Genomic DNA, 54,765 nt, shown 5'->3' with positions numbered 1-54,765 from the left:
CGGTACTGCCTCGCCCACGCCACCTGCCCGGTCCTTGCGGTGCCGCCCTCACCACTGGAGGCCGGGCTCAGGGCCGTGCACCGCCATAACGTGCTGGGGCTGCGGCTGGACACGCAGCGGATGTGGAAGGAGTTCGCCACGGCTCCGCCCGTCGTCTGAGGCCCTCGGAGGCTCGGCTGCTCACCTCCTGACGGCGGATGTGCGGTCGGGCTCCACCGGGCGGCGCCCGGGTGCCGTCGGCAGGGTGAGGACCATGGTGAGGCCGCCGCCGGGGGTGTCCTCGGCGTTGAGGGTGCCGCCGATGGCCTCGGCGAAGCCGCGCGCGACCGCAAGGCCAAGGCCGACGCCGGCGCCGCGCGGTGAGTCGCCGTAGCGCTGGAAGGGTTCGAAGATGCGGGACTTGGCCTCGTCCGGGACGCCAGGACCGCGGTCCACGACCCGGACCTCCACCCGGTCGGCGATCGCGCTGGCCGAGACCAGGACCGGCTCCCCCGGCGGGCTGTACTTCACCGCGTTCTCGACCACGTTGGCGACCGAGCGCTCCAGCAGGCCGCGGTCGACGTCGACCATCGGCAGGGTCTCCGGGATATCCAGCTCCACGCTGTCCTCGGGGACGCCGCCCAGCGCCATCGGGATCACCTCGTCCAGGTCGGTCTCGCGGATGATCGGCGTGACCGTGCCAGTCTGGAGGCGGGACATGTCGAGGAGGTTGCCGACGAGGTGGTCGAGGCGGTCGGCGCCCTCCTCGATGGCTTCCAGGAGGTCGGCCTGGTCCTGGGGCGACCAGTCGACGTCGTCGGAACGGAGGGAGGTGACGGCGGCCTTGATGCCGGCGAGCGGGGTGCGCAGGTCGTGACTGACGGCGGCGAGCAGGGCGGTGCGGATGCGGTTGCCCTCGGCCAGTTCCTTGGCCTCGTCGGCCTTCTGCTGCAGGCGCTGGCGGTCCAGGACGACGGCGGCCTGAGCGGCGAAGGCCGCGAGCACCCGGCGGTCCTCGGCGGGCAGGACACGGCCGGAGAGGGCGAGTGACATGTGGTCGCCGACGGGCACGTCGACGTCCGCGTCGTCGGGGGTGGTGCAGGGGCGGGGGCCGACGCTGCCGGCGCAGGTCCAGGGCGCGATGTCGCTCTCGCGTTCCAGGAGGGCGGCCGACTCCATGCCGAAGGTCTCGCGGACCCGGTCAAGGAGGGCTTCCAGGGTGGTCTCGCCGCGCAGCACATTGCCCGCGAGGAAGGAGAGGATCTCGGACTCGGCCCTCAGCCGGGCGGCCTGGTGGGTGCGGCGGGCGGCCAGGTCCACCACGGACGCGACGGAGACGGCTACGCCGAAGAACACGGCGATGGCGACGATGTTCTTCGGGTCGGCGATCGTCCAGGTGTGGACTGGTGGGGTGAAGTACCAGTTCAGCAGGGCGGATCCGACCACCGCCGAGGCCAGGGCGGGGAGGAGGCCGCCGAGCAGGGCCGCCGCCACCGTCAGGGTCAGGAACAGGAGCATGTCGTTGGCGAGCCCGATGTCGGGGATGACATTGCTCAGGAGCCAGGTCAGCAGCAGCGGTCCGGCGATTCCGGTCAGCCAGCCCCAGATCAGCCTGGTCCGGCCGAGCCGCGCGCCCCTGCCGGGGACGGGAAGTCCTCGGCCCTTGCCCACCTCGTCGTGGGTGATGAGGTGGACGTCGAGGTCGGGGCCGGATTCCCGGGCCACCGTCGCGCCGACGCCGGGACCGAAGACGTACTGCCAGCCCTTACGGCGGGAGACGCCGAGGACGATCTGGGTGGCGTTGACGCCTCGGGCGAAGTCGAGCAGGGCGGCGGGGATGTCGTCGCCGACGACGTGGTGGAAGGTGCCGCCCAGGTCCTCCACGAGGGTGCGCTGGACGGCCAGTTCCTTCGGGGAGGCCGACGTCAGGCCGTCGCTGCGGGAGATGTAGACGGCCAGGACCTCGCCCCCGGCTCCCTTCTCGGCGAGCCGGGCAGCGCGGCGGATGAGGGTGCGTCCCTCGGGGCCGCCGGTGAGTCCGACGACGATCCGTTCGCGCGAGCCCCAGATCGTGGAGACGCGGTGCTCGGCACGGTACTCGGTCAGGTACGCGTCGACCCGGTCGGCCACCCACAGCAGCGCCAGCTCACGCAGCGCCGTGAGGTTGCCGGGGCGGAAGTAGTTCGACAGGGCCGCGTCGACCTTGTCCGGCTTGTAGATGTTGCCGTGCGCCATCCGGCGGCGCAGCGCCTCCGGGGACATGTCGACCAGCTCGATCTGGTCGGCCCGCCGTACCACCTCGTCCGGCACCGTTTCGCGCTGCCGCACCCCCGTGATCGACTCCACGACGTCCCCCAGCGATTCGAGGTGCTGGATGTTGACCGTGGAGATCACGTCGATCCCGGCGGCGAGCAGTTCCTCCACGTCCTGCCAGCGCTTGGCGTTGCGCGAGCCGGGGACGTTGGTGTGGGCGAGTTCGTCGACCAGGGCGACCTGGGGGTGTCGGGCGAGGACGGCGTCGACGTCCATCTCGGTGAAGGTGCTGTCCCGGTACGCGATCTCCTTGCGCGGCACCTGTTCCAGGCCGTGCAGCATCACCTCGGTGCGCGGCCGCCTGTGGTGCTCGACGAAGGCGACGACGCAGTCGGTGCCCCGCTCCACCCGGCGGTGCGCCTCGGAGAGCATGGCGTAGGTCTTGCCGACGCCGGGTGCCGCGCCGAGGTAGATCCGGAGCCTGCCGCGTGCCATGTTCACCCTTCGTAGCGGTAGCCCATGCCGGGCTCGGTGATGAGATAGCGGGGGTGGGAGGGGTCCGATTCCAGTTTGCGGCGCAGCTGGGCCATGTAGACGCGCAGGTAGTTGGTCTTGTTGCTCTGGGAGACCCCCCACACCTCCTGGAGCAGCTGCTTCTGGGTGATCAGGCGGCCGGGGTTGGTCACCAGGATCTCCAGCAGGTGCCATTCGGTGGGGGTCAGGCGCACGTCGCGCCCGTGCCGTACGGCCTTCTTGGCGAGCAGATCGAGGGTGAAGTCCTCCGTCTCCACCAGCGTCGTCTCGGGGACCAGCGGGGTGTCCTCGGTGCGTCGGACGGCGGCCCGCAGCCGGGCCAGCAGCTCGTCCATACTGAACGGCTTGGTGACGTAGTCGTCGGCGCCGGCGTCGAGGGCCGCGACCTTCTCGTCGGACGCCTGACGGGCGGAGAGGACCAGGATCGGGACACGGGTCCAGCCGCGCAGGGCCGTGATGACATCGACGCCGTCCATGTCGGGCAGACCGAGATCGAGCATCACCACGTCCGGCTGGCGGGCGGCGGCCAGGCGGAGCGCGGTGGCTCCGTCGGGGGCGGCGTCCACGCCGTAGTGACGTGCCTGCAGGTTGATCACGAGGGCCCGTACGAGCTGCGGGTCGTCCTCCACCACGAGCACCCTGGTCATGGGTGTGTGCCTCTCCTGTCATGCCTGCGGGAGTCGGCACCCCTGGGGTGCCGACTCCCTCGCGGATCGCGTAAGGCGGTCACTTCTTCGCCACAAGGTCCTTGAGCGCGATGTTCAGCTCCAGGACGTTCACCCGGGACTCGCCCATGAAGCCCAGGGTCCTGCCCTCGGTGTGGTCCTTGACCAGCTTCTCCACCGCGGAGACGGGCAGGCCGTTCTTCGCGGCGACGCGGTGCACCTGGAGTTCGGCGTAGGCCGGGGAGATGGCCGGGTCCAGTCCGGAGCCGGAGGAGGTCACCGCGTCCGCGGGTACGTCCGACGGCTTGACCGTGTAGCCGGGCACCGAGTTGTCCTTGACGACCGCGGCCTTGGCGTCCTGCACCTGCTTGATCAGCACCTTGCTGTCGGCGGACAGGTTGGTGGCGCCGGACAGGATCAGCTTGTACTGCGTGTTGACGCTGTTCGCGCCGAGGCCGTTGGCCGGGCGGCCCTGGAACCACTCCAGGTCCGCGTCCGGCGTCTGCTGCCCCTTCTTCAGCGGAAGGTTGTACGACTGTCCGATCAGGGACGAGCCGACGACCTTGCCGTTCGCCTTGATCTCGGAGCCGTTCGCCTTGTCGTGGAACAGCCCCTGGGCGATGCCGGTGATCACCAGCGGGTAGACGACGCCGGTCACCAGGGTCAGCACGAGGAGGGCGCGCAGGCCCGCCCCGAGCAACCGGGCGGTGTTCGTTACGGAGTTGTTCATGGCGATCAGCCGATTCCGGGGATGAGGGAGATGAGCAGGTCGATGAGCTTGATGCCGATGAAGGGGGCGATCAGGCCGCCGATGCCGTAGATCCCGAGGTTGCGGCGCAGCATCTTGTCGGCGCTCATGGGCCGGTACTGCACGCCTTTCAGGGACAGCGGCACCAGCGCGATGATGATCAGCGCGTTGAAGATCACCGCGGAGAGGATCGCGGAGTCGGGCGAGGACAGGTGCATGATGTTCAGCTTGTCCAGGCCCGGGTAGACCGCGGCGAACAGCGCCGGGATGATCGCGAAGTACTTCGCGACGTCGTTGGCGATGGAGAACGTCGTCAACGCGCCCCGGGTGATGAGGAGTTGCTTGCCGATCTCGACGATCTCGATGAGCTTGGTCGGGTTGGAGTCGAGGTCGACCATGTTGCCGGCCTCCTTGGCGGCCGACGTACCGGTGTTCATCGCCACACCGACGTCCGCCTGTGCGAGAGCGGGCGCGTCGTTCGTGCCGTCACCGGTCATCGCGACGAGCTTGCCGCCGGCCTGCTCCCGCTTGATCAGGGCCATCTTGTCCTCGGGAGTGGCCTCCGCGAGGAAGTCGTCGACGCCCGCCTCCTCGGCGATGGCCTTCGCGGTCAGCGGGTTGTCACCCGTGATCATGACCGTCTTGATGCCCATGCGGCGCAGCTCCACGAACCGCTCGCGCATGCCCTCCTTGACGACGTCCTTCAGGTAGATAACACCGAGGACCCGGGCGCCCTTGTCGTCGCGCACGGCGACCAGCAGCGGGGTGCCGCCGGCCTCGGAGATGCGGCTGGCTGTCGCGTCCGCGTCCTCGGAGACCGTGCCGCCCTGCTCCTCCACCCAGGCGATGACCGAAGCCGTTGCACCCTTGCGGATCTTCCGGCCGTCGACGTCCACACCCGACATACGCGTCTGAGCGGTGAACTCGATCCACTCGGCGCCGACCAGTTCGCCCTGGTGCCGCTCGCGCAGCCCGTACTTCTCCTTGGCGAGGACGACGATCGAGCGGCCCTCCGGAGTCTCGTCCGCGAGGGACGACAGCTGAGCAGCGTCCGCGACCTCCGCCTCGGTGGTGCCCCTGACAGGTACGAACTCGGCGGCCTGACGGTTGCCGAGGGTGATGGTGCCGGTCTTGTCCAGCAGCAGGGTGGACACGTCGCCGGCGGCCTCGACCGCTCGGCCGGACATGGCCAGGACGTTGCGCTGGACGAGTCGGTCCATGCCGGCGATGCCGATCGCGGAGAGCAGGGCTCCGATCGTGGTCGGGATCAGGCAGACCAGCAGGGCGACGAGGACGACCATGGTCAGGTGCGTGCCCGCGTAGTTCGCGAACGGCGGCAAGGTCGCCACCGCCAGCAGGAAGACGATGGTCAGCGAGGCCAGCAGGATGTTCAGCGCGATCTCGTTCGGTGTCTTCTGCCGGGCCGCGCCCTCGACCAGGTTGATCATCCGGTCGATGAAGGTCTCACCGGGCTTCGTCGTGATCTTGATGACGATCCGGTCGGACAGGACCTTCGTACCGCCGGTCACCGCGCATCGGTCACCGCCGGACTCGCGGATGACCGGCGCGGACTCACCGGTGATCGCCGACTCGTCCACCGACGCGACGCCCTCGACGACGTCGCCGTCACCGGGGATGACATCACCTGCCTCGCAGACGACCAGGTCACCGATGGTCAGCTCGGTGCCCGCAACCTGCTCCTCGGACGCGCCGTCCGCGAGCAGCCGGCGGGCGACCGTGTCGGTCTTGGCCTTGCGCAGCGTGTCGGCCTGGGCCTTGCCCCGGCCCTCGGCGACCGCCTCCGCCAGGTTCGCGAAGATCACCGTCAGCCACAGCCAGGCGCTGATCGTCCAGCCGAACCAGTCGCTCGCATGCTGGAAGGAGAAGACGGTGGTCAGGACGGAGCCGATCCACACCACGAACATCACGGGCGACTTGACCATCACCCGCGGGTCGAGCTTGCGGAAGGCGTCCGGCAACGACTTGACCAGCGCCTTGGGATCGAAGAGGCCCGCTCCGACACGGCCCTCGGCGGGCTTGTGCCCGGTGGGGACGTCGCTGTGCGGCGCCCGGGTGGGAGTGGCTGTGGACATCGAGTCCTCTTGCTTTTCTGTGCGCGTGGTCATGACGCCAGCCCCTCGGCCAGCGGACCCAGCGCGAGGGCCGGGAAGTAGGTCAGACCGGTGATGATCAGGATCGCGCCCACCAGCAGGCCGGTGAACAGCGGCTTCTCGGTGCGCAGGGTGCCCGCGGTCACCGGCACCGGCTTCTGCTCTGCGAGGGAGCCGGCCAGCGCCAGCACGAACACCATCGGCAGGAAGCGGCCCAGCAGCATCGCGAGCCCGGTCATGGTGTTGAACCAGTCGGTGTTCGCGTTCAGACCGGCGAAGGCCGAACCGTTGTTGTTCGACGCGGACGTGAACGCGTACAGGACCTCGGAGAACCCGTGCGCGCCGGAGTTGAGCATGGAGTGCGGCGGGGTCGGCAGGGCCATGGAGGCGGCGGTGAAGACCAGCACCAGGGCGGGGGTGATCAGGATGTAGCAGGCGGCGAGCTTCATCTCGCGGCCGCCTATCTTCTTGCCCAGGTACTCGGGCGTACGGCCCACCATCAGACCGGCGATGAACACCGCGATGACCGCCATGATCAGCATGCCGTAGAGACCGGAGCCGGTGCCGCCGGGCGCGATCTCGCCCAGCATCATGCCCAGCATGGTGATGCCGCCGCCGAGGCCGGTGAAGGAGGAGTGGAAGGAGTCCACCGCACCGGTCGAGGTCAAAGTCGTGGACACCGCGAAGATCGAGGAGCCGCCGACGCCGAAGCGGACCTCCTTGCCCTCCAGCGCACCGCCCGCGGCCTGGAGCGCCGGGCCGTGGTGGGCGAACTCCGTCCACATCATCAGGGCGACGAAGCCGAACCAGATGACGCCCATGGTCGCGAGGATCGCGTAGCCCTGCTTCACCGAGCCGACCATCACGCCGAAGGTGCGGGTCAGCGAGAACGGGATCACCAGGAGCAGGAAGATCTCGAACAGATTGGTGAACGGGGTCGGGTTCTCGAAGGGATGGGCCGAGTTGGCGTTGAAGTAGCCGCCGCCGTTCGTGCCCAGCTCCTTGATGGCCTCCTGCGAGGCGACCGCGCCGCCGTTCCACTGTTGCGAGCCGCCCATGAACTGGCCGACCTCGTGGATGCCGGAGAAGTTCTGGATCGCACCGCACGCGACCAGCACGATCGCGGCGATCGCAGCACCCGGAACCAGGATGCGCAGTGTGCCGCGCACCAGGTCGGCCCAGAAGTTGCCCAGCTCACCGGTGCGCGAGCGGGCGAAGCCGCGCACCAGCGCCACGGCGACGGCGATGCCGACGGCCGCGGAGACGAAGTTCTGCACGGCCAGACCGGCGGTCTGCACGACGTGGCCCATGGTCTGCTCGCCGTAGTACGACTGCCAGTTGGTGTTCGTCACGAACGAGACGGCCGTGTTGAACGACTGCGCCGGGTTCACCGACGAGAACTTCATCGAGCCGGGCAGCACGCCCTGCAGCCGCTGCAACAGGTAGAGGAACAGGACGCTGACCGCCGAGAAGGCCAGCACACCGCGCAGGTACGCGGGCCAGGTCATCTCGGTGTCCGGGTTGGCACCGATGGCCTTGTAGATCCACTTCTCGACGCGCAGGTGCTTGCGCGAGTCGTAGACCTTGGCCATGTAGGTGCCGACGGGGACGTAGGCGAGCGCCAGTGCGCCGATGAGGGCGAGCAGCTGGAGCACGCCCGCAAGTACCGGACTCATGTCTGTTCTCAGAACCTCTCCGGGAAGATCAGGGCGAGGACGAGATAGCCCAGCAGGGCGACGGCCACGACCAGGCCGACGACGTTTTCGACGGTCACAGCTTCGTCACCCCCTTGGCGACAAGGGCCACCAGCGCGAAACCCGCGAGCACGGTGACGACGAAGGCCAGATCGGCCATCGCGAACTCCTGGAGTGAGGTTCGGTTGAAACGGACGCTTAGAGGAAAGCGCCTCTCTGGCTGGATCCGGTCACCCGTTGACGACCCTCATACGGCCGTCGCAGCACATTTGACGGGACTCTTACGCCGTCTGACCCGTACCGGTCGGTAAGCGGGCGTGACAGCCGGTGACCTGGCTCACAGCCGGAAGCGAAGCCGGCAGATCACCGCGTCCGTCTCACGGCGTACGGCATGTGCGACCACCGCGCCCCGCTGGTTCTGCAGCAGCCTCTGCCACAGCCGCTCCGGCTCCGCCTCGGGGATCAGCACAGTGACCCGGGTGCCGGGCTCGGCAGCGGCCATCTCGCGGACGTACGCGGCGATGGGGCGGCCCAGGCTGCGCCGCGTGCAGGGCAGCCGCACCAGTCGCACACCGGGGTCCCACTCGGCCCAGGACCGCTCCAGGGCATGCAGCTGAGCCCGGTCCTCGGGGTCCGGGTAGCAGACGGTCACCGCGCGGACCTCGTCACCAAGGGAGACGGCCGCGGTGAGCGCCGCCGAGGTCAGCCGGGAGAGCGTGGACACTGGCACGATGACGAGGGAGCGCTCCCGGTGCGGTACCTCTGGTGTGCGGCCGAGCCCGAGCCGCTCACCGATCCGGCCGTAGGCGCGGTGCACGGTCCCGAAGGCCGCCACCAGCAGCGGCAGGGCGATCACGCGCGATGACGACGACGTGCGCGAGTGCACCCAGGGTCTGACCGTTTACAGCGGCATCTGGGCCTTCCTTGCGGCATCTTCGCGCCCAGTCGGCGGACCTTGACGCGATCTTGGCGGTCGTCTCCGTCAGAGCCGTGTCAAGGTCCGTCACTCGAGCTCTCCCGGTGACTACCGTCTCCGCCATGGCACGCCCTGATGGGTCCGGCGAGGTGGCGAACGACCTCGACTGGACAAGGCAGTTGTGGAGCGCCGTCCGCTGCGCCGGCGTTCTGCTTGCATGGCTGCTCCTGGTCGACTGGGGCACCGGCCGGACGGCCCTGTGGCGCATCGCGCTGTGGTTCGCCCTTGCCGGGCTGCTCTTCGTCGTGCTGTTTCCCGCCCGCGTGTCCGCCGGCCGCAACTGGCTGGCCTCACGTCGACTGGTGCGCGAGCAGCGGGTGCGGACGGACTTGCTGGTGTCGGTCCGTTGCCTGGACGGCGTCTCTCCACTGCTCGTGCTGCGGGACGCCCGGGGCGGGCGGGTTCAGATCGATCCCGAGGTCCTGGTCCGCAACCCGCAGTTGTGGTTCCGCCTGCACGAGGGCGCGGGCAAGGCCGCGGCCGACGGTCTGTTGCTGTGCGGGCAGACTGCGCTGCGCCGCCTGTCGGACCGCATGGACCGTGAGACGGCGCGGGCCGTGTTCAAGGCTTCCGGGCTGGACTAGGGCTGCAGCCATGCTTGTTGAGCGCATGACCACCCGCACCTGAGGGTTGCTCTCCCGTACTGCCATGACGATGTCCAGGTTCTGGCCGTCGTCGCGGGTGAGGACGAGCAGCGAACTGCTGTGCCGGACCCGGGCCAGGTCGAGCACGCCGGGAGCGGTGGCATCCTGCAGGATCAGCGGTACGCCCAGTTCGCGGGCGAACGCGACGCCTCGTGCGTGCGGGTCGCGTTCGATCACCACGACCTGGTGGTCCGTGGTGCGCAGCCGGGCGAGCACCCGGACACCGATCTTGCCAAGGCCGACGAGGACGACGTGTCCGGTCGTGTCTTCGTCAGGCGGATGACTCGCCGAGGCGGCGCGGAAGGCTTCGGTGGCGTTCAGTGTGGCTGCCACGACGAGCGGCAGTACGGCCAAGCCGATGAAACCGGCGACCAGTTGGAGTATGCGGCAGGCGACGGGCTCGTCGGTGGCCGGGTCGCCCAGGGTGAAGATGTCCAGCATCGGCAGGTACAGGTTCTTCCACCACGGGTGCTCGTCCGCGAACAGCGCCGTGGCGGCGGCCAGGGCCGGCACCATGGCGCCGAGCGCGCCAAAGACGGCGGTGACCTCGCGGGAGACACACCCTCCACGGCAGGTGTGCGAACCGGGCCCGCAGCCAGGCACCGGGGCGAAAGCGCAGTCCTCTGGGTGCCGCTTCGAGCGCGTGCTGGTGGGTGACCTCCTCGAGCATCAGCCGGCCGTGCGTGAACAGGCGGTGGTAGGCGGCCCGGGTGTCCGGCAGCGGCTGGGTGCCGTCCTCGCCGGGCGTCTCCGGACTGTCCTGGCTCGCCGGGTCGTCCTGGTGGGCACCGGACAGGACGGCGAGGGTGGCCAGGTCGGTGGCCTGCGCCGGTGTTCCGGCCGGACGCACGACACCGCGGAAGACCTTGCCCTCGACCTGCAAGGTGTGGCCGTGGCCGACGGCGGCCGCCGCCACGAGTTCGGGTACGGCGGTGTCGGCGTCGGACAGCACCGTGGTGGAGGTGTCCTGCACCGCCTCCGGACAGGCCGGCCGCGCGGTCCAGCAGCCGCTCCAGGTGCCGGCCACGCTCGCGGTGGAACATCCGCACCACCAGCCGGATCGACGGGTTGAGGGTGCGGGCCAGCACGGCGGCGGTCATGGTGACGTGGTCGTCGCGGTAGGTGAGAGGGAGCGCCCGCTCCACCCCGGCCGCCCGCAGGGTCCGCTCGTCGGGGAGCGCGGAGACGAGCAGCTCCAGCGGGGACCGCGGGTCCTCGTGCAGCGCGGCGATCCCCGCCCCGTACTCGTCCTCCCGGGACGGCACCACCACCGTGACGACCTCGCCGCACACCGCGTCCAGTTCGAGCGCGAGCCGGTGCGCGAGTCCGTCGTCACCGCAGATCACCATGTACTGCGAGCGCTGCCCAAGTCCGTTTCCCAGGTGGAGAGTTGACGTCACACCGGAAAGTAACGGCGGGAGGCGCGACACCGTTCCACCGGGCGGCCCCGTCCGGCGTCAGTATCCCGTCAGGGAATCCGCCGCGCCTGGCTCATCACCCGCGTACCGGCCCCGCCGTGTCCAGCGCGGCGCCCGTCTGGTCGGCCAGGGTCACGGCAACCAGCCGCGCCTGGAGCGCGGGTACGGCGCCCGGGCCGGGGGTGAGCATGAAGCGGCCGAGGTAGCGGCCGTTGCCGTACGCCCGGAGTTCGATCTCGCCCTCGGGCCAGCCGTCGGTGTCGGGGTTCCAGCTGCGCCTGCCGACCGTCACGCTGCCGTCCTTCTCCAGGCGCGGTGGTCGGCCCACCAGGCTGCCGTACTCGAAGCGGCAGGCGCGCAGGTCGAGCAGGTCGGTCAGCTCGGTGCGGACGTGGTCGACCACGGTGTCCGCCGAGTTGGCGGACTGGGCCAGCGCGGCGGTCCGGTGGATGCGCGCCAGATGGTCCGCGTCCGTCACCGTCATGACCTCCAGTCGCCGGGCGTGGGCCGCGAGCTGGGAGACGATCACGCCGACGACCAGCAGCAGCACCGCCGTCTCGATGTCGGCGGATGCGTTGATGTCGAAGGTCTGGTACGGCCGGGTGAGGAAGAAGTCGAACCAGGCCGCCGCCGACAGCGCCGCGACCACACCGGCCGTACGGCTGCCCAGCGCGGCCACCGCCACGACCACCACGACGAGGACGAGTGCCGCGTTCGTGTGCGTGAGGCCCGTACGGAACGGGACGAGCGCCAGCGCCACCAGGAACGGGGCGGCAAGGCCGGCCGCCAGGGCGAGCCGGTCCCTGAGTGGCCAGGGATGAGCCGGGGTGTGTGTGCGGTGGAGCCTCCAGGCGCCTGTCTCCGTGCTCATCGCGCACCTCCTGCGCTCTGCTCGGTGGGTTCGGCCCCTACGCTCTGATCGGAGATCGGCAGCGACACGACCATCGTGAGACCGCCGCCGGGCGTGTCCTCGGGGCTGAGGGTGCCGTTCATCGCCTCGGTCAGGCCCCGGGCGAGGGCCAGGCCAAGGCCGAGACCGGTGGTGTTGTCGTTGTCGCCGAGCCGCTGGAACGGTTCGAAGATCCGCTCCCGACCGGTCTGCGGCAGTCCCGGCCCCCGATCCACGACTCGCAGTTCCACCTGGCCGGCCAAGGCGCTGGCAGTGACCATCACCTTCCGTCCCGGTGGGGTGTGGCGGGCGGCGTTGCCGACCAGGTTGGCGATCACCCGTTCGAGCAGCGGCGGGTCGGCCAGTACGGCCGGGATGTCCTCGACGTCGGCGACCTCGACCTCCGGCACATCGAGGAGTGCCATGGGCAGGACCTCTTCCAGGGAGGTGGCGCGCAGGTTCAGGGTGAGGGCGCCGGCCTCCAGACGGCTGAGGTCGAGGAGGTTCTCCACCAGGCGGTTGAGCTTGGCCATGGACTCGTCGGCGGTGGCGAGAAGCTCGTCGCGGTCCTCGGCGGAGAAGGCGACATCGCGGCTGCGCAGCGAGGTGACGGCGGCCCAGCCGGCGGCGAGCGGGGTGCGCAGGTCGTGGCCGACAGCGCGCAGCAGGGCGGTGCGCAGCCGGTCGGCGGCCTTCACGGGCTCCACCTCGGCCGCCGCCTCGGCGAGGCGGGCCCGCTCCACGGCGGAGTTGACGTGCGCGGCGAACGCGGCCAGCACCCGCCGCTCGGACGACGACAGGGTACGGCCGCGCAGCACCAGGTAGGTTCCCGGCCCGGCCGGCACCACGGTGGCTCCGTCGGTGTCCGGCGGCTCGTCCGCCAGCTCGGCCGATTCCATACCGAAGGTCTCGCGGGTCCGCTCCAGCAGGGCCGGGATCGTCGCCTGGCCGCGCACGATGGTGCCGGCCAGCGAGGACATGGTCTCGGCTTCGGCGGTGGCCCGTGCCGAGCGCCTGGACAGCCGCAGCGAGCGGTCGACGACGGCGGCCACGGTGGCCGCGACGACCGCGAACACGGCCAGTGCCAGCAGGGCGTTGGCGTCGTGCAGGGTGAAGGACCCGATGGGTGGGACGAACCAGTAGTTGAGCAGCAGCGACGCCGTCACCGACGCGATCACGGCGGAAGCGACCCCGCCTATGCAGGCCACACCCACCACGGCCAGCAGGAACAGCAGTGCCTCGCTGGTCAGGTCCAGCGTCCCGCGCAGCTGGGCGAGCCCGGCGGTCATCAGCACCGGCAGGACCAGGCCGGCCACCGGGCCGGCGATCAGCCGGGCCGTGGACAGCGTACGGCGGCGGGACGGCAGCAGGGTGCCGCGCCCGGCCCGTTCGTGGGTGACCCGGTGGACGTCGATGTCGCCGGACAGCTCGGTCACGGTCTCCCCCGTGCCGGGCCCGGTCAGGAACCGCTGCAGCCGTCCCCGCCGGCTGGTGCCCAGTACCAGCTGGGTGGCGTTCTCGGCGCGCGCGAACTCCACCAGAGCGGTGGCCACGTCATCGCCGACCACCGAGTGGTAGCTGCCGCCGAGGTCCTCCACCAGCCTGCGCTGCCGGGCGAGGGAAGCGGCCGAGACGCCGCCGGCCAGGCCGTCGCTGCGGGCCACGTGCACGGCGAGCAGGTCGCCGCCGGCCGACCGCGCGGCGATCCGCGCCGCCCGCCGGATCAACGTGTCCCCTTCCGGCCCTCCGGTCAGGGCGACGACCACCCGCTCCCGGGTCTCCCACACCCCGCCGATGCCATGCTGCGAGCGGTACTCCTGCAGCGCCTCGTCCACCCGGTCCGCCACCCACAGCAGCGCCAGCTGCCGCAGGGCCGTGAGGTTGCCGGGCCGGAAGTAGTTGGCCAGGGCCGCGTCGATCTTCTCGGGGGCGTAGATGTTGCCGTGCGCCATCCGCCGGCGCAGTCCCTCCGGCGGCATGTCCACCAGCTCGATCTGCCAGGCCCTTCGCACGACCTCGTCGGGCACGGTCTCGTGCTGCGGGACGTTGGTGATCTTCTCGACGACGTCGTTGAGGGATTCCAGGTGCTGGATGTTCAGCGCGGTGATCACATCGATGCCGACGGCGAGAAGGGCGTCGATGTCCTGCCAGCGCTTGGCGTTGCGGCCGTCCCCGGGAATGTTGCTGTGCGCGATCTCGTCCACGATCGCGACCTGCGGGCGACGGGCCAGGACCGCGGCCAGGTCCATCTCCTCGAAGCCCCCGCCGCGGTAGGTGCAGGAGGCGCGGGGGACGACCTCCAGGCCGTCGAGCATCGCTTCCGTGCGCTGACGACCGTGGCACTCCACGAAGCCCACCACCACGTCCGCCCCGCGGGCGGCGCGGCGCCGCCCCTCGTCGAGCATCCGGTAGGTCTTGCCGACTCCCGGGGCCGCCCCGAGGTAGACCTTCAGTCGTCCGGGCCGTACGTCACTCATCGCTGCCGATGTGCTCCGCTCGCTGCGTCAACTTCCCCCGTTTGCAGGGGGCTGCTCATAAGGAAGCCCCTCCGAGGGCCGTCCGGGACGCGTCTTAGCGCTTCCTTGGCGCCGATCCCGAAGACATTGACACTGCCTTGGCGTGACCTGGGCCGATAGGGTGAAGGCGGTGTGCCGGGAAGTCTGGTCGGCAGGGGAGCCAGGGTGGCTCCCTTTTTCAGCCCCAGGGGGACGGCATGCGGAGCGTCGGCACGGTACTCGCGTTGGTCATCCTGGCCACCGTGGTGGCGACCTTCGCGCGCCGCTGGCGCATCCCCGCCCCCTCGCTGCTGGTCGTCGCCGGCCTCGCGGTGGCGCTGCTGCCGGGCACCCCCCAGATCGAGATCAGCCCGGAGATCATCGGCCTGGTCGTGCTACCGCCGTTGTTGTACGCGAGCGCGGAGGACATGCCATGGCGTGAGCTGCGGGCGGTGTGGAAGCCGGTCGGGATCCTCGCGATAGGGCTGGTCCTCGCATCGGCCGCGGCCGTCGGCGCGGTGGCCGCCCTGGTCACTCCGCTGTCCTGGCAGATGGCGTTCGTGCTGGGCGCGGTGCTGGCCAGCACCGACCCGGTGGCCGTGACCGCGCTCGGCCGCCGACTCGCCCTGCCGCCGAAGGTACAGGTCCTCGTCCAGGCGGAGAGCCTGTTCAACGACGCGACCTCGTTGGTGCTGGTCCGGGTGGCGGCCGGGATAGCGATCGCCTCGGCGGCGGCGAACTGGGGCGCGGCAGGCGGTCAGTTCCTGCTGCTGGCCGGCGGCGGCACGGTGATCGGAGCGGCGGTGGCCGCCGTGGTAACGCTGATCCGGCGCCGTACCGAGGACCCGGTGCTGGAGACGGTGATCGCCCTGGTCACACCGTACGCCTCCTATGTGCTGGCGGAGGCCGCCCACACCTCGGGGGTGACGTCCTGCGTGGTCGCCGGGGTGATCCTGGGCGGGCGCGGTGACCGGCTCACCAACGCCCGCATACGCCTGCAGCTGCACGCCGTGTACGGCACGGTGGTCTTCCTGCTGGAGAGCGTGGTCTTCTCGCTGATCGGGCTGGCCCTGCCGGCAGAGGTGCGAGCCCTGGCCGACGGGGACCGGGCCTGGCCCCTGTACGCTCTCGCCGTCGCCGCCACGCTCATCGCCGTACGCCTGCTGTGGCTCGTCCCGCTGTCGGCGGTCGTCCAGCGCAAGGGCGGCATCAGCCGGCTGAACTGGCGCATCCCGATGGTGCTGACCTGGGCGGGCACACGCGGCGTGATGCCGCTGGCCGCCGCCCTGTCCATCCCCGAGATCGCCAAGAACGGCACCCCGCTCACCGACCGACCACTGGTGCTGGTCCTGACCACCTCGGTCGTGGTCGTCACCCTCGTCGGGCAGGGCTTCACCCTCGCCCCGGTCGTCCGCGCCTCCGGCATCGCCCTGGAGCCCGCCCACACCGCACGCGAGGAAACCGAGGCCCGCTCCCACCTCGCCCACGCCGGCCTCGCCCGCCTGGAGGAACTGGCCGAACTGGAGGCCGTCCCCGACATCGTCCTCGACCGGCTGCGCCGCGGCCTGACGGCGCGCTTGGACGATGCCCGTGACCGCCTCGCCGAGCACAACGGCACCGCCGTCGCCACCGAATCGGCCGAGCTGGTCTACCGCCAGCTGCGCCGCGACCTGATCGCCGTCGAGACGTCGGAACTGCAGCGCCTCTACGACGCCCACCGCATCAGCGACACCACTCGCCGCCGCCTGCAGCGGTCCCTGGACCTGGAAGAGGCACGGCTGGCGGACGCCTGAAGCGAGATGGACGACATGGCGGAACGGTTCATCCGGGACATGTCCCACCGCCGCATCCGCTTCATCGCGAACAAACCCCGCCGACGCAGCAGGGCCGAGTACCGCGACAAGATCGAGCAGATCCGCGCCGACAACGACATCCCGGCCACGGAGGACTTCGTCTTCGTCGAGGTCACGGTCACCGCCCCCTCCGAGTTCGAGGCGGGCCCGACCGTGCGCGGCGAGGTCCTGCACGACCGCTATCGGGTGCTGACGCTGGAGCACTCCTCCATCTCCAACGCCCTGGCGGCCCTCCTCCTGCACACCCGGGACATGACGGGCTGCACCCCGCACATCTACTTCGAGTGGACCGAGGGCAACCCCTTCGCCAACTTCCTGCGCTTCTTCCTCTTCGGCCAGGGCGAGGTGGCCCCGGTCACCCGCGAGGTCCTGCGCGAGGCGGAACCGAACCGCGTCAGACGCCCGCGCGTCCGCACCGGCTGACTTTCACCTCCGACGACCGGCGTCAGGATTCCGTCAGGATTCACCCGCACACCGCCAGGACTCCGTAAGCGGCGGTCGCCGCAGACCCTACGGCCGCCTAGCGTCGGCGTCATGCGACGGAGCGGACCGCCAGGCTCGGCCGGCGACCGCCACTGGTGCGGCAGCGCCCGGCTCGCGGAGAGCTGCGCCCTGACCTTCTGCGCCCTGTGCCTCCTCGTCGACTGGGACGCGGGAAGCCTGACGCCCCTGCGCGCCCTGCTCTGGATCACCCTGTCGGCCGCGGTGTGCGCCGTCCTACTCCCCCAGCGGGTCACCGCGGGCCCCGGCTGGCTCGCAGTCCGCACACCGTACGGCAGTACGACGGCGTCTCCTCCCACCTGGTCCTGCGGGACGTCCACGGCCACCGTCTGGAACTCGACCCCCGCGTCCTTACCGCCAACCCCCTGCTCTGGCACGAACTCGACACCGGCGTCCGCCGCTCCCTGGAACGCGGCACCTTGCGTCAGGGAGCCGACGTTCTGGAACGGCTGGGCCACCGTATCGACGACGAGGCGCTGCAGGCGGTCCTCCGGGCGTCGGGACTCTCCTGATCTCACCCCAATGCCACCCACGCGGTCCCACTGACCGCCTCCTGGCGGTGGCCGCATCTCCCCCGGCCAGTGAGCCACGCGACCGGCAAGAAGTCGCGTGTGCCGAGAAGCCGGTCGAGGACGTCGACGAACGCGATATCTGGGACCAGTGCAAGGAAGTAGTGGCAAGCGATTGAGGGGGTGATCGCTGGGTGTTGAGGTTTGCCGATCTCGCAGCGCTGCGCTTGACCACTACTCGGTGGTACCGTATAGCGGTACTCGGTATTACGGAGTACCGGGAGGGCTGAACAGGAGCCGCGATGGACGACCTGACGGAGATGCTGAAGGGCACGCTCGAGGGCTGCGTGCTCGAAATCATCGGCAGGGAGGAGACCTACGGGTACGCCATCACGCGCCGGCTCAACGAACTCGGCTTCGCGGACGTCATCGAGGGGACGGTGTACACCATCTTGCTGCGGCTGGAGAGGAAAGGACTCGTCCAGGTCACGAAACGACCCTCCGAGGTGGGCCCGCCGCGCAAGTTCTACGCACTCAACGACGCCGGCCGCGAGGAACTCGCGACGTTCTGGGCGAAGTGGCAGTACGTCTCATCACGCATCGACAGGCTCAGGGAGGGCGGGAGATGAACTTCTGGGAGACCATCAAAGGCAGCGATCTCACCAGGGAATGGAAGGCGTTCGAAGCTCGGGCCGAGGTCCTGCCGGACGACTACCGGTCGGCGTGGGAACAGATCAAGGGCCACCTCTTCCCCTACGGGGACTTCACCGGCCGCAACCTGATGCCGATCCTCGACGCCGCCCTGGCGCTGCTCGAAGAAGCAGCGGCGGACGGGCAGAGCGTCCGCGAGGTGTTCGGCGACGACATCCCAGGCTTTTGCACGGCGCTGGCCGGCGGACAGGGGGCCCGGACCTATCGCGACCGGTGGCGCGAGCAGTTGAACAGGAACGTCGCAAGGAAATTGGGCCGGCTGGGAGGCTGACGTGGGCATCCAGGACATCATCGAGGGCAAGAAGCAGTGGCGGGCGCACATGGCTCGAGTCAAGGCGCTCCCGCCGGACTACCAGATCGTCTACAAGGAGATGCAGAGGTACCTGTTCAAGGTCGGACCGATCGACATGACCGACGGGCCCCTGCTCCCCGGAATCGTCGACTTCTTCGAGGAGGGCGTCGCCGAAGGCAAGGGAGTCCTGGAACTCATCAGCAACGACGTCGCCGCCTTCTGTGACGACCTGGTCAAGGACTCGCGCACCTACGCAGATGTCTATCAGGAGTCCATCAGCGGGAAACCCGGCACGGACGAGAAGCAACCTCCGTCGTCTTCAAGCCAGTAGGCACAAGCCCGCACGACGCCTGGCGAGCTGAGCAGCTTGCCAGCGCGTCGGCAGACCCGCTCTCCGCGACCTGCGCAAGCACCCCGAACACACCCCGTGACATGCACGAACAACGAGGTGACTTCCTCAACGTGCCTCGGGGTGCAACAAGATCGGACAGCGTGCGCAGCCATGGGACCGACGCGGGGGGAGGCGGCGGCAAGGGCGTTGGCAGCGAGGCTGGCACGCCGCCGGCTGGTCGCTGTGTTCAGCAGCCCGTTGAGCCGCGCCATGCGAACAGCCGAGCTGGCCGGCCTGACCAGCGCCAAGCCCGATCCCGACCTGTTGGAGTAGGACTACGGCGGCTACGAGGGCCTGACTGCCGAGCAGATCCGCGAGTCGCGGCCGGGCTGGGACCTTTGGCGGGACGGCGTCATTCCCGGCGACGCCGATCATCCCGGCGAGCAGCTCCAACAGGTGGCGGCGCGCACGGACGCGGTGCTGGACCGCATCCGTCCACTGCTGAGCGATGGCGATGTCGCCGTCGTCGCGCACGGCCATCTCGCCCGCGTGCTCACCGCGCGCCGGCTCGGCCTCGACGCGTTCGCGAGCCGACTGCTCGGACACCCGCATCCGGGCACCCGCAGCTTCCTGGCCACCGAGGACGGGCAGCCGTTCATTTCCGCCTGGAACGTCCCGTGGCGCAAGCCCGCCGCCTCACAGCTGACGCGAGAGGCGCCGGAAGCAGATGAGCGTCGCGGCGAGGTCGGCGAAGGCAAGGAAGTGCTCGGCCTTGCGCTCGTAGCGGCGGTGGAGCCTGCGGCATCCGGCGAGCCAGGGGACGGTGGGCTCGATGGATCCAGCGGTGGGTCCTGGACGGTGAGAGGATACGACGGTCTTGGGGGGGGCGATACGCGAGGTGATGTGGCGGGCGCCGAGCCATCGTCGCAGGTGGTCGTAGTCGTAGCCTCTGTCGGCATGGAGCTTGGCGGGGCTCCTTCGGCGTGGCCCACGACGGGAGTGGATCGGCGGAACCCGCGCACGAGCGGCTCCAGCGCCCGGCTGTCGCGGGTTTGGCGCAACTGCCGCCACGTGCAGCCGGACGTGGCCACGAACGCGAGCACGGCCTGGACCTCCCGATCCTCGTAGCGCCGCCGTCCCCACCCTGCGGACGTGTCGGCGCCGTGGGCACCGCTCACCGGAACGACTGCCAGAGCCCGTCAGGAACCAACTACTCCACGATCGTCACTCACGCAGGCTACTCGGCCAAATGCGATGTCCTCTTGGATGAGCTCGACCGATCCGCCGCAATGACCGCCCAGGCCGGCGGCACAGAGACGCCGTTGAGACGAAGCGGCCCCACCTACCGATATTCGCGCTGGTGATCGGTATTGTCCGCCCCGATACACCGGGCCCGTAGACAGCGGTCCGCAACGAGGAGGATCACCATGGCCGACCGTTGGCAGGAAACCGCGCCGGATGACGGATTCCCATCGCGGACGTCCGAAGCTCATCATGCCAGCGCGCACGACACGGCACGTCCGGCGCTGGTCATCGGTGCTCTCGGTGTGGTCTTCGGTGACATCGGCACCAGCCCGATCTACACCCTCCAGACCGTGTTCAACCCGAGCGACCCACACCCCGTCCCCGTCACCACACAGAACGTCTACGGAGTGGTGTCGCTGGTGTTCTGGTCGGTGGTGGTCATCGTCCTGGTCACCTATGTGCTGCTGGCGATGCGCGCCGACAACGACGGCGAGGGCGGCATCATGGCGCTGATCACCCTCGTACGGCGATACACCTCACGGCCGGCCGGACGGACCGCCGCCGTACTGGCCGCGCTCGGCATCTTCGGCGCGTCGCTGTTCTTCGGCGACAGCATGATCACCCCGGCGATCTCGGTACTGTCCGCGGTCGAGGGACTCAAGGTCGTCCAGCCCTCGCTGGAGAGCGCGGTCGTGCCCATCACCGCAGTCATCATCGTGCTGCTGTTCCTCGTCCAACGCAGGGGAACAGCAGCGGTCGGGCGGGTATTCGGCCCCGTCATGATCGCCTGGTTCACCGCCATCGGCGCCTGCGGTGTCGCCGGCATCGCGGACCACCCGGCCATCCTCAGGGCACTGTCACCGACGTACGCCCTGGGCTTCCTGTTCGGCCATTTCGGCACGGCCTTCTTCGCGCTGGCCGCGGTCGTGCTCGCGGTCACCGGCGCCGAGGCGCTCTACGCCGACATGGGGCACTTCGGCCGCCGGGCGATCACCCGCGCCTGGATGTTCCTCGTCTTCCCCGCCTGCATCCTGAGCTACCTCGGCCAGGGCGCCCTCATCCTCGCCGACCCGCACAACACCAGCAGCCCCTTCTTCCTGCTCGTGCCCACCTGGGGACAGTGGCCGATGGTCGCGCTCGCCACGGCGGCCACCGTCATCGCCTCCCAGGCAGTGATCACCGGCGCGTACTCGGTCACCTCCCAGGCCGCCCAACTCGGCTACCTTCCGAGGCTGCGGATCGCGCACACCTCCGAGTCGACCATCGGCCAGATCTACGTCCCCTGGATCAACTGGATGCTGATGGTCTCGGTCCTCACCCTCGTCTTCGCCTTCCGCAGCTCCACGGCGCTCGCCTTCGCGTTCGGCATGGCGGTCACCGGCACCATCACCATCACCACCCTGCTGTTCTTCTACGTCGCCCGCTCGAAATGGGGCACGCCCAGATGGCTGGTCGCCACCGGCGCCACCGTGTTGCTCTTCGTGGACCTGCTGTTCGTGGCGGCCAACATGACCAAGCTCGTCCACGGCGCGTGGCTGCCGCTGCTGATCGGCATCACCGCGTTCACCGTCATGACGACCTGGCGACGCGGCCGCGAGATCGTCACCGCCGAACGCGCACAACTCGAAGGCCCGCTGCCCGAGTTCGTCGAGGACCTCCGATCGGAGAAGGTGTCGACGCTCCGGATCCCGGGCACGGCCGTCTTCCTCAACCGGGGCAAGCAGACCGCGCCCCTGGCCATGCGGGCCAACGTCAAGCACAACCACGTGCGCCACGACCAGGTCGTGATCCTCTCGCTTGAGACCGAGCCCGTGCCCCGCGTCCCGGCCGACCAGCGGCTCGTCGTCGACGACCTCGGTTACGCCGACGACGGGATCATCCACGTCACCGCCCGGTTCGGCTACATGGAGACACCGGACGTACCCAGCACACTGGCCATGCTCACCCCGGCCCGAACCGAAGGACAGTTGAACCTCGACCAGGCGTCCTACTTCCTGTCGAAGATCGATCTCCGGCGCGGCAAGTCACCGACGATGGCGCCCTGGCGCAAGCGGCTGTTCATCGCCACCTCCTACATCACGGCCGACGCCGCCGAGTACTTCGGCCTTCCCCGCGACCGCACGGTGATCATGGGCTCACACATCGAGGTGTAGACGCGCTCCGGCCGCTGTTCGTCGGGCGGAGCGGGCCCGGGATGCACTACGACCAGGTTCTTCAGGTCCGGTTTCGTCGCTTCCCGCTCCTGCCGCGCGGCCGACGGCATACCCACCGAGTGACACGACGGTCCAGGCTGCCGTCGCCACCGCCAGGGCGAGCCATGCCGCCGAGTGGTGGCGCAGAAGGACTCGCCACCGACGTCACCGGACTGGTCATCCCTGGCTCCGGCCACTTCGTCACCGAAGAAGCCCCCGACGCCGTCACCAGGGCACTGCTCGACTTCTTCCGCTGACCGACGCCACCCCGCCCGGCCCTGCCGGGCGGGGACGTTGGCCTGGCTCGGAGGCGTGTGACGACACGACCGTGACGAATGAGGGCCTCCTGGAAGGGATGCCGAGCCGTCTGACGGCTTCCGACAGCCTCCAGAGGTCCTCACCTCCCACGCTGACTCGGCTTCGAGGCTGCGGCGCCGCCTGCAGCAGGCGCGTCGGGTCGCCAACGAAAGGCTGGTTGACCGCCCACTCGCCGTGGACCGGACCATCCCCTTCTCGGCTCCTCCGGCCGTTCGGGCCTTGCGACCTTGGCGGCCTTCGCGATCTCGCCCGGTTCTTCGCACTGGGATGTGCCGGATTGTGGTGGGGTCGGGTCGCGCTGCACACGCACAGCTTGGCATCGGGCCATGTGCCGCGCCCCGGACGGTGCATCCGGTGACGACGGGTGCAGAGCGAGTACTCGCTGTAGACCCGGGACCCCGAGCCGGAGGTGCTCCCCACGTGCGTGGCCCTCGGCATCGGCTTCCTGAACCTCGGCGCCAGGCAACTCCCGCTCTCCGTACAGACCCCCTCCCATGGGTGAGCCGCCGAGGAGAAGTGGGACGGTTCTCCGAACACCTCGTGAGCGTTGGCACCGTTCACCTAGGACACGACTGGTCCTTCGCGCGTGCGGCAGAGGCTTGCCGGGTGTCTGCGCCGCTGCTGACGTGCCGCTGGGTCTCCTGGGGGCCGTGCCAGTCCAGGCAGACGGCGGTGGCATCGTCTTCGAGCCGGCCGTCGGCGGCGTCCCGGACCGCGGACGTCAGCGCCAGTGCGGTCTCCCTCGGGTGCAGATTCCGGGTGCGCGCCAGCAGGGCGGGCAGGTCGACCTTCTCTCCGTGACGTTCGAGCATGCCGTCGGTGAACATGAGCAGACGGTCACCGGGCCGCAGGTCGAGGTCCTGCACACGGTACGGGTGGGGAGTCAGCTCAGACAGCCCGAAGGGATGGTCCACCTCGCAGGTGATCGTCTCCACAGCCCCGTTGCGCATGCGCAGTGGCCAGGGATGACCGGCGTTGACGAGCCGGGCCCGCCCGGTATGGAGATTGATGCGCAGGAGCTGCCCGGTGGCATGACCGTGGCCGTGTTCGATCAGTGCCTGGTCTGCCCGGTGGGCCTGTTCGGCCAGGCCGGTGCCCGCCCGGCGGGCACCGCGCAGGGCGCCCACCAGGACCGTGGCGGCCAGGGCGGAATCCATGTCGTGGCCCATGGGATCGGTCACCGACACGTGCAAGGCGTCGCGGTCCACGGTGTAGTCGAAGGTGTCGCCGCTGAGGTCCTCGGAGGGCTCCAGGTTCCCGCACAGGGTGAACTGTGCGGCCTCGCACGACAGCGACAGGGGCAGCAGCTGGTACTGGATTTCAGCTGCCAGGGTGGTCGGCTTGGAGCGTTTGCCCCAGGTGTAGAGATCGGTGAAGCGGCCGTTGGCGATCACGATGTAGGCCAGGATGTGGGCGGCTTCCCCGACTGCGTCGAGCACGTCCTCGCCAGGGCCGGTCGGCAGGAGCAGTTCCAGCAGCCCGATCGCATCCCCGCGGTTGGTGACGGGCACGATCACCCGCTGCCCCTCGCCGGTCGCGTCCTGATACAGGCGCTGGGTACGGATCACCTCCTCATAGACGCTGCCGAACAGGGGAATCCGCTCGGCCTGCCGCCCACCCCGAGTGGTGGCGGTGGACAGCCGAGCCACCGCCTTCCCCGTCAGGTCCACGATGAGGAAAGAGACCTTCGTGGCCTCGAAACGCCGCAGCAGGTCCTCCGCGATCACGTCGACGGCGTCCGCCGGCGCCGCTGCCTCCGCTGCTGTCAGCAATCGGGTGAGCCCACTTTGTCCACCACTCACGACCGCAGTCCCTTCCATAACCCCCCCACCAGCTTGGTAATCACCGCAGTGAGCGTCAATCCGTGAACAGTCACGCTCCGGCATTCGCCCGCGGACGGGGCCGCCACGGCTGCTCTGTACAAAAGCGGCTCGACGGGTGCGGTCCAGCTGCCCGACGCGACGGCCCTGGACGGCGAGCTGGTCGTACGGGAAATCCAGCAGGCTCGCCTTCGAGCGACTCCGGGGTCGCCTCCAGCGGCGCGGTGCCGGCGCTGCCCGGCTCGCGGAGCAGTGGCCCGCCCACTTCGTCGCCTTCGACTTGTTGCGCCTGGCGGGCACCGACACGACCAGGTGGCCGTACGCGGGCGCCAGGGCTGCTCTGGAACGCCTCTTTGCCGAACAGAACCTCACCGCGCCGTGGGCGCTGTGCCCGTCGTTCCCCTCGCTGACCAGGGGACTCACAAAACTGCGGACAGGGCCCTGCAGGCGGCCAGGGCTACTTGTCGCCCCAACCTGGCGGGAGCCGACCCGCAGGTCCACCGCGGCCCGGTCGGCGAGGCGGGGGACAAGGACGCGGCTCAACCGGGCGAGGGCCTCGTCCACCTCCAGGGTCTGACCGAGCACGTCGGTGATCTCCGCGACGAGTGTCAGCCGCTCGGCGAGACTCTCCAGCGCGCTCGTACGAGCGGCTCGTTCCTTCTGTTCCACCCGTTCCACCCGTTCCGACTGCTCGGCGCGTTCCGCTCGTTCCCTGCCGGCATGGCGGTCCGCGGCGGTCTCGACGATCAGCACGACCATGCCCAGGCAGACGCCCAAGACGTCGTCCGCCAGGGGGGTGGCCGACCAGGAGATCGGGACCAGCCGTCCGTCACCACGCAGGCACCTGTCGTCGTCCCCGCGGGACGAGGGCACCTCCCGGGTCGCGACGGCACGGATCGTGCGTGGAACTCCCCGTCGCCACCCGCCGCACCAACGGCGGAGCCGTGGGCGCCATCGCATCGCGGGGCGCCGTCACTGGGTCACGTCAGCGGCTCCCCCGGCTCGTTGGCTGAACCGGAGGAGCCTGAGTCGAGCCAGCCCCATGGATACGCTGCTGAACGCGGCCCACCTCCGAGTCCCCCCTCCCGAGTCCCCCCACACCCGAATGCCCTGCCGCGATGTGCGACAGGCGCTCAATCGGAGCCGCCATCGGTCGTGCCCAGAACCCCGGGAGGAGGGGATGCTCTGGGACGCCGCGATCAGGACGTCTTCTTCCGGGTGCGGTTGATGCACTCCGAACGCACGACCGTCCGCACCGGCACCGGAGAGCCTCGAACCGACTCTGAAGAACGACGGTGCGCGGGGCCTGTGCCCGCGCCGCCGCTCATGCCGCGTCGCGCCAGGTGGCGATACCGGTCACCGTGACCGCGACGGTGACCGGCTCCGCAGCACCGTGGGTGGCGAGGTGGGTGACGAGGGCGGCTGTCACCCGGTCGTGGACGATTCGGGCGATGTCCAGCGCCCGCCGACCCTCCGTCAGGACGCAGCGCACCTCGATGTGCCATCCCGACCCGTCCGGCGCCCGGTCGGCGCGTACGCCGGCCTCGGGCGGCGTGGTGTCCGCCCGGGTGGGCGCGGCGGCTGCCGCGAGGCGCCGGGCGAGGCGGGGTTGCAGGGCGGCCACGCCAGGAACCGCGAGGGCTGCCTCGGCCGCGACGCCGGGGAGCGCGGTGGTGTCGGCGGCGGTCATCCTGCGCCACCGCCCGTCGGGAGGCGGGGACCGAGGGTCGGTCCCGGTTCCAGTACGTCGGCCACGGTGATGTCGACGGCTGTCACCGTGAGCCCCAGGTCCTGTCCGGCCGAGTGCAGGACCGATCGGCGTACCTGGTGGACCCGGTCGGTCAGCGGGCGGTCGAGGGCGGCGGCCAGGGTCATGGTCACCCGCACGTCGGTGCCGTTGCCCTCGGGTACGAGCCGGCAGGTCGCGGCCCTGGCACCGGGGACCGTGTCCGCGGCCCGCCTCAGCACCTTCGCCGCGGCGCTCTCGGCGATCCGCAGGTCCCGGTCGGGGTCGGCCAGGGGCAGCAGCCGCCCGAACCGGACCTCTGCCCTGACGACGTCCATGACCCGGTCGGCGAGTGCGTGCAGGCCCGGAGGGTCCTCGTCGCGCAGCGTCCGGGCGGCCGCGTTCACCGTGGCCAGTCCCTCGACCGCCTCTCGGCAGTATGGACAGGACACCGGGTGCGGGTCCGCGGCCGGGGGTGCGTCCCGCGCCTGTTCCCAGACCCGGCTGAGCAGGCGGCCGCAGGGCAGTACCTCATCGCCTGCGATCGGGGGCACGTCGGCGGCGGTCCAGCCGTTGCGGGGCCCGTCGGCTCCGGGCGGTTCGGGAGGCCGCGTGTGCGGGTCGTCTAGCGCCATGGGCCCATCGCCTCCTGCAGGGATCGGCGTGCCCTGAACAGTCTGCCGCGTACCGTCTGCTCGCCGGTACGCGTCACGTGCGCTATCTCCTTGTAGGGCAGGCCCTGCACCTCCCGCATGATCCAGCAGACCCGCTGTCCGGCGTCCAGCTCGGCGAGTGCGCGGAACAGGGCGGCCGTGGCCGCGTCCTGCTCGGCGGTCCGGGCGGGCTGGCTCCACGCGTCGCTCGCCGCGGGTTCGGCCACGGTGTCCAGGGGAACGGGCGGCGGCCGGCGGTGGCACATGGTCTGACAGCGGTTGACGGTGATCCGGTACATCCAGGTGCGGAACTCCGCCCTGTGGCGGTATTCCGGCAGGTGGCGCCAGGCACTGACGAAGGCGTCCTGGACGGCCTCTTCGGCGTCCTGGGGGTTGCCCAGCATGCAGCGGGCCAGGGTCAGGAGGGAGCGGCTGTGCCGCTGGACGAGAACGGCGAAGGCGTCCTCGTCTCCCTCGGCCGCCCGCACCGCCAGCAGACGGTCGGGCAGGCCGCACCCCGGTCGTGGGGAAGCAGTGCGTTCGATCATGGCGCTCCCACGCAGGCTCGGAACGACCGTGTACCCCCGAAAAGAGATGTGATGCACATCACACACCAGGGCGCGTGAGGACTCCGCCGCTCGATATGTCCAACTTTCGACGGGCATCATTCCGGTGTCCGGCCGACCGATCGAGGCGACCGCCATGACGGACAACATCACAAGCGTCGGCGGGGGCAGCCGGCCCGAAACAGGCGTGAGCGCGCTCAAGGGCCGCACCGGGGCCGGGGCTCCGGCCGAGACACGAGGCAGGACCACCATCGCGGACGGCGTGGTGGCCAAGATCGCGGGCATGGCCGCCCGCGAGGTACCGGGCATCCACAGCCTGGGCGCGGGCATGGCCCGCGCTTTCGGCGCCATGCGGGAACGCGTCCCCGGCGCAGGCGGAGGCGGAGCGGTCACCCGCGGCGTCAAGGTCGAGGTCGGGGAACGGCAGGCCGCGGTGGACCTGGACGTCGTCGTCGAGTACGGCGTCTCCATCGTCGACGTCGCGGGCGGCGTACGCGTCAATGTCATCAGCGCCGTGGAGCGGATGACGGGCCTGGAGGTCGTCGAGGTGAACATCGCCGTCGACGACGTCCACCTGCCCGACGACGAGGAGGAACAGACCGGACCGGACGAGGGCCGCGTGAGGTGACCGCTGCCGGGAGCACCGCCGTGTCCTCGGGCCCGAGCGGATGATCACGGCGAGAGGGACGCTCGCGAGACGGGTGAGTGCGAGATGAACACAGCAACGACGGGACTCGCGGCCGGCATGGCCCTCGGCTTCGCCGGCTACTTCGGCGGCTTCTGGGCCTTTCTGCTGGTGCTGGTCCTGGGTGCGGCGGGGCTGATCGTCGGCCTCGTCGTACAGGGCGACCTGGACCTCCGGACACGGAGGCAGCGGTGAAGACCCGGCCCGGTTCCCCCGGCGAGGGGTCGGGCCCGCCGGCGCCGGCCGCCGGGCTGCCGCCCCCGGCCGAGCGGGGCGCCACCGTCATCCCGGACAGGGTGGTCGCCCGTATCGCCGCGCAGGCCGCGCGCGCGGCGCAGTCGCGGCGCGCCGCCGTACCGCCCGATCGGGGCGGACCTGCGGCACCCCACGCCTCCGCCGCCGTCCGTACCGGATCGGTGCGCCTGCATCTGACCATGGACCTGCCCTACCCCAGCGACATCCCCCGTGTCTGCGAGCGGATCCAGCGGGACGTCGCCGAACGGGTCGCCCAGCTGACCGGGCTGCGGGTGGGAGAGGTCCTCCTCACCGTCCGGCGGCTGGTGACCGCCACCGACTCGAGCCGGGGACGGGTCCGGTGAGCGGCCGGGCGGCCCGGGGCACCGGGCACGCCGTGCAGGAAGGGCGATCGTGATGACATCCGGTCCACGTCCCCCGGGCCGCGGCTCCGCGCCGTCCACGCACCGTGCCGCGGTGCCGCTGACGAAGGAGCCCGACCCTCCCGAACGCGACGTGTCCGTCTCGGACCTCACAGCCGGTGAGCGCGAAGGAGGACACCGAACACATCGCAAGTGGTCCGCGCGCCGCATCACGGCGGCGACGGTCGCCGCCGTGATCCTCGTGGCCGCGGTCGCGGCGCTCGTCGACGTCGTCGCCGTACGGATGGGACGTCCGGCGGCGGCCTGGCGGCGGCACCTGGCCGACGAACTGGCGACCCGCCCGGTGGACGACGTGTGGATGCTGACGGGGGCCGCCGTGGCCGCCGCCGTCGGCGTCTGGCTGATCGTCCTGGCCCTCACCCCCGGTCAGCGACGCTGGCTGCCCCTGCGTTCACCCGCCGGCTGCCCGCGATTGCGGGCCTTCGTGGACCGCAACAGCGCCGCCGTCCTGCTGCGCGACGCCGCCATGCGGGTCCCCGGAGTCGGCGCGGCGCACGTCCTGGTGGGCCGCCACCGCATCAAAGCCCGCGCGGACGTCCGCTTCCGCGACCCCCGAAAGGTGAAGGACGACCTCACCGCCGTCCTCGACGAGGAGCGCAACCGGCTCGCCCTCGCCCGTCCTCCCCGCATCGCCGTACGGGCGCGGCGACGCACCCGCTGACACAAGACCCGCAGCACCGGAGCCCGCCATGACGCCGCGATCCGCCCTCAACCGCACTCTGCTGGCCCTCGCCGGACTGGTCCTCCTCGGCGGCGGACTGCTCATCCTCTTCGCCGGGCTCGACCTCTACCGGCGGTACGATCTGGCCCCACCCGCCGGCTGGCCCCTGACCACCCCGGCCGACGTCCTGCTCGGCTCCGCCGACCGGGCCCGCTGGAGCAGCCAGGGCTGGTGGTGGTGGCCCGCGGTCATCGCCGCCCTCGTCCTCACCGCCCTGCTCGCCCTGTGGTGGCTGCTCGCCCAGCTGAGCCGACGTCGCCCCGGCTCACTGCCCGTCGGCGGCACACCCCCGCAGGAGGGCGTCGAACTGCGCGACCGCGCACTCAGCGAAGCGATCGCGAACGAAGCCGGTGCCCTGCCGGGGGTAGACCATGCGGCCGTACTCATCACCGGCCGACCGGGCCGCCATCGCACCCGCATCAAGCTCACTCTCACCCCCGAGGGCACGCCCGGCGCCACTCTCGCCGCCCTCTGCGAAGGCCCGCTCGGCACCGCGCGTCGGTCCACCGGCCTCATCGACATGCCCGCCGAGGTCCGCCTCCAGGTCAGCCGCCACGGACCACACCGCGTGGAGTAGGGAGGAGAGAGATCGGCCGTTCCCGTCGACGTCCTTGCGGCCCACAGCAGTTCGCGGGCGCGCCGGCACCACTCCCCGAAGGAGAGATCATGATCATCCTGGGCGTCATTCTGCTCGTCGTCGGCTTCCTCACCGGCCTGTCCATCCTGTGGACCATCGGGATCGTCCTGCTGGTCGTCGGAGCCGTCCTGTGGATCCTCGGCGCGATGGGACACGCCGTCGCCGGCCGACGCCACTACTGGTAGTGGATCGTCGCCCTGCAGGGCAGTGATCCAAGCTGCGGGCAGGCCGGCAGACGTCGCGAACCCCACCAAGATGTTCGCGGAGGCGGACGACGACGGCGGAGAGGTCGATCGCCTGAGGCCGCCGCCGGTGCCGGCCGGCCGCCGGGCCTCGGACGCGGGGCGCCCGGTGGCCGTTGTGCCGGTCCTCGCCGCACGAGCACACGGCACTCGTTGGGGAGTCTCCGTCGGGAGTTCGTATGCACAGCACCTTCGTGAGGATCCGCCCGAACGTCCCCCGGGGCCCCGGCGATGACGGGCGGTGAGCGGCAAGGACCCGCGGAAGGCTCCACCCGGTCGGAGTGCTTCGGGGAGGAGTTTCTGGGAGTTCTGCTGGACCAGGGGCACGAGGTGCCGCCGCACGAACTCGGTCCGCTCGTCGCGCGGCAGATCGGCATGCTCGACGGCCGCGAGACCTCGCTCTTCCTGCAGGACTACGGCCAGGTGTGGCTCGTCCCCCTGACGGGTGACGGGCTGGCGGCCGGGGAACCACAGCCGATCGACGGATCCGATGCCGGACGCGCCTTCCGGGAAGCTCGTCCCGTCGAGGTTTCGCAGGCCGACGGTGTGCGGGTCTATCTGCCCCTGCTGGACGGTGGCGACCAGGTGGGCGTCATGGCCGTCACCCTGGACCGCCTCCAGGACGACGAGCGACGGCTGCTGCGCAGGCTCGCCTCACTCGTGGCCGACATGCTGGTGACCAAGCACGGTTACACCGATCTGTTCTTCCGGCTGCGCCGCAGAGAACCGATGAGTGTGGCGGCGGAGATCCAGTGGTCGCTGCTGCCACCGCTGGCGATGTCCACGCCCCGGGTCGAGCTGGCCGGGATGCTGGAACCCGCCTACGACGTGGCCGGCGACAGCTTCGACTACGCCCTCAACGGCGATGTCCTGCATGTGGCCATCGTCGACGCGATGGGCCACGGACTGGATGCCGCCACGATGGCCACGGTGGTCATCGGAGCGTACCGGCATGCCCGGCGCATCAGCGTCGGCCTGTCGGAGATCTATGCGTTCATGGACCGGGCCGTCGCCGAGCAGTTCGGCCCCGACCACTTCGCGACCGCTCAGATGATGCGGCTCAACACGGCCACGGGGAGGCTTCAGTGGGTCAACGCCGGACATCCCGCTCCTGTATTGATCCGTGGACACCGTGTCGTACGACGGCTGGAGGGCCCGACGACGCTGCCCGTCGGTTTCGGCGGTCACGAGCCCCGGATCAGTGAAGTGGCTCTCATGCCCGGCGACCGGATCCTGTGCTTCACCGACGGACTGACAGAGGAGCACGATGTCGGCGGTGAGGAATTCGGTGAGGAGCAGCTCATCGGGTGGGTGAACCGCCTTGAGCCCACGGCCCAGCAGATCCGCACGGTGGCGCGCTCCCTCTCCCACGCGCTGCAACGGGCGCGGGGCGGGATCACGACGGACGATGCGACGCTCCTGCTGATCGAATGGCGCGGGAGCGCCACCGACGACCGCGCCCTCCTGGAGTGAGCCGGCCTCCCACCCCCAGGGAACGGCCGACGGCACGCAGCCTTTCCCCCACCGCCGATCTCTCACACTCCTACTGCCGTGGTGGGGGCCCGTGACCGGTGACCGGTCCGTCAGGAGTGCGTGAGGCGTGGTGGGGGGCGTCGTGTCCGCCTTCGGAGTCCCAGACCGCCTCCCGGAGCGAGTCCGAGCCGGCCGCTGCCTCTGCCGCGGCCCGGAATTTTTCGGCCTCACGGATCAGGCCGCTCGCCGGGAGGCTCCGTGACGGGTCGGTGGCCGTGGCCATGAGCCGGGCCGCGGTTGCCGGCCCTGTCTCCGGTGGGATCACCAGGAGGCTCCAGCAGCCGAACGTGTAGGACAGCAGCAACAGCTTGTGCGGGTCCTGCCCGGCGTGGGACCAGCCGACGCGCACCATGTGGCCGTGCGCGGGCACTTCTCCCGGAATGACCGGCCAGAACGTACGGCTCACCGCTACCCGGATGATCCGCCCCCACAGCCGGTCGAGACATTCGACGAGCACCGGGAGCTGCTCCGTCAGGTTGCGCGAACGGGGCCACCAGGCACCGTCGACCAGGGCCGCAGGGGCGCCGGTCGGCGCCAGCGTGAGTCGGAGCGGTGACGAAGAAGCGGCCCGGCCTCCGGCCGCGGGTGTGAACGGAACGGTCGCGGTCATGGCGGGGACCCAACCCCGGGCCGGTCACGGCCGGCCCGGTTGTGATGAATCGCCGAGAACGACCCGGCGTGGAAGCCGGTGTACGAGATGCTCTCGGTAATCACCAGGATACTCCCCGCCCGCGCCCTGCGGACCGATGAGGAGCGACGGGTTGAACGAAACACGGGGAACACCTCCCGCGCAATACAGCCAAGGAGTGCCGGCCAGGGCATGCGAGCCGTCGGGCGTGAGACCGGTCCGGCAGTCGGCGTACGACGTGCCCCGGCGCCCTCAGCCCACTTCCCGCCGGTATCGACAGCCGCTTCACGGAACCGGCGGCGCCTCCACAACCGCCCCGGCGTGTGCGGAGTACCGTGGACAGCACCGAGGGTATTTCGCACACCGGCTTCCACGCCGGGTCGTTCTCGGCGAGAGACGAAACCCGGGTCGCCGCCAGGGCGGCCCGGAGACGGGTCCGCATCATGTCGGCGACCTTGCACCAAGCCTTGCCACACCACGAGCCCGTCGCAGCCCCGGCCGCGCGTCTCGCGCTGAAGAACGACGGCCCGTCGCGCGGCCTCCTGGACGGTGCCTGGTGGCCCCGCTCCCGGGACCTGCTGAGCGAGCTGCCCGCGCTGACCGACGTGCTGGACCCTCTGTGGGGCCGCATCACCCGCATCGCCGTCAACCCGAGGTACTGGCCGGTCATCCCGCACGAGATCCCCGTGGGCGGTCATGTCGTCAAGGCCGGATGGTTCACCCCGGAGATCGACCCGCACAAGCTGCTGCTGCTCTCCTACGGCACCGGCCGCTGGGACCTGCTGGTCATCCCACCCGAGACCGGGGCGAAGTCGGCGGCACGCCTGATGGCGGCCGCGTCCGACTACGACGGCCCACCGCTGACCGCAAGCGCTCTCATGGCCGCGGACGAGACCCGGCACGCCGTCTCCGCCGCCGACCGGCCACTCGAACCCGACGAGGCAGGGAAGTACGGGGAGGACGGCCCCGCCTCAGCGGCCGTTCCGGCAGGGACGGATCGCGCCAGTCGCCTGGTCATCGGCATGTGAGACGGCCGCCCCGACCGGTGCCTTCCCGGGTTTCGGCCCTGCCTCCGCGAACCGGCGCAGGCACATGCAGGGGTCTCGACCGGCGGATCCCCGCCCCCGAGGTCCTCGTCCCGAGGAGCAGTACATGCAAGCCCTGATCGTTCTCATCGTCGTGATCGGCCTTCTGGCCTTCCTAGCCCTCGCCCTGTCCGTGAAGGTCGTCAAGCAGTACGAGAAGGGAGTGCTGTTCCGCTTCGGCCGACTCGTCGGAACACGCTCCCCGGGGCTGCGGTTCATCATCCCGTTCGTCGACACCCTGCACCGGGTGTCGCTGCGGGTCGTCACCATGCCGATCCAGTCCCAGGGCATCATCACCCGGGACAACGTGAGCGTGGACGTGTCGGCGGTCGCCTACTTCCGGGTCGTCGACGCCGTGAAGTCGGTCGTCGCCGTGGAGGACGTCAACGCGGCGATCAACCAGATCGCCCAGACCACCCTGCGGAAGGTCGTCGGCCGGCACACGCTCGACGAGACACTGTCGGAGACGGACCGTATCAACCTGGACATCCGCCAGATCCTCGACGTCACCACCGTCGACTGGGGTGTGCAGGTCACGCTGGTCGAGCTCAAGGACATCCAGCTGCCCGACACCATGAAGCGCGCCATGGCCCGCCAGGCCGAGGCCGAGCGGGAGAAGCGAGCGAAGATCATCAACGCGGAGGGCGAGTCCCTGGCCGCAGCCGCGCTCGGCGACGCCTCGGACACCATGATGGCCCACCCTCTGGCGCTTCAACTGCGCAATCTCCAGAGCCTGGTGGAGATCGGTGTCGACCAGAACACCACCGTCGTCTTCCCGGCCCCCCTCATGAGCACGATCGGCGAGCTCGGCTCCTTCCTCGCCCGGGAAACCGCTGCCGCCGCACCCGCCGCGGCAGCGCCACCGGCCGGCCCCGGCCGCACCCACACGTCCCTCAACCCGGCAGGCAGCGCGCCCGGCACCGCGGCGTGAAACCGACTACGGCCCGAGCGATCCGTGGCACCAGGGAGGATTCGTGACCGTCGCCTGTCGCGCGCGTCCTCCGGGCACCGGCTGATGATGGGGGGACGGCCGAACACGCGGAGCTGATCATGACGGGTTGGCGGGTCAGGGACTACACCCAGGACGATCTCGAAGCGGTGATCCGTGTCGACATGCAGAGCGGCACGACCGAGGAGCCGCCGCTCTTCCCACTCTCGGACGCCGTGACAGCCCTCCAGACCCGCCACCCGGCCGTGGTGGCCACGGCCGACGACGTGCTGATCGGCGCCGCGGTGAGCAGGGTGGAGGGCGAACGGGCATGGATCCTGCGCATCTGCATGGCGCCCGGCTGGCGGCAGCGAGGGCTGGGGAGTGCTCTGATCACCGCCCTTGAGCAACGGCTCTTCGCCGTCGGCGTCCGCGCGGTGCAGGCCGCCCTGCCCGAGGGCGAGACCGGTGCCACCGCCCTGCGCAACTGTGACTTCGGCGCCCGCCTCGGGCTGGTCTTCTTCGAGAAACGCGGACCGGTGACCCCGCAGTCGGCCGGCACGCTGTCCTCGCTCGGAGCGGAGCTGCCCCCAGGGGGGCTGTGGCAGAAGGTCGCGGGCATGCAACGGGAGAAGCAGCTCATCGAGCGGCGCCTGGTCCTGCCGCTGGCCCATCCCGAACTGGCCGCCCAGCACGGAGTGGAACTGCCACGGGCGGTGATGCTGTTCGGCCCGCCCGGGACCGGCAAGAGCACGTTCGCGCACGCGATCGCAAGCCGCCTGGGATGGCCCTTCCTCGAACTGTTCCCCGCCCGTCTGGCCGCCGAGTACGGCCTGGCGACCGGGCTGAACCGGCGCTTCGACGAGATCGCCCGGCTCGACCACGTCCTCGTCTTCATCGACGAGGTCGAGGAGGTCGCCGGCGAACGCGGCGGGGCGGACGCGACCGCTGTCGGCGTCGTCAACGAACTGCTCAAGGCGATCGTCCGGTTCCGAAGCCAGGACGGACGGCTGCTCGTCTGCGCCACGAACAACGTGACCACGCTCGACTCCGCGTTCCTGCGGCACGGCCGCTTCGACTACGTGCTGCCGATCGGCCCTCCCGACCACACCGCCAGGACCGCGCTGTGGGAGAGCTACCTGGCCCGAGCGGGCGCGCGGGCCGACAGCGCGGTACTCGCGTCCGCCAGCGAGGGGTTCACCCCCGCCGACATCGCCCACGCGGCGCGTACCGTCTCCCAGGCCCAGTTCGAGCGCACCTTCGACACCGGAACCCGGACCACCCCCACCATCGACGACTACCTGGACACGATCCGCGACACCAAGCCCACGGTCAGCGCTGCCATGGCCCGGGAATTCGCCCAGCAGACGGAGCAGTTCGCCCGTATCTAGCGTGCAGGCCGATAAAGAGTCGATCTGCGACGGACGTGTCAGGCCGGCGCAGGAGGCATGCCGCCGCCCGTATCGATGAGGATCTGTTTGGCCTCGGTGACGTTGTCGGCCCGTACGGCCCTGGCCATCGCGGCGCGTGCCGCGTCGGGCGACGTGTCCGGAGGGACCAGCATCAGGGAGAAGTGGTCCCGGTCGCCCCGGGTGATGAGGACGGTGTCGTCACCGACCGGGAAGGAGTCGACGTGCACGACCCGGTCGTCGACCATCACCCGGGTCGGCAGTTCGTCCCAGGCGCTGCCGTCCAGACCGACCCGGGTGACAGGCCCGAGATGCTCGGTCAACGCGGAGAGCAGCGAGGGCAGCTCGGCACCGATGTCCCGGGACCGCGGCCACCATGCGCCGTCCAGGATTCCCTCGCGTGCGTGTGTCGTCTCCAGCCGCAGCAGGGCCGTCCCGGGGTGCACCGACCGGTGGACGGCGTCCGGCAGGAGCCTGGGGAGGTCGGGGGTGTCTGAGTCGGCCATGGTGTCCGCCCGTCCACAGAGAGCAGTGCGACCGCAGAGCGTGCGACCGCGATACCACCCTGCTCCCTCACGGTACTCCGCACGACGCTCGCACGAGCGCTTCGCCGCAGGGCACGGTTACGGAAGCAGACAACGGCTCCGGCGTATACCCGCCGGAGCCGCCCTTCCGGGTCATTGCACGTGAGCGTGCGCCGACCCGATTTCCACGTTACGCCAAAGGGATTGATCCGGCACAAGCAATCCTTGTGAGGGTTCACTTCGGTCCGAGAAGCCGACGCGGCTGCTCAGCCACGCCCTTCCTCTTCTGTCTCCATCTGCCGGATCCCCTGGTGGGTCAGCGTGATCATCGCGGGCGTGTTGCCCCTCCCCCAGTCCACGACGACCCAGCCCTCGCCCGCCAGGTACATACAGGCAGCGGCCATGTCCTGCTCAGGGATACCCAGGTCGGAGCGGAGCTGCGCCCCATCGACGCCCAGGAGCCGATCGCCCTCGGCGGCTTGGTACAGAGCCTGCATGATCCTCTCGCGATACGTCTTCCGGTCTCGCAGTATCGCCATCACGCGCCTTCCTCTCCCGCCCACGGTCGGGCCGAAGTCGATGTCGTCCGCGGTCGCCGTCGCGGTGGGGCGCGTCGGAACGGTCGCGTCCACCGCCGGCCGACGGTGCCTCCGGGGCCGACGCCCGATCCCCGGCAGAACATCGCTGTAGTGGAAGTCGGCGATCCGTTCGGCGTGCTGGCCGTTGAGCCGGCGGATCAGAACGACTCCGACGGCGATCAGAAGGAGCAGCGCGGCCGCGGCGATGACAGTCATGGTCCTCTCACCTCCGTCGAACGGTGGGGGAAGGGCCTGCCGATCCGATGTGCCGGGGCAGGCACGACGGCCCGACCGGCTCCGCCGTCGGTCTCCCACGCTTCTTCCCTGATCCGGGCGTCGATCCTGTCTGCTGCTTCCTCCCGTGCCGGGGCATCGATGTCGTCGCCCGCCATCAGCTGCGCGGCTGCCGCCGCACGGGTTTCCGGCGGAATCACCAGCACGTCTCGGCGGCCGTCGGGCAGGGAGAGAGTCAGTCTGTGCGGATCCTGGGTCTCGATGGACCAGCCCACCTGCACGGTACGCCCGGCGACGGACACCCAGTGCGGGATGACGGGCCAGTAGGCCGGGTGCACGGTGACACCTGTGATGCGGCCCCACTGTTCGACCAGCGCGGCCGTCAGGGTGGGCAGCTCACGGGTGAGTGCACGCGAGCGCGGCCACCACATGCCGTCCAGCCCGCCCGGTGCGGGCGTGAGGGACAGCCGGGCCGGCTGGGGCGGCGCACGCCTGCTCGATGTCGTACGGTCAATGGTCACGGGCATGGCGCGGACCTGTCCCCGGGCTCGTGGGTGCGGCCCGGCGTTGTCGATCACCGGAAACGGCACCCGCAGCGGAGCCGGTACGCGAAGAACTCCCGGTGTCTTCACACTACTCCGCTCACCGGTCCGAAAAGCCGGAGTGACCAGGTATTTCCCTACCTTCGGCCTGGTCACCCGCGCCCGGCACCGGGCCGGTCAGAGCCAGTCCTTGCGCTTGAACATCAGATACAGCACTGCGGACAGGACCACGATGACGGCCGCCGATGTGATGAATCCGGACTGCCGGCCGAATCCGGGATAGGGAAGATTCTGGCCGTAGTAGCCGGTGATCGCGGTGGGTACGGCGATGATCGCGGCCCAGCTCGTCACCTTCTTCATGATCAGGTTCATGCGATTGGCCTGGACCGAGAGGTTCGTCTCCGTGACCGAGGCCACCAGGTCCCGCAGTGATTCCGTCCATTCGGTGGCACGCAGCACGTGGTCGTAGACGTCCTGGTAATACGGGACGAGAGGGTCGGCGACCACGTGCAGGCCGGGACGCATGAGTCCGTTGACCACCTCACGCATTGGGAGCACGACGCGGCGCAACCGGACCAGCGATTTGCGCAGTGCGAAAACCCGGTGCTGTACAGCTTCGATCTCACGGCGCCCGGCCGCGAAGAGCAGGCCCTCCAGGTCCTCGATGCTGTCGTCCAACTGCTGGACCGCGGCGAAGTGGCCGTCCACGAGATGGTCGAGCAGACCGTGCAGCAGGAATCCGACGCCATGGCCGGCCAGGTCCGGGCTCTCGTCCCAGCGGGCGACGACTTCCTCGATGTCGAGACCGTCGTCCTTGCGGACGGTGATCATGGCCTGACCGGTGAGGAACACGGCGATCTCGCTGTACGACAGTTCCGCACTGTCCGGGCTCACGGTCACGGAATAGGCGCTGAGGAACTCGTGGGTGCGATAGCGGTCGAGCTTCGGCCGCTGCCCACGCTGTGCGGCGTCCTCCAGAGCCAGTTCGTGGATGCCGAACTCCTGGCCGAGCATGGTCAACTCGGCAGGCCCGGGCCGGTACAGGTCCAGCCACAGTACCGACGCCGGATCGGCGAGATGCGCGGAAACGTCACTGGCGGGAAAGTCCTCCACGACGAGAGTGCCATCGTGATACAGCCGGGTACGCGTCACCATGGCCCGAGGCTAGTGTCTTACACCTGGATCATGGCGCTTCGCCCGCATTGATCCTGACCGGCATGTGCACCCCTGCGCGAGGGATCTGGCACAGGAGGGGTGGGCGGGAGCGGATCAGGCGTCCAGACGGCGTTCGGCGAGCCAGGTGACGATCTCGGGGTCGCGGTGGTCGAAGAACAGGGAACGTCCGGAGTCCAGGGTGGCGATCCGGGCCATCTGCTGGTCGGTGAGCTGGAAGTCGAAGACGTCGGCGTTCTCGGCCATGCGCTCGGGACGCACCGACTTGGGGATGGCGACGACGCCGCGCTGGATCAGCCAGCGCAGCACGACCTGCGCGAGGCGTCGGTGTGGCAGGGCGGGCTCTTCCGGGGTAATGACAGGACCCCCCTCACCCCCGTGCGGCAGGCACCCAGCGGGTGAGACCGGAGACATGGCATCCGAGAGCGCGAACAGCGAGGGAGCCGAGCTGGGCCGCTACCTGCGCGCCCGCCGCACCCAGACCAGCCCCGGACACGTCGGCCTCACCGTCGGCGCCGGCATCCGCCGCACTCCCGGCCTGCGCCGCGAGGAGCTGGCCACCCTCGCCGGCATCAGCATCGACTACTACGTACGCCTCGCGCGCGGCAAGGAGACCCGCCCCAGCCCCGCCGTCCTCGACTCCCTCGCCCGCGCCCTGCACATGGACGACCAGGAGCGCCAGCACCTGCGTGAGCTCGCCGCCCGAGCCGCCCGCTACGCCCCCGAGCCGGACCGTGCGCCCCCACCTGAAGCTGCTGCTCGAATCACTCCGCCCCAACCCGGCGTACGTCATCAGCCGCAGCATGGACCTGCTGGCCTGGAACCCCGGCGGCCTCGCCCTTTACACGGGCCTGGACGACTGGCCCGCCAAACAGCGCAACCTCGCCCGCTACCTGTTCCTCCACCCCGCGGCCCGCGGCCTCTTCCCCGACTGGGACCGGCAGATCACCGCATGCGTGGCCCGCCTGCGTGCCATCGCCGGCACCGCACCCGACGCACCCGACCTGACCAACCTCGTCGGCGAACTCCTCCTCAAGAGCCCCGATTTCGCCGGGCTCTGGGAACGCTACGAAGTCACCGGACGCAGACCCGCCCACAAGACCTTCCACCACCCCCAGGTCGGCACGGTCACCCTCACCTCGCAGTCCCTGCACGTCGAAGGCACACCCGGCCAGCGCATCGGCGTCTACATCGCCGAACCCGGCACCCCCGACCACGACGCCCTTCTCCTGCTCGACATGACCGCGCCGCGGCCGCCGCAGCGCCCCGCGCACATCCCGAGGGCCACCGGTCAACAGCCGTAAGCCGCCGTACCCGTCCCAGACCTTGCACCGCGTCGCGCGCGGGGCTGCGCCGGAAGAAGCCTCGCCCGCAGCCGGCCGGCGTCCACCCACGAACCGAGCGCATCCTCGCCGGGTGTGCCTGCCCGTGCCGCCGGACGGGCCGGACGCACGCACTCAGCTCGCGAAGTGACCCTGCTCCTGCGTCAGTCCCATTGCGGACATGAGTGATTCCGCGGCCTGCTCGGTGGCCTCCGGTGGCACGACCAGCAGATCCCGGCGCCCGTGGGCGGGGGCCATCAGGACGATGGTGCTCGGCGTGCGCGCCGTGGTCATCCTGCGCAGCCGTACGACCTGGTTGCAGACGAGCATGCGGCCCGGGGCCCCTGCCCACCCGGTGCCGTTCACCAGGACACTGACGATCTGGCCCCAGGCGCGGGGCAGGCCGGAGAGCAGTGACGGGAGTTCCGCCAGGAGGTCGAAGGTTCGCGGCCACCATGCCCCGTCGATCCGGCGTGGCACGGTGCTCTCGGGCGCTAGGTACAGGCGAAGGAGGGGCGGGGCCGGTGGCGGGCGCCGCAGCTGGTCGCTCATGAGGTGTCCTGTCGGGTGGTTCGGCGCGGCATGTGGCCCTCGGCCGGACAGCGCGCCTCGGCGGCGGGCGATGCGCTCGCGGGGAGGCGGAGTGCGGCGTCGGCCGTTCGTCCCTCCCAGGCGTCCTGTGCGTTCGCGTAGGCGGGGAAGCGGTCGAGCAGGCCGGTGTGGCGGAAGACCAGGTCGGTCGTGTGGTTGTCGTACACGATGCGTACCCAGCCGCCCCGGGCGCGGCAGTCGGACCACGCCTCGCACAGCGCAGACAGGATGCTGGAGTCGGAGAAGGTCACCTCGCTCAGGTCCACGATCACGAAGAGCCGTCCGGGCCGGGCCGCTCGGGCCTCGGCCAGGGAGCGGACCAGTGGGGCCGCGGATTGCGTGTCCAGTTCGCCGTGCGTGCGGACGATGCGGCATTCCTCGAAGAGCGCAGAAGTGTCATTCACAGTGGGCAACGGCTCACGCGAGGATGGTGGTTGAGGCCGGCCGGGTGTCCCTGCCGCGGGCTCCCAGGGGGCCCCGTGCCTCATTCCGTCTCCCCGGCCGCGCCCACCGGGCGACCCGCATCGGCGAGCGCCAGCATGCTCGCGGCGGTCAGTGGGTTCTCCGGGTCGGCAGCGGCGGCCAGCAGCCGGACGGCTGTTCCGGCGGGCTCCTCGGGCGGGACGACCAGGAGCACCCAGCGTCCCACGGTGCCGCAGTCCAGGGTGATGATGTGTGCGTCGCTTCCGGGTCCGGTCGGTTCCACGGCGATCACCCGGCCTGGGGCCATGACCGTGTGCGGGGCGCCGGGCCACCCGGCGGGGTCCACGGTGACCCGCGTAACGGCCCCCCGCTCCGGCTCCAACAAGTCGACGAGCGAGGGAAGTTCGAGCTCCAGCGCGTCGCAGCGGGGCCACCAGGCACCGTCCAGCGGACCGTGGCTGACGTCCGGGGTGAGGGTCAGGCGGGGCAGGGGCATGCGGTACGTGTGCGCGTCGGCACCGGGCGCGTCTTCGGCCGGCGTACTGCTGGGTTCCATGGTCCGGTCCCGTCCCGGGAGCCGTAGGACGACTGCCCGTTTCGTCCCTCGCCGGGAACGGCACCGCCGGAAGCGCTGCGCGAAAAGCTCTCGGTACGGTCAGGCTACACCTGAGCCGAGGAGAAGCGGCCGGGTCAGCCGTCGGGCTCCGTCTTCTCTGCCCTCCGCTATTCCTCTTGTTCTTCCTCCAGCTCCTCCATCAGGCAGATGCCCTCATGCGTCAGCGAGACGGCCGCAGGGGTCCGGTGCGAGGTCCAGTCCACGCTGATCAGTCCCTCGTCGGCCAGATAGGTGCAGGCGGCGGAGAGGTCCTCGTCGGACAGGCCCAGCTCGGCGCGGAGTACCGAACCGCTGACCTCGGGACGATTGCGTTCGACGGCCCCGTAGAGGGATCGCAGGACCGCCTCCCGGTTGTTCTTGCGTTCGCGGAGTCTTGTCATGGCTGTCGTTCTCCGGGGTTACGGCGGCGGGGGACGAACACGCCGGCGGATCCTCGTGGCCTCGCGGATCCGGCTCAGACCTCGTCGGCGTGAGGGTGCGCGTGCTGTGTCGATGTGCCGGTCGCGAGCCGGAGCGTGCGGGCTCCGTGGCGTGCGCGGTGTCGAAAGCGAGATGGAGCCGGGTTCCTCCTTCGCGACCGGCGGGGCAGCTGCTCCATACGGACCTCCTGACAGGCGACGGTTGCGAAACGTGCACCAACGGCGATTCGGGTGACTGCCCGAGGCAGCCGGCGACGGTGCGGGGGCCTGCGTCGCGTTTCCACGGCAGCCCCCTCTGCAGGGTATGCCGGGTACGGGTGGCCCTGCGTCCCATGACCGGCCGGGCGACCGGCCGCCTGCCGGTCGCCCGGTCGAGCCCGGTGACCGCGCGAGCCGACCTGGGCCGGAGAACAGCGACCGCACGCGGACGGTCGGCGCCGTTCCCGGTGCCGGCGACCGCCGGGGCGGGCCCGGCCGGGAGTACGGTGGACACACCGAGGGCACGCCGCGCACCGCCTCAGGCACCGGTGCCGTTCTCGGGGATCGACGACGCCCGGGCGGCCTTCGTCCGCGCCCGGGGGCAGGGTTGGCCATGACCGCGCAGGTGCTCCCCCCGACGCCCCTGGCCCTTCCCGCCCTCCGGCCCGCACGGGGCAGGCCGCGTACCCGCGTGCAGGGCCCGCCGCAGAGGGAGCGCACGTCCTCGCCCCAGATTGCAGATCGGATCCATCGGCTGACGCGTGGTCAGGTCGCGGACCGTCTGCAGGAGCTGGGCGACCTGTACGCGGAAACCTCCGGTGGCGACCCGTGGGCGTGGAACCAGGCACGTGGCCCCTTCCTGGGCCATCTCACGGCCGACGCACGACGGCCGGGGTTCTCGCTGCTGATCGCGGAGACCACCGCCCTGACCGGTTACGCCTATGGCTTCCCCACGGGCGGCTCGGGTCCATGGTGGGCGGGCTTCGACGGGCACGTCCGGGCAGGTCTGCTCCACCGCGCCGCCTCCGGGCGGCTCTTCGTCGTCTCCGGGATCGTCGTCGCGCCTCGCGTGCGCCGGGAGCACCGGGACCATGTCTGGAACCTCGCCCGGCGCCTGCAGCGGCGACTGCTCGCCGACCACGGCGCCGCGCTCGGCGTCGCACTGGTGGACGTCCGGGACGGCAGGACCGTCGAGACAATGCGGTCCTGGGGTTGGCGGTACGCCGGAGACGACGGCCTTCAGGCCGTGTCGCCCGGTCCGTTCCGCATTCTGGCGCTTGCTCCGGGGACGTGAGCAGCCGCAACCGTCATGGATCACGCCTCGGCCCGGTCAGGGCACGGGCAGGCGCAGGGCGAGAAGGGCGACGTCGTCCGTGCTGCTCAGGGGCGTCCGGGCCGCCAGCTGGTCGCACAAAATGTCCAGAGGTTCGTGGGCGAGGGCGAGAGCGTGGCGACGCAGTCGGCTGAGCCCTCTGGTCAAATCGCTGCCGGGGACTTCGATCAGGCCGTCGGTGTAGAGCAGGAGCGTGGACCGCGGTGGCAGCGCGGGGGAGGCGCTCGGGCGAGGATCGCGGGCGCACGGGTCGGTTCCGAGGATGAGTCCCTGCCCGGCTTCGAGGTACCGCGCGTTCCCGTCGGGGGTCAGCAGCAGGGGCGGCGGGTGCCCCGCACTGGTCCAGTGCAGCGTCCAGGGGCCGGTGTCCGGACCTTCCACCCGGGCGAGGACGAGGGTGGCCATCCGCACGATGGTGATGGCGTGCAGGGCGTCGTCGAGGCGGTCCACGACGGCACCGGTCGGCTCGGCATGGTCCCAGGCGAGGGAGCGCAGGATGCCGTGCAGCTGCGCCATGCCGGCCGCGGCGGTCAGATCGTGCCCGACGACGTCGCCGATGACGAGGGCGAGCGTGCCGTCCCTCAGCGCGAAGGCGTCGTACCAGTCACCACCGACCTGGGAGCCGGGCGGAGCGGGCTGGTACCGGGCGGCCAGCTGGAACCGGCCGTGCGCGGGCAGCGGGGGAAGGAGGTTGCGCTGCATGGCTTCGGCGACCGCGCGCTGCCGGCCGAACCGGCGCGCGTTGTCGATGACCAGACCGACCCGGCGGCCGATGTCGCCGGCCACGTCGAGATCGCCGGTGTCGAAGGGCCGTGCCGGGTCGGTGCGCACCAGCGTCAGGGCACCGGTGACCTGCCGTCCGCTGCCGAGCGGCACCGTGATGGCGGATGCCGCGCCGGTTGCTCCGAGGAAGGCGTCGTGGACGGCGGCCAGCGGTGAGTCGGGGGGTGCGTCCAGGTCCACCCGCTTCTGAAGTACGGGAGCGCCTTCGTTCAGTACCCGGACCAGGGGCGAGTGGGTCGCCTCCCCGACCGGGGGCAGATGACCGCGCCAGTCCTCCTGCCCGGCTGCACGGCCCTCCGGACCGGTCACGGCCACTCGGTGCACCTGACGGGAGCCGACCCGCAGGTCCACCGCGGCCCAGTCGGCGAGGCGGGGGACAAGGACGCGGCTCAACCGGGCGAGGGCCTCGTCCACGTCCAAGGTCTGACCGAGCACGTCGGTGATCTCCGCGACGAGTGTCAGCCGCTCGGCGAGACTCTCCAGCGCGCTCGTACGAGCGGCTCGTTCCGCCTGTTCCACCCGTTCCGACTGCTCGGCGCGTTCCGCTCGTTCCCTGCCGGCACGGCGGTCCGCGGCGGTCTCGACGATCAGCACGACCATGCCCAGGCAGACGCCCAAGACGTCGTCCGCCAGGGGGGTGGCCGACCAGGAGATCGGGACCAGCCGCCCGTCACCACGCAGGCACCTGTCGTCGTCCCCGCGCGCCGCACGCCCCTCGGCCAGTGCCCGCAGCAGCGGGCAGCGGTCCCGCGGGACGAGGGCACCTCCTGGGTCGCGATGGCACAGGTCGTGCAGATCCCGCCCGTACACCGACCCTGCCGCGCGCTGCAGAAGCCGCTCGGCGGCCGGGTTGACAGCGACGATCCGCCCGGCCGGGTCGATCACGGCAAGGGCCGTGCCCAGCTGCTCGACCACCTGCTGCCACAGAGCGGCCTCCCCCGCGGACAGCCGCCGCTCGTGCTCTCCGCCGGACTTCAGGCCCTCCGACACGTCGCCGCCGTCCTTTCCGCACAGACCACACCTGTGACCCGCGGCCCCCGGGCCCGCGGGTCACAGAGACGTCGGCACCCCGATGGGTTCCTCTTCGAGTACCCGCACACGCGAGTAGGTCGCCGCCCTCGCCCGACCGGCTTCGTCAGCCCGTGCAACGCGAAGCGCTCGACCGCAACCGTGCACGGGTGCCCGCCGAGACGAGAGGTCTGCGGCCGGCCTCCCACGCGGGGTCGCCCTCTCGAACGCCCACCCGACATCCGGACGGAACTGGCCGTCACCACCCGACACCATCGGCGACGCCATGGGCATCGTCGTCGGTCGTCACCACTGCGATCCTGTCAGCGGCTCCCCCGGCTCGTTGGCTGAACCGGAGGAGCCTGAGTCGAGCCAGCCCCATGGATACGCTGCCGAACGCGGCCCACTCCCTGGGGCCCCCTCCCGAGTCCCCCACACCCGAATGCCCTGCCGCGATGTACGACAGGCGCTCGATCGTATGGTCATGTGAGCCGTGATCCGCTCCCGCAGGATCCTTCACGGGGTCTCCCCCGAGTCGGGCGAACGGTTGCAGGATGCGGTGTGCAGCGGATCGGACGCCTCCTGCGCGGTCGGCAGCCGCCCGGCCGACAACAGCAGGGGGCCGGCGCCGCGAAGCACCCGGGACAGCGGGCCTGTCGCCGTCTCCGACACCGGCGGCAACGGTCCCGTCAGGCCGGTCGGGGCCGCGTTGGGGTCACGGTGTGAGACACAGACCCGCTCGACGGCGCCGTCCTCGTCCATCAGATCGGCCGCGGACCAGTCGGCCAGTCCCGGCACCAGCACGCGGCGCACCCGCCTGAGCCCCTCGACCGCGTCCAGCGTGCTCGACAGCGCCGCCGCGCTCCGGGTGGCGAACGCCAGCTGGTCGAGCGCCGCTCGCAGCGCCGCGTCCGTGTCATCCTCGTCCATGGCGACCACCTACCCGCCTGGGGCCCCACGGCCTCTTCCGCCCTGGGAAACCACTCCTCGGGTAGTGCACTGAAGCCGTGCACGGCACGAGGGCCCATACAGGTACTTACCGGGGTCCTACCGAGCCTCGTGGCTTGTCTGTCGGGCACCCTCTGGACGCCTCCCGGCCCCGCGGTTCAGGTCTCGGGCCTGACCGACGTCCAGTCGGCACGGCCACCCGCCCCGAGGACTTCGACATCGGCACCGACCTCGTCGGTCGATCCCTCCCGCAGTCCGCGCCGGGTGATGCGGCCGACCGCGCACGGGAAGAGCGGCCGCAAGGGCTGGCACCAGCGCAGCCACGGGGGCGCGTAGATGTTCCGGACGCGATGCGTGATGCCGGTGGCGGAGCCAGTCGGCCACCTGCGCCGGACTGTGCACCCGCCGAGCGAAGGACGGCTGGTGCCGGCGGAGGGCTTTCAGCACCGGGTGCTCGTCCATTCCGGCGATCATGTCGGTGCCGGTCCAGTGCAGATCGGCGATGGCGACGGCGACCCCCTCCGGGGCGACCTCACCCCGTAGGACCAAGGCGAAGGACTCCGCACCTGTTTTGGACGCGCAGTACGCGCTCGTCATCGGAGCGGAGCCGAATGCCGCGGTCGGTTGACGTCGACGACGCGTCGCCACAGCTCGGCATCGGTGCGGCTGAAAGACCCGCCTACAGCGCTGCCGGCGTTGGCCACCACGACACCGACCGCTCCGAGCCGCTCGTGGGACCGCGTCTCCTTCTCACGACCGAGCAGGGACGGAAAACCCGAGGTCAGATCTCAATTCCTGGCCCATCGCCATGCATGTGGGTGCCCAGAGAGTCGAACGGGCGTCACGACGCGGGCCTGACGGATCGGCAGGTGGGCGACTCGTGGTGGAACGCTCCCTGTCAGCCGGCCTGCTGCACCTTGATCGCGTCGCCCACCCGAACCGTCCCGGCTGCAAGGACGTCCAGGTAGACACCGAGCACGATGCCGGGATCCGCCGGGAGTTCGTGGACGGTCGAAGTACGCGTCAACTGGCCCGAAGACCGACCGCCAGGGTCAGTTCAAGGACCCGGTGCGGCGATGCGAGATCCGGAAACAGCTCCCGCAGCTGCGACATCCGGTACCGGACGGTCTGGGGATGGACGAACAACGCCGCCGCCACCTCGTCCCGCCTGCCCTGGTGCAGCAGCCACGCCCGCAACGTCTCCTCCAGCCGCCGTGCGGTCGCGACAGGCAAGGTCCGCAACGGTGCGAGGGCTCGGGCACGCAGGTCTGCGAACGCGTCCACGTCGGCGCTCAGCACCAGCTCGGGCAGGTGGTCCTCGGTGTCGCGGATATCAGAGGAGAGGGAGCGCGCGCGTGCGGCTCGTGCGTACGAGGATGACGCACGAGTCCATGGCCGGGCCGGGCCGACCACGGCGGTGCGGTCGGTCAGCTGCCGCACGAGATGTGATCGGTCGGAATCGGGGACGAGCAGCACACCGGTGGCGTCCGGCAGATCGTCGAGGACGAGGGTGCTCGGGTCGAGCGCGCGGTAGGCAGGCCGGGCCTGGGCGGCGGGCAGCAGGACCGCCGTCAGCGTAACCGGAGGCTGCCATCCGGCCCGTTGAGCAGAGGCCAGCAGCACGTCCGGGCTCGCACCGGCGAGGAGGTCGCGGGCCAGGTGTTCCAGGTGGCGCTCGTGGGCCCTGCCCCGGGCGGCCAGTTCGTCGGCGTGGCCCGCGGCGCTCGCGGCGGAGAGCTCGTCGATGTAGGCGAAGGTCAGCTCGGCGAACTTGGCGACCTCGGCGGCGGGCAGACCTGCGGGCACGGCGCCCGCTGCCAGGCATCGCCAGGCCACGCGGGCGCCGACGCGGTAGGCGCTGAGCAGGGCGTCCATCGAACGGCCGTCGCGCACCTCGCCGCGGCCCAGCTCGTAGGCCGCGTCACCGCCGTCGCCGCTCGCGGCGTTCCCGCTCGCGAGGTCCAGGTAGTGCCCGAGGGCGGTGCGAACGGCTCGGCGGATGGTGCCGCCCATGTGGCCCGAAAGGGCGTTGGCGTAGGAAGGGACCTCGTCGATGATCGCCTGGACGACCTCGTCGGCGGTGGTCTTCAGCGCGGCCCGAAGTGCGGTGACCGTCGTCTCATCCAGGGCCAGTTCGCTGGCCCTCTGGGTCACACGACTCACGTTTTTATTCCCTGCGAACAATTCCACCCACCAGATTCACGCCCTACGGTCAGGACTTTACGCCCTGAGACGCAGCAAGCTGGAGTCATGACGAGTGCAGCCCTTCGCAGCAGGGCGTGGAAACTGCTGGAGATGGTCACGACGCCGCTGCTGCCGTCGGACTACCTCGACCTGGTCAGCCCACTGCGTGCGGGCGCCGACCTGCGGGGGCGCATCGAGGCCGTGCACCCCGAGACGGATGACGCCGCGACTGTCGTGATCAGGCCGGGACGGGGCTGGCGCGGCCACACGGCCGGTCAGTACGTGCGGATCGGGGTCGACGTCGACGGCGTTCGCCTGTGGCGTCCCTACTCCATCACCTCGCCGACGAACCGCCAGGACGGCCGCGTCACGATCACCGTGAAGGCGATCCCGGACGGCAAGGTCAGCAACCACCTGGTCCGCAGGGCGAAACCGGGCACGCTGATCCAGCTCGACCAGGCGACCGGTGACTTCGTGCTGCCGCAGGCCACGCCCGCCAAGGTGCTCTACCTGACAGCCGGCAGCGGCATCACACCCGTGATGGGCATGCTGCGCGACACCGAGTTCGACGACGTCGTCATGGTCCACTGCGCGCCACGGCCGCAGGACGTGATCTTCCACAACGAACTGCACGACCTGGTCGCGGACAAGAAGCTGCGGCTCACCGAGGTACACACCGCCACAGACGGCATGCTCGACATCGCCCGTCTCGACGAACTCGTGCCCGACTGGGCCGAGCGCGAGACCTGGGCTTGCGGGCCCCCGGGCCTGCTCGACGCCGCCGAAGAGCACTGGAGCAAGCACGGCGTCCAAGAGCGCCTGCACACCGAACGCTTCCGCCTCGGCATCGCCGTCGCCGGCGACGGCGGCGGCGAGGTCACGTTCAGCGCCACCGGTAAGACCGTCGACGCGGACGGCGCTACGCCGTTGCTGGACGTCGGCGAGGAGGCCGGCGTGCTCATGCCCTCCGGGTGCCGCATGGGCATCTGCTTCGGCTGCGTCACGCCGCTCAAGGCGGGCGCCGTCCGCGACCTGCGCACCGGCGAGATCACCGAGGCCGAGCCGGGCGTCCTCATCCAGACCTGTGTGTCCGCCGCGGCGGGCCCTTGCGACATCGAACGGTAGGAGCACCTTGACCGCCATTGACCCCACCGCCCACCTGACGGCGGAGCAGATCGAGGAGCTCGGCCGCGAGCTGGACGCGATCCGCGACGAAGTGATCGCCGGCCGCGGGGAGAAGGACGCCGCCTACATCCGTAGGGTCATCTCGGCGCAGCGCAAGCTCGAGTTGGTCAGCAGGGGTGTGCTGCTGTTCTCGATCTTCCCGCCGGCGTGGCTGATCGGCACCGCCGGGCTGTCCGTGGCGAAGATCATGGACAACATGGAGATCGGCCACAACATCCTGCACGGCCAGTGGGACTGGATGCGGGACCCGAAGATCCACTCCACCACCTGGGAATGGGATCACGTCTCGCCGGCCGACCAGTGGAAGCACTCGCACAACGAGCTGCACCACACGTACACCAACGTGATCGGCAAGGACAACGACCTCGGCTACGGCATCATGCGCGTCGACGAGGACCAGAAGTGGCACCCGTTCCACCTCGGCCAGCCGCTGTGGAACTTCATCAACGCCTGCTTCTTCGAGTACGGCATCGCAGCTTACGACCTGGAGCTCGGCAAGAACCTGCACAAGCGCCGCCGCAAGAACCCGGAGTTCCGCGCGCGGGCCAAGGCCGTGGGCCGCAAGATCCGCAAGCAGGTGCTCAAGGACTACGTGATCCACCCGCTGCTGTCGGGCCCGTCGTTCCTCACCACGCTCGCCGCCACCTTCACCGCGAACCTGGTCCGCAACATCTGGTCCCACTCCGTGATCATGTGCGGGCACTTCCCCGAGGGCGTGCAGGTCTTCGAGCGCCGGTCGATCAAGGACGAGACGCGCGGCCAGTGGTACCTGCGCCAGATGATGGGCTCGGCGAACATCAGCGGCAGCAAGGCCATGCACTTCATGACCGGCAACCTCTCGCACCAGATCGAGCACCACCTCTTCCCCGACCTGCCGAGCAACCGGTACGCCGAGGTCGCGGTGAAGGTGCGCGCACTGTTCGAGAAGTACGAGCTGGAGTACGTCACCGGGCCACTGCCCAAACAGGTGTTCTCCGCGTGGCGCAAGGTCTTCCGGCTCTCGCTGCCGAACAAGAAGCCCGAGGTCAAGACGCCGGACCGTGAGCAGGAGCTCGTCGCCGCCTGATCGTTACAAGCGCCTGGCTCACGGACCCGAGGTCAGGCGCCCTTGTCCGCAGGCTCCAGAATCGCCACGCACCCCACGTGATGCGTCATCGGAAACACGTCACAAGGTGTGTGGACGGGAGGAGAATCTGCAGGTCACATGGGGTTTTCCTGCCTTGGGCGCGGTCTGTGAGGCAGCCGGAGCGTCAAATGAGCGTCATGTCTGACGGTCTTTCTCTGTCCGGCAAGCGTCACGGCCCGTCTCCGGCGCACGCACGGGAGCGGCCATTTCGAAGACCATCAAGGACCAGACCGTCGATCAGCTCGGTGGAAACAGCAGCATCCTGGTGCGGCAACGCCGTAAGCACGACGAAACGGTGGCTGACGGATCACTACCTGACCCTCGACAACCTTCACCAGCGGGAACGCGTTCTGAAGCAGGCGGTGCAGCTGGTCTTCAGCCGTGCCTTCGTGGAAGAGACGGTGCTGTGGCCCGCCGTACGAGCCTCAGGTCCGGACGGCGAGGAACTGACAACAGCCGCAGTCGTTTTTCGCAGCGGTACAGGGGCACGCAAGGTGCGCAACACCGGCCGCGTGCCCTCGGACAAGCCGTGCCCTCATCCCGGAATTCCAGTTCCACGGCGCCACCGACCCGAATCAACCGCATCTGGGGCATTCCCGCAGGCGAGTCCGCCGGCTACGCCCCGCCCGCGACGCGCGCACGGGCATGCGCGCGTCGCGGGCCACTGCACGGAACGCGCGAGTGGATGGCGCGAATGCCGGTGAAGCGGTTGGATCGAGGGACTCAGCGACTCAGCCGCCGCTCTTGCGCCTGAACGACCGCTGGCTCGCAGCCGGGCCGTGCGCCGAACGCACCTTTGATGCATCGGACTTGGCGGCCATATCAGCGGCATCCGCCTGCACACCGCGCTTGCGCGCCAGGGCTTCGCGGAACTTGCGCTTGAGGTCGTAGTTGCCGTCGCTGTCCGGCTCCAGAGCGGACGTCTCGGGGGCAGCCGGCTCCGAACCTTCCGTCGATACGGGCTCTGCGGTCATGGTGACCTCCTGGGTTCGGGGGGGTGGGCAAGCACAGCTTGTCATGCCGGGCGCAGTGCGAGGCGCCGGCAGCATCATCCTGCTCCGTTTCGGCGGGCATCCGTCTCGCGGCCAAAGGTCGTGTCCCTCGTGGTGGTGTAGCCGATCACGGTCTGGCGGCTCCGCTTCGGAGCCGTCCGGTATCTGCCACTGCGGACTTCCTGGCGATCGCCGCTGGTAACGGCTCGGTGAGCCCCAACAGCGCCTCCGGGGAGGGAAATCGAGCCGTGACCTGGCGATTCCGCCACCTTGATCGGCTGCACCACGAGAAGGGACACGACCCGGCCAAAGGCGTCGACTTCGTAGGTGAGGCACACAGGACGGCTTCGGGTCGGGCCGACGGTTGTCGATCCCGTGGCCAGGCTGCCAGGGCAACGGCTCTCAGCCGTTGCGATGCACGAGGGCGGCCCTGCGAACCTCGGCGAGCTTGCGGGCCTCGCCCGCCGGCGCCACGGGAGGTGCCCTTGCTGGTGCCGAGGCCGCGGAAGGGAGCGTTGGTGTTCTTGGGTCGGGGGACGGCGGGCTCGCCGTCGAGCGGGATCCCGGAGGGAGTCTTGGCGCCGGTGATCCGGCTCAGCTCCGCCTCGCCCGAGCGCACCTTGGTGACGGTCGGCTCGATGCCGGCCCCGGCCATCATGCGGCTCGTCTCGCGGCGCCGGCCCGCCGGCACGAACGTGACCACGCTGCCGGACTCACCGGCGCGGGCGGTGCGGCCCGCCCGGTGCACATAGTCCCGTCGCAGCTTCCGCGACCATGAACAGCCCAGCTGCCTGTGGTCGCAGGCCGGCTCCGTCGCACGCTTCGAGCCGTCCGCTGCACGCGGCACTGGCCGACTGCCTCATGGCCGACGGCGAGAGCCTGCCGTCCACGGACCCGTTCCCCGCCTGGGACACCTACGGCATCGAGGGCACCTGCGAGCATGAGCATCCCGAACTCGTGGCGGACCCCTGAGGTATGGACACCAGGAGCTCCGGATAAATGCGTTGGGCTGACCGGCCCCCGCTGATAGCGTCTGGGTGGCCGTGAGAGAACGCGAGGAGGTGAGACCCATGAAGGCGGTATCCCTGTGGGTGCTCCCCCATGTCGTCACGGTGGGCGATTGACGTAGGTGTCGCCGGGAGCGCCTCGGACCAGGCACTCCTGAGAGGCAACACCTATGAACTTTGCGCATTCCGCTCCGGGCACGGACAACCATCCGGTTGTGGTCACGCGGGTCTCGGACACGCAATGGCACGCTGTGGAGGACGACCTGACGATCGGCCGCGGCGTCGCTTCGCGTCGACCCGACGGGCGGCTCTTCGTCAGCATCGACGCGTGGCACGGCGCGGTCTTCGACCGCATCGCCGACGCGATGCTGGCGGACCTGCCGGCACCGCTGTACACCGTCGTCGACGAGGCCGACCACGGCTCGAGGTCCGCCTGGGAGCGGGCCGGCTTCGCCACCGCACGCCGTGAGTGGGGCTATCTCGTGTCCACCGACCCGCAGATCACCGGGCTCGGCTCGGTACGGCCCCCGTCCGGCGTGACGATCGTGCCCACCGGTGAGGCGGAGGAGGGCCCGCTGCGCGCCCTGGACCGCCGCATCCGCGACGAGATCGAGGCAGCCGTCGGTTGGCAGACGATGCCGGCCGAGGTGCTGCCCCGCCCGGCGGGGGTCACTGTGCTCGATCCGTCGAAGTACGCGGTGGCCAGGCATGTTGTCGAGTACGTGGGACTGGTCCGGGTGGGGCCGCTGACCCGGCAGCCACGGATCGGGCTGATCGCCGTCCGGGCCGATCGACACCGCCGCGGCATCGCCCGGGCGCTGCTGGCCCACGCGCTCGGCACCCTGCACCGCTCCGGGACCGTCTCGGCCTGGGCCGAGGTGGACGAGTCCAACGCGGCGGCCACCGCCCTGTTCGAGAGCATCGGTGCCCGGCGCGCGGCCAGCACCCTGGAGCTCGTCCGGCGCTGACACGCCACCACATCGCACCGAGCGACCGTTTTCCTACCGAATTCCTCGTCATACAACGGAAGAAGTGAGAGACCATGACAAAGGCAGCAGGGGGCGTAGAAGCCGAAGGCACCGTCATCGAGTGCCTGCGCAACGCCACCTTCAAGGTGGAACTCCAGAACGGGCACACTGTGCTCGCCCACATCAGCGGGAAGATCCGCAAGAATCGCATCAAGATCCTCCCGTACGACCGGGTGCTCGTGGAACTCAGCCCCTACGATCTCAGCCGCGGCCGGATCCGCTACCGGTACAGGGCGTAACGGAAGGTCCGGCACCCATCGCCCTATCGGGAACCGTAGGGCAGGAGCGCCATCTCACGTGCGCTCTTGATGGCCTGTGCTACCTGCGGCTGCTGCTGACGCGTCATGTGGGTCACCCGACGGCTGCGGATCTTGCCGCGGTCGGAGATGAACTTCCGCAGCAAGTCGGTGTCCTTGTAGTCGATGTAGGTGATTCCGGCGGCGTCCAGCGGGTTGGTGCGCTGGGGTGGTCGGTCCTCTCCTTCAGGTCACGGGGTCGAGCAAGCCATCGATGGCATAAGGGAGTTGCTTCCAGCGGTCCCGGCCCGCCGCGTACTCGTCGTCGCTGAGCAGGCACGGGCCGAGCAGGGCCGACAGACCGTCGCGGTCCAGGCCGGGTGAGGTGAAGGTGAGGTACTGGCGGCGGTCGCCGTGTTCCGGGTGCCAGTCCACGGAGGCGGCGAGGTGGCGCTCGGCGGGCACCATCTCCCAGGCGGCGTCGGGCAGCGATCCGAGGTTGTGTGCTTCGATCGCCACGTGCTCCGCCAGGGTGCCGTCACGGTGCCAGTCGTCGAGGCCGAACACGCGCTGCCCGACCGACAGCTTCGTCGTGCCGCAGCCGACGGCTGCGACCACTCCGGCCGGCTCGTGGTTGGTCGGGACGGAGCCCGATGCAGGAATCGGAACAATGACGTCGTTGATCGCTGCAGACGGCTCAGGCCGCTCCGTCAGCGTCATCCCCGCTGTTTCCGCGGCCAGATCTCCGATGAGCCAGGGTGAGGAAACAGCGGTGTCCGCTCGTCCACTGGTCGGTGACGCTGAGGGCGAGGTCCTCGGCGACCTTGTGGAGCGCGCGTCGTCCCAGCCGCGCCCAGGGGAAAGGT

General features: G+C 70.3%; 53 protein-coding genes and 10 pseudogenes (2 of these 63 cut by a window edge). 28 read left to right on the top strand and 35 right to left on the bottom strand.

The window, feature by feature from the left end:
* Window positions 1-159, top strand: the 3' portion of a protein-coding gene (locus ACZ3KP_RS13805) for a universal stress protein (RefSeq protein WP_467499275.1). The gene continues 276 nt to the left of window position 1, outside the view; only the last 159 of its 435 coding nucleotides appear in the window; the start codon falls outside the window, past its left edge; the stop codon is at window positions 157-159.
* Window positions 160-180: 21 nt separating this feature from the next.
* Here ACZ3KP_RS13805 and ACZ3KP_RS13800 read toward each other — a convergent pair whose 3' ends face one another.
* The 8 genes and pseudogenes from ACZ3KP_RS13800 to ACZ3KP_RS13765 form a co-directional block, all read right to left on the bottom strand.
* A complete protein-coding gene (locus ACZ3KP_RS13800; RefSeq protein ID WP_467499202.1) occupies window positions 181-2,727 on the bottom strand; it encodes a DUF4118 domain-containing protein in 2,547 nt (848 codons plus the stop codon).
* Window positions 2,728-2,729: 2 nt separating this feature from the next.
* Window positions 2,730-3,413, bottom strand: a complete 684-nt coding sequence (locus ACZ3KP_RS13795) for a response regulator (protein ID WP_467499200.1) — start codon at window positions 3,411-3,413, stop codon at window positions 2,730-2,732.
* A gap of 79 nt (window positions 3,414-3,492) precedes the next feature.
* On the bottom strand, window positions 3,493-4,161 hold the full coding sequence (locus ACZ3KP_RS13790) for a potassium-transporting ATPase subunit C (RefSeq protein WP_467499198.1): 669 nt from the start codon (window positions 4,159-4,161) through the stop codon (window positions 3,493-3,495).
* A gap of 5 nt (window positions 4,162-4,166) precedes the next feature.
* A complete protein-coding gene (gene kdpB / locus ACZ3KP_RS13785; RefSeq protein WP_467499196.1) occupies window positions 4,167-6,305 on the bottom strand; it encodes a potassium-transporting ATPase subunit KdpB in 2,139 nt (712 codons plus the stop codon).
* Window positions 6,302-7,966, bottom strand: a complete 1,665-nt coding sequence (kdpA, locus tag ACZ3KP_RS13780) for a potassium-transporting ATPase subunit KdpA (protein WP_467499194.1) — start codon at window positions 7,964-7,966, stop codon at window positions 6,302-6,304. The genes kdpB and kdpA overlap by 4 nt, the downstream gene beginning before the upstream one ends.
* A gap of 8 nt (window positions 7,967-7,974) precedes the next feature.
* Window positions 7,975-8,064 carry a K(+)-transporting ATPase subunit F gene (gene kdpF / locus ACZ3KP_RS13775; RefSeq protein ID WP_037770757.1) on the bottom strand — a complete coding sequence of 30 codons (90 nt, stop codon included), beginning with the start codon at window positions 8,062-8,064 and terminating at the stop codon, window positions 7,975-7,977.
* Window positions 8,065-8,321: 257 nt separating this feature from the next.
* Window positions 8,322-8,840, bottom strand: a pseudogene (locus ACZ3KP_RS13770) (amino acid permease); the annotation flags it as partial.
* Between the two features lie 410 nt (window positions 8,841-9,250).
* A complete protein-coding gene (locus ACZ3KP_RS13765) occupies window positions 9,251-10,120 on the bottom strand; it encodes an NAD-binding protein (protein ID WP_467499192.1) in 870 nt (289 codons plus the stop codon).
* 194 nt (window positions 10,121-10,314) lie between these two features.
* Here ACZ3KP_RS13765 and ACZ3KP_RS13760 point away from each other — a divergent pair, with 194 nt between their 5' ends.
* Window positions 10,315-10,998: a hypothetical protein gene (locus ACZ3KP_RS13760; protein ID WP_467499190.1), complete on the top strand. Its 684-nt coding sequence runs from the start codon at window positions 10,315-10,317 to the stop codon at window positions 10,996-10,998.
* Between the two features lie 100 nt (window positions 10,999-11,098).
* Here ACZ3KP_RS13760 and ACZ3KP_RS13755 read toward each other — a convergent pair whose 3' ends face one another.
* Both ACZ3KP_RS13755 and ACZ3KP_RS13750 read right to left on the bottom strand, forming a co-directional pair.
* Window positions 11,099-11,893, bottom strand: coding sequence for a DUF4118 domain-containing protein (locus ACZ3KP_RS13755; protein WP_467499188.1), 795 nt, complete (start codon window positions 11,891-11,893; stop codon window positions 11,099-11,101).
* Window positions 11,890-14,388, bottom strand: coding sequence for a sensor histidine kinase (locus ACZ3KP_RS13750; RefSeq protein WP_467499186.1), 2,499 nt, complete (start codon window positions 14,386-14,388; stop codon window positions 11,890-11,892). The genes ACZ3KP_RS13755 and ACZ3KP_RS13750 overlap by 4 nt, the downstream gene beginning before the upstream one ends.
* A 236-nt stretch (window positions 14,389-14,624) precedes the next feature.
* On the opposite strand from ACZ3KP_RS13750, the gene ACZ3KP_RS13745 reads away from it, so the two are divergent.
* The 7 genes and pseudogenes from ACZ3KP_RS13745 to ACZ3KP_RS13715 all read left to right on the top strand — a co-directional run.
* Entirely contained in the window at window positions 14,625-16,199 is a 1,575-nt protein-coding gene (locus ACZ3KP_RS13745; RefSeq protein WP_467499184.1) for a Na+/H+ antiporter, read from the top strand.
* Window positions 16,200-16,205: 6 nt separating this feature from the next.
* Window positions 16,206-16,682: pseudogene (locus ACZ3KP_RS13740) on the top strand (amino acid transporter); the annotation flags it as partial.
* A 284-nt stretch (window positions 16,683-16,966) separates the two neighbouring features.
* Window positions 16,967-17,272, top strand: coding sequence for a hypothetical protein (locus ACZ3KP_RS13735; RefSeq protein ID WP_467499182.1), 306 nt, complete (start codon window positions 16,967-16,969; stop codon window positions 17,270-17,272).
* A gap of 299 nt (window positions 17,273-17,571) precedes the next feature.
* Window positions 17,572-17,898 (top strand): PadR family transcriptional regulator, encoded by a 327-nt coding sequence (locus ACZ3KP_RS13730; protein WP_451557853.1) that lies wholly within the window; start codon window positions 17,572-17,574, stop codon window positions 17,896-17,898.
* The gene (locus ACZ3KP_RS13725) at window positions 17,895-18,251 is read left to right on the top strand and encodes a DUF1048 domain-containing protein (protein WP_467499179.1); all 357 of its coding nucleotides are present in this window, start codon (window positions 17,895-17,897) and stop codon (window positions 18,249-18,251) included. Before ACZ3KP_RS13730 ends, ACZ3KP_RS13725 begins: the two co-directional genes overlap by 4 nt.
* Before the next feature lies 1 nt (window position 18,252).
* Window positions 18,253-18,603 carry a DUF1048 domain-containing protein gene (locus ACZ3KP_RS13720; RefSeq protein ID WP_467499177.1) on the top strand — a complete coding sequence of 117 codons (351 nt, stop codon included), beginning with the start codon at window positions 18,253-18,255 and terminating at the stop codon, window positions 18,601-18,603.
* Window positions 18,604-18,774: 171 nt separating this feature from the next.
* Window positions 18,775-19,266, top strand: a pseudogene (locus ACZ3KP_RS13715) (histidine phosphatase family protein); the annotation flags it as partial.
* A 33-nt stretch (window positions 19,267-19,299) separates the two neighbouring features.
* Here the strand turns inward: ACZ3KP_RS13715 and ACZ3KP_RS13710 are convergent.
* A pseudogene (locus ACZ3KP_RS13710) lies at window positions 19,300-19,813 on the bottom strand (hypothetical protein).
* A 217-nt stretch (window positions 19,814-20,030) separates the two neighbouring features.
* Between ACZ3KP_RS13710 and ACZ3KP_RS13705 the strand changes: the two are divergent.
* Both ACZ3KP_RS13705 and ACZ3KP_RS13700 read left to right on the top strand, forming a co-directional pair.
* The gene (locus tag ACZ3KP_RS13705; RefSeq protein WP_467499175.1) at window positions 20,031-22,001 is read left to right on the top strand and encodes a potassium transporter Kup; all 1,971 of its coding nucleotides are present in this window, start codon (window positions 20,031-20,033) and stop codon (window positions 21,999-22,001) included.
* Window positions 22,002-22,165: 164 nt separating this feature from the next.
* Window positions 22,166-22,297: an alpha/beta fold hydrolase gene (locus ACZ3KP_RS13700; RefSeq protein WP_467499173.1), complete on the top strand. Its 132-nt coding sequence runs from the start codon at window positions 22,166-22,168 to the stop codon at window positions 22,295-22,297.
* 618 nt (window positions 22,298-22,915) lie between these two features.
* On the opposite strand, the gene ACZ3KP_RS13695 is transcribed toward ACZ3KP_RS13700, so the two are convergent.
* From ACZ3KP_RS13695 to ACZ3KP_RS13680, 4 genes are all read right to left on the bottom strand, one after another.
* Window positions 22,916-24,178, bottom strand: a complete 1,263-nt coding sequence (locus ACZ3KP_RS13695) for a PP2C family protein-serine/threonine phosphatase (RefSeq protein ID WP_467499273.1) — start codon at window positions 24,176-24,178, stop codon at window positions 22,916-22,918.
* A gap of 1,324 nt (window positions 24,179-25,502) precedes the next feature.
* On the bottom strand, window positions 25,503-25,868 hold the full coding sequence (locus ACZ3KP_RS13690; protein ID WP_467499171.1) for a hypothetical protein: 366 nt from the start codon (window positions 25,866-25,868) through the stop codon (window positions 25,503-25,505).
* Window positions 25,865-26,539 carry a hypothetical protein gene (locus ACZ3KP_RS13685; RefSeq protein ID WP_467499169.1) on the bottom strand — a complete coding sequence of 225 codons (675 nt, stop codon included), beginning with the start codon at window positions 26,537-26,539 and terminating at the stop codon, window positions 25,865-25,867. Before ACZ3KP_RS13685 ends, ACZ3KP_RS13690 begins: the two co-directional genes overlap by 4 nt.
* The gene (locus ACZ3KP_RS13680) at window positions 26,530-27,105 is read right to left on the bottom strand and encodes an RNA polymerase sigma factor (protein WP_467499167.1); all 576 of its coding nucleotides are present in this window, start codon (window positions 27,103-27,105) and stop codon (window positions 26,530-26,532) included. The genes ACZ3KP_RS13685 and ACZ3KP_RS13680 overlap by 10 nt, the downstream gene beginning before the upstream one ends.
* A gap of 154 nt (window positions 27,106-27,259) precedes the next feature.
* On the opposite strand from ACZ3KP_RS13680, the gene ACZ3KP_RS13675 reads away from it, so the two are divergent.
* The 7 genes from ACZ3KP_RS13675 to ACZ3KP_RS13645 all read left to right on the top strand — a co-directional run bounded on the left by ACZ3KP_RS13675 (window position 27,260) and on the right by ACZ3KP_RS13645 (window position 31,558).
* On the top strand, window positions 27,260-27,751 hold the full coding sequence (locus ACZ3KP_RS13675; protein WP_467499165.1) for an Asp23/Gls24 family envelope stress response protein: 492 nt from the start codon (window positions 27,260-27,262) through the stop codon (window positions 27,749-27,751).
* Window positions 27,752-27,835: 84 nt separating this feature from the next.
* The gene (locus ACZ3KP_RS13670) at window positions 27,836-28,003 is read left to right on the top strand and encodes a hypothetical protein (RefSeq protein ID WP_030645371.1); all 168 of its coding nucleotides are present in this window, start codon (window positions 27,836-27,838) and stop codon (window positions 28,001-28,003) included.
* Window positions 28,000-28,407 carry an Asp23/Gls24 family envelope stress response protein gene (locus ACZ3KP_RS13665; protein ID WP_467499163.1) on the top strand — a complete coding sequence of 136 codons (408 nt, stop codon included), beginning with the start codon at window positions 28,000-28,002 and terminating at the stop codon, window positions 28,405-28,407. Before ACZ3KP_RS13670 ends, ACZ3KP_RS13665 begins: the two co-directional genes overlap by 4 nt.
* Window positions 28,408-28,519: 112 nt before the next feature.
* Window positions 28,520-29,146 carry a DUF6286 domain-containing protein gene (locus tag ACZ3KP_RS13660; RefSeq protein WP_467499161.1) on the top strand — a complete coding sequence of 209 codons (627 nt, stop codon included), beginning with the start codon at window positions 28,520-28,522 and terminating at the stop codon, window positions 29,144-29,146.
* A 28-nt stretch (window positions 29,147-29,174) separates the two neighbouring features.
* Window positions 29,175-29,783 (top strand): alkaline shock response membrane anchor protein AmaP, encoded by a 609-nt coding sequence (locus tag ACZ3KP_RS13655; RefSeq protein WP_467499159.1) that lies wholly within the window; start codon window positions 29,175-29,177, stop codon window positions 29,781-29,783.
* 89 nt (window positions 29,784-29,872) lie between these two features.
* Window positions 29,873-30,028 carry a DUF6131 family protein gene (locus tag ACZ3KP_RS13650; protein WP_467499157.1) on the top strand — a complete coding sequence of 52 codons (156 nt, stop codon included), beginning with the start codon at window positions 29,873-29,875 and terminating at the stop codon, window positions 30,026-30,028.
* A gap of 288 nt (window positions 30,029-30,316) precedes the next feature.
* Window positions 30,317-31,558 (top strand): PP2C family protein-serine/threonine phosphatase, encoded by a 1,242-nt coding sequence (locus ACZ3KP_RS13645; protein ID WP_467499155.1) that lies wholly within the window; start codon window positions 30,317-30,319, stop codon window positions 31,556-31,558.
* A gap of 70 nt (window positions 31,559-31,628) precedes the next feature.
* Here the strand turns inward: ACZ3KP_RS13645 and ACZ3KP_RS13640 are convergent, their stop codons facing one another.
* Window positions 31,629-32,228: a DUF5994 family protein gene (locus ACZ3KP_RS13640; RefSeq protein WP_467499153.1), complete on the bottom strand. Its 600-nt coding sequence runs from the start codon at window positions 32,226-32,228 to the stop codon at window positions 31,629-31,631.
* A 353-nt stretch (window positions 32,229-32,581) separates the two neighbouring features.
* Between ACZ3KP_RS13640 and ACZ3KP_RS13635 the strand changes: the two genes are divergently transcribed.
* The 3 genes from ACZ3KP_RS13635 (at window position 32,582) to ACZ3KP_RS13625 (ending at window position 35,650) form a co-directional block, all read left to right on the top strand.
* The gene (locus ACZ3KP_RS13635) at window positions 32,582-33,274 is read left to right on the top strand and encodes a DUF5994 family protein (protein ID WP_467499151.1); all 693 of its coding nucleotides are present in this window, start codon (window positions 32,582-32,584) and stop codon (window positions 33,272-33,274) included.
* 124 nt (window positions 33,275-33,398) lie between these two features.
* Window positions 33,399-34,262 carry a slipin family protein gene (locus ACZ3KP_RS13630; protein ID WP_467499149.1) on the top strand — a complete coding sequence of 288 codons (864 nt, stop codon included), beginning with the start codon at window positions 33,399-33,401 and terminating at the stop codon, window positions 34,260-34,262.
* 119 nt (window positions 34,263-34,381) lie between these two features.
* On the top strand, window positions 34,382-35,650 hold the full coding sequence (locus tag ACZ3KP_RS13625) for an ATP-binding protein (RefSeq protein ID WP_467499147.1): 1,269 nt from the start codon (window positions 34,382-34,384) through the stop codon (window positions 35,648-35,650).
* Between the two features lie 38 nt (window positions 35,651-35,688).
* Here ACZ3KP_RS13625 and ACZ3KP_RS13620 read toward each other — a convergent pair whose 3' ends face one another.
* From ACZ3KP_RS13620 to ACZ3KP_RS13600, 5 genes and pseudogenes are all read right to left on the bottom strand, one after another.
* Window positions 35,689-36,174, bottom strand: coding sequence for a DUF5994 family protein (locus ACZ3KP_RS13620; protein ID WP_467499145.1), 486 nt, complete (start codon window positions 36,172-36,174; stop codon window positions 35,689-35,691).
* 284 nt (window positions 36,175-36,458) lie between these two features.
* Entirely contained in the window at window positions 36,459-36,986 is a 528-nt protein-coding gene (locus ACZ3KP_RS13615) for a hypothetical protein (RefSeq protein WP_467499143.1), read from the bottom strand.
* A complete protein-coding gene (locus tag ACZ3KP_RS13610) occupies window positions 36,983-37,531 on the bottom strand; it encodes a DUF5994 family protein (protein WP_467499141.1) in 549 nt (182 codons plus the stop codon). Before ACZ3KP_RS13610 ends, ACZ3KP_RS13615 begins: the two co-directional genes overlap by 4 nt.
* A 192-nt stretch (window positions 37,532-37,723) precedes the next feature.
* Complete coding sequence (locus tag ACZ3KP_RS13605) at window positions 37,724-38,701, bottom strand: magnesium transporter CorA family protein (protein WP_467499139.1); 978 nt, start codon at window positions 38,699-38,701, stop codon at window positions 37,724-37,726.
* 114 nt (window positions 38,702-38,815) lie between these two features.
* Window positions 38,816-39,046, bottom strand: a pseudogene (locus ACZ3KP_RS13600) (aldo/keto reductase); the annotation flags it as partial.
* A gap of 85 nt (window positions 39,047-39,131) precedes the next feature.
* On the opposite strand from ACZ3KP_RS13600, the pseudogene ACZ3KP_RS13595 reads away from it, so the two are divergent.
* Window positions 39,132-40,023, top strand: a pseudogene (locus tag ACZ3KP_RS13595) (helix-turn-helix transcriptional regulator).
* 153 nt (window positions 40,024-40,176) lie between these two features.
* Here the strand turns inward: ACZ3KP_RS13595 and ACZ3KP_RS13590 are convergent.
* The 4 genes from ACZ3KP_RS13590 to ACZ3KP_RS13575 all read right to left on the bottom strand — a co-directional run bounded on the left by ACZ3KP_RS13590 (window position 40,177) and on the right by ACZ3KP_RS13575 (window position 42,051).
* The gene (locus ACZ3KP_RS13590) at window positions 40,177-40,593 is read right to left on the bottom strand and encodes a DUF5994 family protein (RefSeq protein ID WP_467499137.1); all 417 of its coding nucleotides are present in this window, start codon (window positions 40,591-40,593) and stop codon (window positions 40,177-40,179) included.
* Window positions 40,590-41,036, bottom strand: a complete 447-nt coding sequence (locus ACZ3KP_RS13585; protein WP_467499135.1) for an STAS domain-containing protein — start codon at window positions 41,034-41,036, stop codon at window positions 40,590-40,592. Before ACZ3KP_RS13585 ends, ACZ3KP_RS13590 begins: the two co-directional genes overlap by 4 nt.
* An 80-nt stretch (window positions 41,037-41,116) precedes the next feature.
* Window positions 41,117-41,611: a DUF5994 family protein gene (locus tag ACZ3KP_RS13580; protein WP_467499133.1), complete on the bottom strand. Its 495-nt coding sequence runs from the start codon at window positions 41,609-41,611 to the stop codon at window positions 41,117-41,119.
* 167 nt (window positions 41,612-41,778) lie between these two features.
* A complete protein-coding gene (locus tag ACZ3KP_RS13575) occupies window positions 41,779-42,051 on the bottom strand; it encodes a hypothetical protein (protein WP_467499131.1) in 273 nt (90 codons plus the stop codon).
* Window positions 42,052-42,682: 631 nt separating this feature from the next.
* Here ACZ3KP_RS13575 and ACZ3KP_RS13570 point away from each other — a divergent pair.
* The gene (locus tag ACZ3KP_RS13570; RefSeq protein WP_467499129.1) at window positions 42,683-43,363 is read left to right on the top strand and encodes a hypothetical protein; all 681 of its coding nucleotides are present in this window, start codon (window positions 42,683-42,685) and stop codon (window positions 43,361-43,363) included.
* Window positions 43,364-43,399: 36 nt separating this feature from the next.
* Here ACZ3KP_RS13570 and ACZ3KP_RS13565 read toward each other — a convergent pair whose 3' ends face one another.
* The 5 genes and pseudogenes from ACZ3KP_RS13565 to ACZ3KP_RS13545 all read right to left on the bottom strand — a co-directional run bounded on the left by ACZ3KP_RS13565 (window position 43,400) and on the right by ACZ3KP_RS13545 (window position 48,304).
* Window positions 43,400-45,175, bottom strand: a complete 1,776-nt coding sequence (locus ACZ3KP_RS13565; RefSeq protein WP_467499127.1) for a SpoIIE family protein phosphatase — start codon at window positions 45,173-45,175, stop codon at window positions 43,400-43,402.
* A gap of 534 nt (window positions 45,176-45,709) precedes the next feature.
* Window positions 45,710-46,123 carry a hypothetical protein gene (locus ACZ3KP_RS13560; protein ID WP_467499125.1) on the bottom strand — a complete coding sequence of 138 codons (414 nt, stop codon included), beginning with the start codon at window positions 46,121-46,123 and terminating at the stop codon, window positions 45,710-45,712.
* A gap of 176 nt (window positions 46,124-46,299) precedes the next feature.
* Window positions 46,300-46,866: pseudogene (locus ACZ3KP_RS13555) on the bottom strand (short-chain dehydrogenase); the annotation flags it as partial.
* Between the two features lie 173 nt (window positions 46,867-47,039).
* The gene (locus ACZ3KP_RS13550) at window positions 47,040-47,168 is read right to left on the bottom strand and encodes a hypothetical protein (protein WP_467499123.1); all 129 of its coding nucleotides are present in this window, start codon (window positions 47,166-47,168) and stop codon (window positions 47,040-47,042) included.
* Window positions 47,165-48,304, bottom strand: coding sequence for a PucR family transcriptional regulator (locus ACZ3KP_RS13545; RefSeq protein WP_467499121.1), 1,140 nt, complete (start codon window positions 48,302-48,304; stop codon window positions 47,165-47,167). Before ACZ3KP_RS13545 ends, ACZ3KP_RS13550 begins: the two co-directional genes overlap by 4 nt.
* Before the next feature lie 87 nt (window positions 48,305-48,391).
* Between ACZ3KP_RS13545 and ACZ3KP_RS13540 the strand changes: the two genes are divergently transcribed.
* Window positions 48,392-49,450, top strand: a complete 1,059-nt coding sequence (locus tag ACZ3KP_RS13540) for a ferredoxin reductase (RefSeq protein WP_467499119.1) — start codon at window positions 48,392-48,394, stop codon at window positions 49,448-49,450.
* A gap of 7 nt (window positions 49,451-49,457) precedes the next feature.
* Window positions 49,458-50,576, top strand: a complete 1,119-nt coding sequence (locus ACZ3KP_RS13535) for a fatty acid desaturase family protein (RefSeq protein ID WP_467499117.1) — start codon at window positions 49,458-49,460, stop codon at window positions 50,574-50,576.
* Between the two features lie 791 nt (window positions 50,577-51,367).
* Here ACZ3KP_RS13535 and ACZ3KP_RS13530 read toward each other — a convergent pair.
* Together ACZ3KP_RS13530 and ACZ3KP_RS13525 are read right to left on the bottom strand one after the other, a co-directional pair.
* Entirely contained in the window at window positions 51,368-51,610 is a 243-nt protein-coding gene (locus ACZ3KP_RS13530; protein ID WP_467499115.1) for a DUF5302 domain-containing protein, read from the bottom strand.
* A gap of 420 nt (window positions 51,611-52,030) precedes the next feature.
* Window positions 52,031-52,385 (bottom strand): annotated as a pseudogene (locus ACZ3KP_RS13525) (DEAD/DEAH box helicase); the annotation flags it as partial.
* A 34-nt stretch (window positions 52,386-52,419) separates the two neighbouring features.
* On the opposite strand from ACZ3KP_RS13525, the pseudogene ACZ3KP_RS13520 reads away from it, so the two are divergent.
* From ACZ3KP_RS13520 to infA, 3 genes and pseudogenes are all read left to right on the top strand, one after another.
* Window positions 52,420-52,600: pseudogene (locus tag ACZ3KP_RS13520) on the top strand (GTP-binding protein); the annotation flags it as partial.
* Window positions 52,601-52,805: 205 nt separating this feature from the next.
* Entirely contained in the window at window positions 52,806-53,603 is a 798-nt protein-coding gene (locus ACZ3KP_RS13515) for a GNAT family N-acetyltransferase (RefSeq protein ID WP_467499113.1), read from the top strand.
* A 74-nt stretch (window positions 53,604-53,677) separates the two neighbouring features.
* Window positions 53,678-53,902: a translation initiation factor IF-1 gene (infA, locus tag ACZ3KP_RS13510; protein ID WP_358980350.1), complete on the top strand. Its 225-nt coding sequence runs from the start codon at window positions 53,678-53,680 to the stop codon at window positions 53,900-53,902.
* A 23-nt stretch (window positions 53,903-53,925) separates the two neighbouring features.
* On the opposite strand, the gene rpsR is transcribed toward infA, so the two are convergent.
* The 3 genes and pseudogenes from rpsR to ACZ3KP_RS13495 form a co-directional block, all read right to left on the bottom strand.
* Window positions 53,926-54,111: a 30S ribosomal protein S18 gene (gene rpsR / locus ACZ3KP_RS13505; RefSeq protein WP_467499271.1), complete on the bottom strand. Its 186-nt coding sequence runs from the start codon at window positions 54,109-54,111 to the stop codon at window positions 53,926-53,928.
* 34 nt (window positions 54,112-54,145) lie between these two features.
* A pseudogene (locus tag ACZ3KP_RS13500) lies at window positions 54,146-54,397 on the bottom strand (cobalamin biosynthesis protein CobW); the annotation flags it as partial.
* Window positions 54,398-54,596: 199 nt separating this feature from the next.
* A protein-coding gene (locus tag ACZ3KP_RS13495) for a class I SAM-dependent methyltransferase (protein WP_467499111.1) crosses the window boundary here: on the bottom strand, window positions 54,597-54,765 show its end. The gene runs 533 nt beyond the window's last position; only the last 169 of its 702 coding nucleotides appear in the window; its start codon lies off the right edge, out of view; it ends in the stop codon at window positions 54,597-54,599.

Source organism: Streptomyces sp. NPDC020958 (assembly GCF_055562175.1).
The sequence above is the reverse complement of the archived record's forward strand: the minus strand, read 5'-3'. Positions and strand labels throughout refer to the sequence as shown.

Bases quoted from the DNA above. Each gene is read 5' to 3' on its own strand.
- ACZ3KP_RS13800 (WP_467499202.1), bottom strand. From the start codon at position 2,727: ATGGCACGCGGCAGGCTCCGGATCTACCTCGGCGCGGCACCCGGCGTC.
- ACZ3KP_RS13795 (WP_467499200.1), bottom strand. From the start codon at position 3,413: ATGACCAGGGTGCTCGTGGTGGAGGACGACCCGCAGCTCGTACGGGCC.
- ACZ3KP_RS13790 (WP_467499198.1), bottom strand. From the start codon at position 4,161: ATGAACAACTCCGTAACGAACACCGCCCGGTTGCTCGGGGCGGGCCTG.
- kdpB (WP_467499196.1), bottom strand. From the start codon at position 6,305: ATGACCACGCGCACAGAAAAGCAAGAGGACTCGATGTCCACAGCCACT.
- kdpA (WP_467499194.1), bottom strand. From the start codon at position 7,966: ATGAGTCCGGTACTTGCGGGCGTGCTCCAGCTGCTCGCCCTCATCGGC.
- ACZ3KP_RS13765 (WP_467499192.1), bottom strand. From the start codon at position 10,120: ATGGTGCCGGCCCTGGCCGCCGCCACGGCGCTGTTCGCGGACGAGCAC.
- ACZ3KP_RS13755 (WP_467499188.1), bottom strand. From the start codon at position 11,893: ATGAGCACGGAGACAGGCGCCTGGAGGCTCCACCGCACACACACCCCG.
- ACZ3KP_RS13750 (WP_467499186.1), bottom strand. From the start codon at position 14,388: ATGAGTGACGTACGGCCCGGACGACTGAAGGTCTACCTCGGGGCGGCC.
- ACZ3KP_RS13745 (WP_467499184.1), top strand. From the start codon at position 14,625: ATGCGGAGCGTCGGCACGGTACTCGCGTTGGTCATCCTGGCCACCGTG.
- ACZ3KP_RS13730 (WP_451557853.1), top strand. From the start codon at position 17,572: ATGGACGACCTGACGGAGATGCTGAAGGGCACGCTCGAGGGCTGCGTG.
- ACZ3KP_RS13725 (WP_467499179.1), top strand. From the start codon at position 17,895: ATGAACTTCTGGGAGACCATCAAAGGCAGCGATCTCACCAGGGAATGG.
- ACZ3KP_RS13705 (WP_467499175.1), top strand. From the start codon at position 20,031: ATGGCCGACCGTTGGCAGGAAACCGCGCCGGATGACGGATTCCCATCG.
- ACZ3KP_RS13700 (WP_467499173.1), top strand. From the start codon at position 22,166: ATGCCGCCGAGTGGTGGCGCAGAAGGACTCGCCACCGACGTCACCGGA.
- ACZ3KP_RS13695 (WP_467499273.1), bottom strand. From the start codon at position 24,178: ATGGAAGGGACTGCGGTCGTGAGTGGTGGACAAAGTGGGCTCACCCGA.
- ACZ3KP_RS13690 (WP_467499171.1), bottom strand. From the start codon at position 25,868: ATGACCGCCGCCGACACCACCGCGCTCCCCGGCGTCGCGGCCGAGGCA.
- ACZ3KP_RS13685 (WP_467499169.1), bottom strand. From the start codon at position 26,539: ATGGCGCTAGACGACCCGCACACGCGGCCTCCCGAACCGCCCGGAGCC.
- ACZ3KP_RS13680 (WP_467499167.1), bottom strand. From the start codon at position 27,105: ATGATCGAACGCACTGCTTCCCCACGACCGGGGTGCGGCCTGCCCGAC.
- ACZ3KP_RS13675 (WP_467499165.1), top strand. From the start codon at position 27,260: ATGACGGACAACATCACAAGCGTCGGCGGGGGCAGCCGGCCCGAAACA.
- ACZ3KP_RS13670 (WP_030645371.1), top strand. From the start codon at position 27,836: ATGAACACAGCAACGACGGGACTCGCGGCCGGCATGGCCCTCGGCTTC.
- ACZ3KP_RS13655 (WP_467499159.1), top strand. From the start codon at position 29,175: ATGACGCCGCGATCCGCCCTCAACCGCACTCTGCTGGCCCTCGCCGGA.
- ACZ3KP_RS13650 (WP_467499157.1), top strand. From the start codon at position 29,873: ATGATCATCCTGGGCGTCATTCTGCTCGTCGTCGGCTTCCTCACCGGC.
- ACZ3KP_RS13645 (WP_467499155.1), top strand. From the start codon at position 30,317: ATGACGGGCGGTGAGCGGCAAGGACCCGCGGAAGGCTCCACCCGGTCG.
- ACZ3KP_RS13640 (WP_467499153.1), bottom strand. From the start codon at position 32,228: ATGACCGCGACCGTTCCGTTCACACCCGCGGCCGGAGGCCGGGCCGCT.
- ACZ3KP_RS13630 (WP_467499149.1), top strand. From the start codon at position 33,399: ATGCAAGCCCTGATCGTTCTCATCGTCGTGATCGGCCTTCTGGCCTTC.
- ACZ3KP_RS13625 (WP_467499147.1), top strand. From the start codon at position 34,382: ATGACGGGTTGGCGGGTCAGGGACTACACCCAGGACGATCTCGAAGCG.
- ACZ3KP_RS13620 (WP_467499145.1), bottom strand. From the start codon at position 36,174: ATGGCCGACTCAGACACCCCCGACCTCCCCAGGCTCCTGCCGGACGCC.
- ACZ3KP_RS13615 (WP_467499143.1), bottom strand. From the start codon at position 36,986: ATGACTGTCATCGCCGCGGCCGCGCTGCTCCTTCTGATCGCCGTCGGA.
- ACZ3KP_RS13610 (WP_467499141.1), bottom strand. From the start codon at position 37,531: ATGCCCGTGACCATTGACCGTACGACATCGAGCAGGCGTGCGCCGCCC.
- ACZ3KP_RS13605 (WP_467499139.1), bottom strand. From the start codon at position 38,701: ATGGTGACGCGTACCCGGCTGTATCACGATGGCACTCTCGTCGTGGAG.
- ACZ3KP_RS13590 (WP_467499137.1), bottom strand. From the start codon at position 40,593: ATGAGCGACCAGCTGCGGCGCCCGCCACCGGCCCCGCCCCTCCTTCGC.
- ACZ3KP_RS13580 (WP_467499133.1), bottom strand. From the start codon at position 41,611: ATGGAACCCAGCAGTACGCCGGCCGAAGACGCGCCCGGTGCCGACGCG.
- ACZ3KP_RS13575 (WP_467499131.1), bottom strand. From the start codon at position 42,051: ATGACAAGACTCCGCGAACGCAAGAACAACCGGGAGGCGGTCCTGCGA.
- ACZ3KP_RS13570 (WP_467499129.1), top strand. From the start codon at position 42,683: ATGACCGCGCAGGTGCTCCCCCCGACGCCCCTGGCCCTTCCCGCCCTC.
- ACZ3KP_RS13560 (WP_467499125.1), bottom strand. From the start codon at position 46,123: ATGGACGAGGATGACACGGACGCGGCGCTGCGAGCGGCGCTCGACCAG.
- ACZ3KP_RS13540 (WP_467499119.1), top strand. From the start codon at position 48,392: ATGACGAGTGCAGCCCTTCGCAGCAGGGCGTGGAAACTGCTGGAGATG.
- ACZ3KP_RS13530 (WP_467499115.1), bottom strand. From the start codon at position 51,610: ATGACCGCAGAGCCCGTATCGACGGAAGGTTCGGAGCCGGCTGCCCCC.
- ACZ3KP_RS13515 (WP_467499113.1), top strand. From the start codon at position 52,806: ATGAACTTTGCGCATTCCGCTCCGGGCACGGACAACCATCCGGTTGTG.
- infA (WP_358980350.1), top strand. From the start codon at position 53,678: ATGACAAAGGCAGCAGGGGGCGTAGAAGCCGAAGGCACCGTCATCGAG.